Source organism: Kitasatospora sp. NPDC057965, assembly GCF_042887135.1.
Taxonomy (GTDB): domain Bacteria; phylum Actinomycetota; class Actinomycetes; order Streptomycetales; family Streptomycetaceae; genus Kitasatospora.
In genome coordinates this window covers 1-54,857 of sequence record NZ_JBHVPZ010000004.1, presented here as the reverse complement: position 1 = coordinate 54,857, position 54,857 = coordinate 1, and the positions used below count along the sequence as shown (strand labels likewise).

54 protein-coding genes and 4 tRNA genes (1 of these 58 running past the window's edge) are annotated in these 54,857 nt (G+C 74.1%); 33 read left to right on the top strand and 25 right to left on the bottom strand.

All coding sequences use genetic code 11. The features are described 5' to 3' along the window. The 3 genes in view from ACFVVU_RS06080 to ACFVVU_RS06070 are tightly spaced (each overlapping or abutting the next) and all read left to right on the top strand, a layout consistent with a single transcriptional unit that may run on beyond the window. Positions 1-317 carry the 3' portion of a DUF4440 domain-containing protein gene (locus tag ACFVVU_RS06080; protein ID WP_355362129.1) on the top strand. It extends 91 nt beyond the left edge of the window, so 317 of the gene's 408 nt are visible here — the last part of the coding sequence; its start codon lies beyond the left edge, outside the window; the stop codon is at positions 315-317. Continuing rightward, positions 314-1,450, top strand: a complete 1,137-nt coding sequence (locus ACFVVU_RS06075; RefSeq protein ID WP_380685090.1) for a phenazine antibiotic biosynthesis protein — start codon at positions 314-316, stop codon at positions 1,448-1,450. The genes ACFVVU_RS06080 and ACFVVU_RS06075 overlap by 4 nt, the downstream gene beginning before the upstream one ends. Next, complete coding sequence (locus tag ACFVVU_RS06070) at positions 1,450-2,844, top strand: aldehyde dehydrogenase family protein (RefSeq protein WP_380685089.1); 1,395 nt, start codon at positions 1,450-1,452, stop codon at positions 2,842-2,844. Before ACFVVU_RS06075 ends, ACFVVU_RS06070 begins: the two co-directional genes overlap by 1 nt. Positions 2,845-2,902: 58 nt before the next feature. Here the strand turns inward: ACFVVU_RS06070 and ACFVVU_RS06065 are convergent, their stop codons facing one another. From ACFVVU_RS06065 to ACFVVU_RS06035, 7 genes are all read right to left on the bottom strand, one after another. Then, entirely contained in the window at positions 2,903-4,318 is a 1,416-nt protein-coding gene (locus ACFVVU_RS06065) for a lyase family protein (RefSeq protein ID WP_387788544.1), read from the bottom strand. Then, entirely contained in the window at positions 4,315-6,348 is a 2,034-nt protein-coding gene (locus tag ACFVVU_RS06060; protein WP_380684766.1) for an FAD/NAD(P)-binding protein, read from the bottom strand. The genes ACFVVU_RS06065 and ACFVVU_RS06060 overlap by 4 nt, the downstream gene beginning before the upstream one ends. Further along, a complete protein-coding gene (locus tag ACFVVU_RS06055; RefSeq protein WP_387788543.1) occupies positions 6,345-7,580 on the bottom strand; it encodes an FAD-dependent monooxygenase in 1,236 nt (411 codons plus the stop codon). The genes ACFVVU_RS06060 and ACFVVU_RS06055 overlap by 4 nt, the downstream gene beginning before the upstream one ends. After that, a complete protein-coding gene (locus ACFVVU_RS06050) occupies positions 7,577-9,157 on the bottom strand; it encodes a class I adenylate-forming enzyme family protein (RefSeq protein ID WP_380684768.1) in 1,581 nt (526 codons plus the stop codon). The genes ACFVVU_RS06055 and ACFVVU_RS06050 overlap by 4 nt, the downstream gene beginning before the upstream one ends. 90 nt (positions 9,158-9,247) lie before the next feature. Further along, positions 9,248-9,802: an SRPBCC family protein gene (locus ACFVVU_RS06045; RefSeq protein ID WP_380684769.1), complete on the bottom strand. Its 555-nt coding sequence runs from the start codon at positions 9,800-9,802 to the stop codon at positions 9,248-9,250. Positions 9,803-9,895: 93 nt separating this feature from the next. Next, positions 9,896-10,330 (bottom strand): GNAT family N-acetyltransferase, encoded by a 435-nt coding sequence (locus tag ACFVVU_RS06040; RefSeq protein WP_380684770.1) that lies wholly within the window; start codon positions 10,328-10,330, stop codon positions 9,896-9,898. A gap of 57 nt (positions 10,331-10,387) precedes the next feature. Then, positions 10,388-11,077: a TetR/AcrR family transcriptional regulator gene (locus ACFVVU_RS06035; RefSeq protein ID WP_380684771.1), complete on the bottom strand. Its 690-nt coding sequence runs from the start codon at positions 11,075-11,077 to the stop codon at positions 10,388-10,390. A gap of 115 nt (positions 11,078-11,192) precedes the next feature. On the opposite strand from ACFVVU_RS06035, the gene ACFVVU_RS06030 reads away from it, so the two are divergent. From ACFVVU_RS06030 to ACFVVU_RS06015, 4 genes are all read left to right on the top strand, one after another. After that, positions 11,193-11,576: a VOC family protein gene (locus tag ACFVVU_RS06030; protein ID WP_355367086.1), complete on the top strand. Its 384-nt coding sequence runs from the start codon at positions 11,193-11,195 to the stop codon at positions 11,574-11,576. Between the two features lie 97 nt (positions 11,577-11,673). After that, positions 11,674-13,020: an FAD-binding oxidoreductase gene (locus ACFVVU_RS06025; protein WP_387788542.1), complete on the top strand. Its 1,347-nt coding sequence runs from the start codon at positions 11,674-11,676 to the stop codon at positions 13,018-13,020. A gap of 136 nt (positions 13,021-13,156) precedes the next feature. Continuing rightward, entirely contained in the window at positions 13,157-13,678 is a 522-nt protein-coding gene (locus ACFVVU_RS06020) for a SigE family RNA polymerase sigma factor (protein ID WP_380684773.1), read from the top strand. After that, entirely contained in the window at positions 13,675-14,598 is a 924-nt protein-coding gene (locus ACFVVU_RS06015; RefSeq protein WP_387788541.1) for a hypothetical protein, read from the top strand. The genes ACFVVU_RS06020 and ACFVVU_RS06015 overlap by 4 nt, the downstream gene beginning before the upstream one ends. 51 nt (positions 14,599-14,649) lie before the next feature. Here the strand turns inward: ACFVVU_RS06015 and ACFVVU_RS06010 are convergent, their stop codons facing one another. Then, complete coding sequence (locus ACFVVU_RS06010) at positions 14,650-17,877, bottom strand: BTAD domain-containing putative transcriptional regulator (RefSeq protein WP_387788540.1); 3,228 nt, start codon at positions 17,875-17,877, stop codon at positions 14,650-14,652. A gap of 387 nt (positions 17,878-18,264) precedes the next feature. Here ACFVVU_RS06010 and ACFVVU_RS06005 point away from each other — a divergent pair, with 387 nt between their 5' ends. The 7 genes from ACFVVU_RS06005 to ACFVVU_RS05975 all read left to right on the top strand — a co-directional run bounded on the left by ACFVVU_RS06005 (position 18,265) and on the right by ACFVVU_RS05975 (position 28,587). Continuing rightward, positions 18,265-19,302, top strand: a complete 1,038-nt coding sequence (locus ACFVVU_RS06005; protein WP_380682246.1) for a ScbA/BarX family gamma-butyrolactone biosynthesis protein — start codon at positions 18,265-18,267, stop codon at positions 19,300-19,302. Beyond that, positions 19,293-20,036, top strand: coding sequence for an HAD family hydrolase (locus ACFVVU_RS06000; RefSeq protein WP_380682247.1), 744 nt, complete (start codon positions 19,293-19,295; stop codon positions 20,034-20,036). The genes ACFVVU_RS06005 and ACFVVU_RS06000 overlap by 10 nt, the downstream gene beginning before the upstream one ends. Further along, positions 20,033-21,658, top strand: coding sequence for an FAD-dependent monooxygenase (locus tag ACFVVU_RS05995; RefSeq protein ID WP_387788539.1), 1,626 nt, complete (start codon positions 20,033-20,035; stop codon positions 21,656-21,658). Before ACFVVU_RS06000 ends, ACFVVU_RS05995 begins: the two co-directional genes overlap by 4 nt. An 8-nt stretch (positions 21,659-21,666) precedes the next feature. Next, positions 21,667-24,024 (top strand): MMPL family transporter, encoded by a 2,358-nt coding sequence (locus ACFVVU_RS05990; protein ID WP_387788538.1) that lies wholly within the window; start codon positions 21,667-21,669, stop codon positions 24,022-24,024. Continuing rightward, complete coding sequence (locus ACFVVU_RS05985) at positions 24,024-25,058, top strand: NAD-dependent epimerase/dehydratase family protein (protein ID WP_387788537.1); 1,035 nt, start codon at positions 24,024-24,026, stop codon at positions 25,056-25,058. Before ACFVVU_RS05990 ends, ACFVVU_RS05985 begins: the two co-directional genes overlap by 1 nt. A 68-nt stretch (positions 25,059-25,126) precedes the next feature. After that, the gene (locus ACFVVU_RS05980; RefSeq protein ID WP_387788536.1) at positions 25,127-26,314 is read left to right on the top strand and encodes an alpha/beta hydrolase; all 1,188 of its coding nucleotides are present in this window, start codon (positions 25,127-25,129) and stop codon (positions 26,312-26,314) included. Positions 26,315-26,373: 59 nt separating this feature from the next. Then, entirely contained in the window at positions 26,374-28,587 is a 2,214-nt protein-coding gene (locus ACFVVU_RS05975; RefSeq protein WP_387788535.1) for an MMPL family transporter, read from the top strand. A 136-nt stretch (positions 28,588-28,723) separates the two neighbouring features. Here ACFVVU_RS05975 and ACFVVU_RS05970 read toward each other — a convergent pair. From ACFVVU_RS05970 to ACFVVU_RS05955, 4 genes are all read right to left on the bottom strand, one after another. Further along, positions 28,724-28,797 (bottom strand) — tRNA-Phe (locus ACFVVU_RS05970). A 27-nt stretch (positions 28,798-28,824) separates the two neighbouring features. After that, positions 28,825-28,898, bottom strand: a tRNA-Asp gene (locus ACFVVU_RS05965). 56 nt (positions 28,899-28,954) lie between these two features. Next, positions 28,955-29,027: transfer RNA gene (locus ACFVVU_RS05960), tRNA-Glu, on the bottom strand. A 102-nt stretch (positions 29,028-29,129) separates the two neighbouring features. After that, positions 29,130-29,471, bottom strand: a complete 342-nt coding sequence (locus ACFVVU_RS05955; RefSeq protein ID WP_355367122.1) for a metallopeptidase family protein — start codon at positions 29,469-29,471, stop codon at positions 29,130-29,132. A gap of 70 nt (positions 29,472-29,541) precedes the next feature. On the opposite strand from ACFVVU_RS05955, the gene crcB (ACFVVU_RS05950) reads away from it, so the two are divergent. From crcB (ACFVVU_RS05950) to ACFVVU_RS05925, 6 genes are all read left to right on the top strand, one after another. Next, the gene (crcB, locus tag ACFVVU_RS05950; protein ID WP_387788534.1) at positions 29,542-30,021 is read left to right on the top strand and encodes a fluoride efflux transporter CrcB; all 480 of its coding nucleotides are present in this window, start codon (positions 29,542-29,544) and stop codon (positions 30,019-30,021) included. A 14-nt stretch (positions 30,022-30,035) separates the two neighbouring features. Beyond that, positions 30,036-30,440 (top strand): DUF190 domain-containing protein, encoded by a 405-nt coding sequence (locus tag ACFVVU_RS05945; RefSeq protein ID WP_387788691.1) that lies wholly within the window; start codon positions 30,036-30,038, stop codon positions 30,438-30,440. Further along, positions 30,437-30,811 (top strand): fluoride efflux transporter CrcB, encoded by a 375-nt coding sequence (gene crcB, locus ACFVVU_RS05940; protein WP_380682257.1) that lies wholly within the window; start codon positions 30,437-30,439, stop codon positions 30,809-30,811. The genes ACFVVU_RS05945 and crcB (ACFVVU_RS05940) overlap by 4 nt, the downstream gene beginning before the upstream one ends. 166 nt (positions 30,812-30,977) lie before the next feature. Beyond that, positions 30,978-31,769, top strand: coding sequence for a hypothetical protein (locus ACFVVU_RS05935; RefSeq protein WP_380682258.1), 792 nt, complete (start codon positions 30,978-30,980; stop codon positions 31,767-31,769). A gap of 227 nt (positions 31,770-31,996) precedes the next feature. Beyond that, the gene (locus ACFVVU_RS05930) at positions 31,997-34,300 is read left to right on the top strand and encodes a DEAD/DEAH box helicase (protein ID WP_387788533.1); all 2,304 of its coding nucleotides are present in this window, start codon (positions 31,997-31,999) and stop codon (positions 34,298-34,300) included. A 180-nt stretch (positions 34,301-34,480) separates the two neighbouring features. Next, complete coding sequence (locus ACFVVU_RS05925; RefSeq protein WP_387788532.1) at positions 34,481-35,302, top strand: TIGR02452 family protein; 822 nt, start codon at positions 34,481-34,483, stop codon at positions 35,300-35,302. Between the two features lie 70 nt (positions 35,303-35,372). On the opposite strand, the gene ACFVVU_RS05920 is transcribed toward ACFVVU_RS05925, so the two are convergent. Beyond that, on the bottom strand, positions 35,373-35,711 hold the full coding sequence (locus tag ACFVVU_RS05920) for a hypothetical protein (protein WP_387788531.1): 339 nt from the start codon (positions 35,709-35,711) through the stop codon (positions 35,373-35,375). A gap of 112 nt (positions 35,712-35,823) precedes the next feature. Beyond that, entirely contained in the window at positions 35,824-37,017 is a 1,194-nt protein-coding gene (locus ACFVVU_RS05915) for a hypothetical protein (protein ID WP_387788530.1), read from the bottom strand. 46 nt (positions 37,018-37,063) lie between these two features. Here ACFVVU_RS05915 and ACFVVU_RS05910 point away from each other — a divergent pair, with 46 nt between their 5' ends. Continuing rightward, the gene (locus tag ACFVVU_RS05910; RefSeq protein WP_387788529.1) at positions 37,064-37,525 is read left to right on the top strand and encodes an RICIN domain-containing protein; all 462 of its coding nucleotides are present in this window, start codon (positions 37,064-37,066) and stop codon (positions 37,523-37,525) included. Here the strand turns inward: ACFVVU_RS05910 and ACFVVU_RS05905 are convergent. From ACFVVU_RS05905 to ACFVVU_RS05895, 3 genes are all read right to left on the bottom strand, one after another. Continuing rightward, complete coding sequence (locus ACFVVU_RS05905) at positions 37,518-38,528, bottom strand: phosphorothioated DNA-binding restriction endonuclease (protein WP_387788528.1); 1,011 nt, start codon at positions 38,526-38,528, stop codon at positions 37,518-37,520. The two genes, ACFVVU_RS05910 and ACFVVU_RS05905, sit on opposite strands and share 8 nt — an antisense overlap. A 26-nt stretch (positions 38,529-38,554) precedes the next feature. Beyond that, positions 38,555-39,262: a tyrosine-protein phosphatase gene (locus tag ACFVVU_RS05900; protein ID WP_380681924.1), complete on the bottom strand. Its 708-nt coding sequence runs from the start codon at positions 39,260-39,262 to the stop codon at positions 38,555-38,557. Between the two features lie 89 nt (positions 39,263-39,351). Then, positions 39,352-40,122, bottom strand: a complete 771-nt coding sequence (locus ACFVVU_RS05895) for an SDR family oxidoreductase (RefSeq protein WP_387788527.1) — start codon at positions 40,120-40,122, stop codon at positions 39,352-39,354. Between the two features lie 117 nt (positions 40,123-40,239). Here ACFVVU_RS05895 and ACFVVU_RS05890 point away from each other — a divergent pair, with 117 nt between their 5' ends. Together ACFVVU_RS05890 and ACFVVU_RS05885 are read left to right on the top strand one after the other, a co-directional pair. Then, the gene (locus ACFVVU_RS05890) at positions 40,240-40,986 is read left to right on the top strand and encodes a DNA polymerase beta superfamily protein (RefSeq protein WP_387788526.1); all 747 of its coding nucleotides are present in this window, start codon (positions 40,240-40,242) and stop codon (positions 40,984-40,986) included. A 55-nt stretch (positions 40,987-41,041) separates the two neighbouring features. Next, a tRNA-Lys gene (locus tag ACFVVU_RS05885) sits at positions 41,042-41,114 on the top strand. Between the two features lie 219 nt (positions 41,115-41,333). Here the strand turns inward: ACFVVU_RS05885 and ACFVVU_RS05880 are convergent. Together ACFVVU_RS05880 and ACFVVU_RS05875 are read right to left on the bottom strand one after the other, a co-directional pair. Beyond that, positions 41,334-41,864 (bottom strand): GNAT family N-acetyltransferase, encoded by a 531-nt coding sequence (locus ACFVVU_RS05880; RefSeq protein WP_387788525.1) that lies wholly within the window; start codon positions 41,862-41,864, stop codon positions 41,334-41,336. Then, entirely contained in the window at positions 41,861-42,859 is a 999-nt protein-coding gene (locus ACFVVU_RS05875) for a hypothetical protein (protein WP_387788524.1), read from the bottom strand. The genes ACFVVU_RS05880 and ACFVVU_RS05875 overlap by 4 nt, the downstream gene beginning before the upstream one ends. Positions 42,860-43,400: 541 nt before the next feature. Here ACFVVU_RS05875 and ACFVVU_RS05870 point away from each other — a divergent pair. From ACFVVU_RS05870 to ACFVVU_RS05840, 7 genes are all read left to right on the top strand, one after another. Then, positions 43,401-43,829, top strand: a complete 429-nt coding sequence (locus tag ACFVVU_RS05870; protein WP_387788523.1) for an ATP-binding protein — start codon at positions 43,401-43,403, stop codon at positions 43,827-43,829. Continuing rightward, positions 43,826-44,014, top strand: coding sequence for a hypothetical protein (locus tag ACFVVU_RS05865; RefSeq protein ID WP_387788522.1), 189 nt, complete (start codon positions 43,826-43,828; stop codon positions 44,012-44,014). Before ACFVVU_RS05870 ends, ACFVVU_RS05865 begins: the two co-directional genes overlap by 4 nt. 20 nt (positions 44,015-44,034) lie before the next feature. Next, positions 44,035-45,177: a cyclophane-forming radical SAM peptide maturase AmcB gene (gene amcB, locus ACFVVU_RS05860; RefSeq protein ID WP_387788521.1), complete on the top strand. Its 1,143-nt coding sequence runs from the start codon at positions 44,035-44,037 to the stop codon at positions 45,175-45,177. Then, the gene (amcA, locus tag ACFVVU_RS05855) at positions 45,174-45,344 is read left to right on the top strand and encodes a multiple cyclophane-containing RiPP AmcA (RefSeq protein WP_355366996.1); all 171 of its coding nucleotides are present in this window, start codon (positions 45,174-45,176) and stop codon (positions 45,342-45,344) included. Before amcB ends, amcA begins: the two co-directional genes overlap by 4 nt. 75 nt (positions 45,345-45,419) lie before the next feature. Beyond that, complete coding sequence (locus ACFVVU_RS05850) at positions 45,420-46,106, top strand: pentapeptide repeat-containing protein (RefSeq protein WP_387788520.1); 687 nt, start codon at positions 45,420-45,422, stop codon at positions 46,104-46,106. A gap of 22 nt (positions 46,107-46,128) precedes the next feature. After that, positions 46,129-46,845 (top strand): hypothetical protein, encoded by a 717-nt coding sequence (locus tag ACFVVU_RS05845; RefSeq protein ID WP_387788519.1) that lies wholly within the window; start codon positions 46,129-46,131, stop codon positions 46,843-46,845. Between the two features lie 139 nt (positions 46,846-46,984). Next, the gene (locus ACFVVU_RS05840) at positions 46,985-47,317 is read left to right on the top strand and encodes a hypothetical protein (protein ID WP_387788518.1); all 333 of its coding nucleotides are present in this window, start codon (positions 46,985-46,987) and stop codon (positions 47,315-47,317) included. 26 nt (positions 47,318-47,343) lie between these two features. Here the strand turns inward: ACFVVU_RS05840 and ACFVVU_RS05835 are convergent, their stop codons facing one another. The 5 genes from ACFVVU_RS05835 to ACFVVU_RS05815 form a co-directional block, all read right to left on the bottom strand. Then, complete coding sequence (locus tag ACFVVU_RS05835; protein WP_387788517.1) at positions 47,344-47,592, bottom strand: hypothetical protein; 249 nt, start codon at positions 47,590-47,592, stop codon at positions 47,344-47,346. A gap of 265 nt (positions 47,593-47,857) precedes the next feature. Further along, on the bottom strand, positions 47,858-48,226 hold the full coding sequence (locus tag ACFVVU_RS05830) for a hypothetical protein (protein ID WP_387788516.1): 369 nt from the start codon (positions 48,224-48,226) through the stop codon (positions 47,858-47,860). A gap of 408 nt (positions 48,227-48,634) precedes the next feature. Next, positions 48,635-49,378 carry an SDR family oxidoreductase gene (locus ACFVVU_RS05825; protein WP_355366981.1) on the bottom strand — a complete coding sequence of 248 codons (744 nt, stop codon included), beginning with the start codon at positions 49,376-49,378 and terminating at the stop codon, positions 48,635-48,637. A gap of 120 nt (positions 49,379-49,498) precedes the next feature. Continuing rightward, positions 49,499-51,142, bottom strand: a complete 1,644-nt coding sequence (locus ACFVVU_RS05820; RefSeq protein ID WP_387788515.1) for an FAD-binding oxidoreductase — start codon at positions 51,140-51,142, stop codon at positions 49,499-49,501. Between the two features lie 91 nt (positions 51,143-51,233). Then, a complete protein-coding gene (locus ACFVVU_RS05815) occupies positions 51,234-52,406 on the bottom strand; it encodes an acyltransferase family protein (protein WP_387788514.1) in 1,173 nt (390 codons plus the stop codon). Positions 52,407-52,552: 146 nt separating this feature from the next. On the opposite strand from ACFVVU_RS05815, the gene ACFVVU_RS05810 reads away from it, so the two are divergent. Both ACFVVU_RS05810 and ACFVVU_RS05805 read left to right on the top strand, forming a co-directional pair. Next, a complete protein-coding gene (locus ACFVVU_RS05810) occupies positions 52,553-53,506 on the top strand; it encodes an NADP-dependent oxidoreductase (RefSeq protein WP_380681919.1) in 954 nt (317 codons plus the stop codon). A 185-nt stretch (positions 53,507-53,691) separates the two neighbouring features. Further along, entirely contained in the window at positions 53,692-54,144 is a 453-nt protein-coding gene (locus ACFVVU_RS05805; protein WP_380681918.1) for a MarR family winged helix-turn-helix transcriptional regulator, read from the top strand. Here ACFVVU_RS05805 and ACFVVU_RS05800 read toward each other — a convergent pair. Beyond that, positions 54,111-54,482, bottom strand: a complete 372-nt coding sequence (locus ACFVVU_RS05800; protein WP_380681917.1) for a hypothetical protein — start codon at positions 54,480-54,482, stop codon at positions 54,111-54,113. The two genes, ACFVVU_RS05805 and ACFVVU_RS05800, sit on opposite strands and share 34 nt — an antisense overlap. 44 nt (positions 54,483-54,526) lie before the next feature. Between ACFVVU_RS05800 and ACFVVU_RS05795 the strand changes: the two genes are divergently transcribed. Next, the coding region (locus ACFVVU_RS05795; protein ID WP_387788513.1) for a TetR/AcrR family transcriptional regulator at positions 54,527-54,857 on the top strand (331 nt) is incomplete at its 3' end.

Genomic DNA, 54,857 nt, shown 5'->3' with positions numbered 1-54,857 from the left:
CGCTCTTCGAACCAGGCGCCGCCTTCGTCGACCGTCCCGGCACGGTGCTCACCGGCGACGACCGGCGCGCCGCCGTCGCCGGCTTCCTGGCCCTCGGCCTGCCGATCCGCATCGAACTCCGGCACTGCTACACCACCGGCGACCTCGCCCTGCTGATCGGCGACTACCTGATCGAGGGCGAGGACCCGGACGGCAACCCGTTCCGCTCCGCGGGCACCGCCACCGACGTCGCCCGGCGCGGCGCCGACGGCCGCTGGCGCTACGCCATCGACAACCCGCCCGGCACCGACCGCCTCCCCGAGGAGGGACCCCAGTGACCCCCGTTCCGGAAAGCCCTGTCCTGGAAGGGCCCGGCCCGCTGCCCGACCCCCTGCTCGACCTGCCCTTCGACGCCGGCCCCGACCCGGACGCCTACCTGCGCGCCGCGATGCGCTGGCACTTCTCCCCGGAGACCGGCTCCCCGTTCTGGCTCGCCCGGGCCGGCTCGCTCGGCTTCGACCCGCTCACCGACGTCACCACCCACGCCGACCTCGCGAAGTTCCCCAACCTCGCCAACGAACTGCGCACCGCCCGGGTCGAGGACCTCCTGCCGCGCGGCTACGGCGGGCGCGCCGAGGTGGTCGGCGTCTACGAGAGCGGCGGCACCACCGGCGCGCCCAAGCGGATCCTGCTGCTGCGCGACTGGCTGGACCGGCTGCTCGGCTGGTCCAGCGCCCAGCTCGACCTGCACGGCGTGCCGCAGGACGTCAACTGGCTGGTCGTCGGGCCCACCGGCCCGCACATGGTCGGCGACGTCATCAAGGCGCAGACCGCGCTGCGCGGCGGCCTCGCCTTCACCGTCGACCTCGACCCGCGCTGGGTCAAGAAGCTGATCTCGGCGGGCCGCGGCGAGGAGGCCGCCGCCTACGCCGAGCACATCGTCGACCAGGTCGCCTTCGTGCTGGAGACCCAGGACGTCGGCGTGCTGCTCTGCACCCCGCCGGTGCTGGAGCGGATCGCCCGCCGGGACGACCTGGCCCGGCTGGTGGACGAGAAGGTCCGGGCGATCAACTGGGTCGGCACCCAGCTGGACCCGGACACCCGCCACCTCTACCGCACCGAGGTCTTCCCGAAGGCCGTGCTCTACAGCGGCTACGGCTCGACCATGATCCTCGGCAACGCCAGCGAGCGTCCCGGGCTGACCGACGACGACCCCTGCGTCTACGACCCCTTCGCGCCGTACATGAGCTTCGGCGTGGTCGACCCGGAGACCGGGCGGACGGTGGAGTACGGCGAGCGCGGCCAGGTGGTGATGCACCACGTCTCCAAGGGGCTGCTGGTGCCCAACAACCTGGAGCGCGACCTCGCCACCCGGATCCCCGCGCCGCCCGGACAGCCCGGGGACTCGGTCGCGGACATCGCGCCGGTCCGGGAGTTCGAGGACGAGACGGTCGTCGAGGGGGTGTACTGATGACGGAGCAGTCCCGGCCCTCGCAGCCGTCCCCCCTGCTGCAGCTGGACGCGCTCGGCCCCGGCGAGCCGTACCGGGCCCGCAAGCGGACCGTGGTGGGCGACGTCACCGGCGCGCCGTTCGCCGAACTCAGCCTGGTGCCACGGCTGTTCGTCAGCCGCGCGATGCGCGCCCTGCACGCCGCCGAGCCGCTGCCGGCCGAGGAGCGGTCCGCCGCGCTCGCCCGGGCCGGGCGGATCTTCCTCACCGAGCGCATCGACGGCCTGGACCTCGACGGCTACCAGCGCGCCGTGGCCCGGGTCTCCGGGGTGCCGATCGGGGTGGTCCGGGAGGCCGTCCGGGCCATCGCCGACTCCGCCGAGAAGGCCGGCTGGGCCGCCCAGCAGGCCCGCCCGGCCGGGGCGGTGGCCGACTGGCGGGACAGCGCGACGCGCCGCGGCAGCGCGGTGTGGACCAGGCGCGGCGAGGTGTTCGCCGTCCACGCGGCCGGCAACCACCCGGGCCCGCACGGCCTCTGGCTGGAGGCGCTGGCGCTCGGCTACCGGGTCGCCGTCCGGCCCTCGCGGCGCGAACCGCTCACCCCGCACCGGCTGGTCACCGCGCTGCGGCTGGCCGGCTTCGGCTCCGACCAGGTGGTGCTGCTGCCCACCGACCACGACGTCGCCGACGAACTGCTGGCCGGCGCCGACCTCGGCATGGTCTACGGCGGCGACGACGTGGTCCGCAAGTACGCCGGCAGCACCGTGCTGCCGCAGGGCCCGGGGCGCTCCAAGATCCTGATCACCCGGGACACCGACTGGCGGGAGCACCTGGACACCGTCGTCGACTCGATCGCCCACCAGGGCGGGGTGGCCTGCATCAACGCCACCGCCGTGCTGGTCGAGGGCGACCCGGCGCCGCTGGCGGCGGCGATCGCCGAACGGCTCTCCGCGCTGCCCACCCTGCCGCCGGAGGACGAGAAGGCGGTGCTCTCCGTCCAGCCGGTCGCCGAGGCCCGGGCGATCGAGGCGTACCTGCTGCGCCGGGCGGCCGGCACCCGGGCCTGGCTCGGCGGTGACGGCGTGGTGGCCGAACTCGGCGACGGCAGCGCGGTGCTGCGCCCGGCGGTGCACCAGCTGGACCGGCCGGACGCCGAGCAGGCCGGGATCGAACTCGCCTTCCCCTGCGTCTGGGTGGCGCCGTGGAGCCCGGAGGCCGGGGTCGCGCCGCTGCGCGACTCGCTGGTGCTGACCGCGCTCACCGGGGACGACGAGCTGTTCGACCGGCTGCTGCGCGAGCCGAGCATCGCCAACGTCTACCGGGGCGACCACCCGACGTACTGGATCCGGCCGGGTGTGCCGCACGACGGCTACCTCGGGGAGTTCCTGATGCGGACCAAGACCGTCATCCGCTGAGCGGACCGGGGTCCCGGGGGCTCACCGCCCCCGGGACCCCGGCCGCCCGGCCGCGCGTTCAGGCCCGCAGGGCCCGGTCGACCAGGGCGCCGGCCGCGCCGGTGTACCCGGCCGGGTCGCACAGCTCGGCGATCTCGGCCGGGGTGAAGTGCCCGGCCAGTTCCGGCCGTCCGCCCAGCACCTCGGCCAGCGGGCGGCCCTCCCGGTCGGCGGTCAGCGAGACCTCGGTCAGCAGCCGCTTGGCCTCAGCCTTGCCGAGCCCGGGTGCCAGCCGGGCGGCGATCCGCTCGGAGACCAGCTGTCCGCCGGTGAGCTCCAAGTTGGCCCGCATCCGCTCCGGGCGGACCAGCAGCCCCTCGGCCAGCTCCACCGAGGTGAACGCGGCTCCGCCGGCCAGCCGCAGGCACTCGCGCAGCAGCAGCCACTCGGCGTGCCAGGCGCCGCCGGAGCGCTCGTCCTCGGTGACCAGGCACTGGGTCAGTCCGGCGGCCAGCACCGGCACCTGGAGCGCGGCGCTGCGCAGCAGGGTGGACAGCACCGGGTTGCGCTTGTGCGGCATCGCGGAGGAGGCGCCGCGCCCGGCGGCGGCCGGCTCGACCACCTCGCCGACCTCGGTGCGGGTCATCGACTGCACGTCCACCGCGATCTTGCCGAGCGCCCCGGCGGTGAAGGCCAGCGCGGCGGCCAGGTCGGCCATCGGGGTGCGCAGCGCGTGCCAGGGCAGCGCCGGGCGGGCCAGTCCGGTCTCCGCCGCGAAGGCGTCCACCAGCCGGTCCAGGTAGGCGCCGGCGTCGACGTCCGGGTCCGGGCCGTCCAGCCGGGCGTACTCCAGGTAGCCGGCCAGGGTTCCGGCGGCGCCGCCGAGGGCGACCGGCAGCCCGTCCGCCAGGACGGCGGCGAGCCGGCGGTCGGCGTCCAGCACCAGCTGCCGCCAGCCGGCCGCCTTGAGGCCGAAGGCGGTGGGCACCGCCTGCAGGGCCAGGGTGCGGCCGGCCAGCACGGTGTCCCGGTGCTCGGCGGCCAGCGCGGCGAGCGCGCCGGCGGTGCGCTCCAGGTCGGCGCGGATCAGCCGCAGGGCCCGGGCGGCGACGAGCATCGCGCCGGTGTCCAGGATGTCCTGGCTGGTCGAGCCGCGGTGCACGTACTCGGCGGCGGCCGGGTCCTCGGCGGCCACCACCCGGGCCAGTGCCTGGACCAGGCCGACCACCGGGTTGGCGGTCTCCCGGGAGGCGAGCGCGAGCTCGCGGGCGTCGAAGTGCTCGGCGCGGGCGGCCCGGGTGATCGCGGCGGCCGCGGCGGGGGGCACCGTGCCGAGTCCGGCCTGGGCGCGGGCCAGCGCGGCCTCGGCGTCCAGCATGGCCTGCAGCCAGGCCCGGTCGGCCACGGCCGCCTCGACCGGGGTGCCGGCCCGGACGGGCGAGAGCAGCCCGGAGTCGGTGTCGGCCCCGGTCGGGGCGGGGTGCTGGTCGGTCATACGACGACGCCTCTCGGTCGGATCTCCTCGGTCTCGCTCACCCGGAACGTGCCGTCGGTGCCGTCGGTGCCGTCGGCGCGGGCCTGGGGCGGCAGCGGCGCGGCGGGCCACTCGGGGGCGGGGGAGAGCGCCAGCACCGCGCGGGCGATGGCGTCGGAGTCGCCCAGGGTCACCGAGTCGACGCCGGGGCGGATGCCGGCGGCGGTCACCCAGTGCACGGCCTCGGTCGGCACGCCGTACGCGAAGCGGCGCGGGTGCGCCCGGCCGCGCGCGTCCAGCAGCCGGTAGGGCCGCTCGGTGACGGCGAGGCCGCCGGTCTGGTAGCCGCCGCCGTGTCCGTCGGGGATCCGGTAGGGGGCGCACTGCTCGGTGTCCAGCAGATGGCGCAGCAGGGGGTCGTCGGTGCGGCGCAGGTCGGGTTCGGGCAGCCGGGCCTCGATCAGCACCGAGGCCCGGACCGGTGGGCCGGGGACGGCGGTGGAGTGCGCGGTGAACGCCGGGTCGACCGGGTCGATCCGGATCTCGGTGCCGGGGCCGAGCAGTTCCAGCACCCCGGCCTCGACGAGCGCGATCAGCTGCTCAATCCGCTCGGTCGGCGGGCCGATGGACAGGAAGGCGTTCAGCGGGGTGTACCAGCCGTCCAGGTCGTCCCGGTAGGAGTCGCCCTCGATGCCGCTGTGGTCGACCGCCAGCCGGATCTCGTTGCGCAGGTCGCGCAGCACGTCCAGGGCGGCCTTCAGCGGGCCGCTGAGGTTTCCGGCCCGGGCCTCGGCGACGTCCTGGCGCAGGTGGTCGAGCAGCCAGCCGCGGAAGTCGGCGCGGTCGGTGAACTCCCGCCCGGCGTACGGGCGGGAGAGCCGGTCCCAGCTCCACCGCTCGGTCGCCGGGAGGCCGTGGGCGTCGAGCACCGCGGCCGGGTCGTCGGCGGTCAGGTAGCGGTCGGTGAAGTCCGCGCGCTCGGCGCCGCGGGCCCTGGCGGTGAGCAGCGCGCCGTAGTAGACGGCCTCCACCTCGCGGGAGACCAGCGGCCACAGGTCGGTGGCGAAGCGCACCGGCTCGCCCCGGCGGGCGCGTTCGCGCAGCCCGGCGACCACCTCGGTGGTGAGCAGCCGGGGCAGGTGGCGTCCGTGGGCGCCCTTCTCGTTCTCGCCGCGCGCGTGGTACGGGATGCCGCGCCGGGAGGTGGCGTAGAGCCTGGGCTCGGTGCCGGAGGGGCGGTAGACCAGGGTGCCGTCGACCCGCTCGAAGTGGCCGCCGCGGCCGAGCGTGAAGAGCGCCATGTGGTCGAAGAAGTTGAGGCCGAGGCCGCGCAGCAGGACGCTCTGGCCGGGCCGGGTGGTGACGTGGACGTCGGCGGGGTTGGCGGGGGCGACGTAGTCGAGGTGGTGGATCCGGGCCAGGCTGGCGGTGCGCGCCTCGCGCGGGGTGGGCCGGGCGGGGACGTGGCCCTGGGCGAGCACGATGGCGTCCAGCCGGTTCAGCCGGGTGCCGTCCTCCAGCCGGACGCCCTGCGGGCCGCCGGGGAAGCCGTGCGCGTCGGCCATCGCGACCGCCCGGGAGCGGTGCACCCGGACGGTCACGGTGGGCGGGGCGGCGGCGACCACGGCGCGGAAGGCGTCGTGCAGGTACTGGCCGTAGAAGGCGCGGGTCGGGTAGGTGTTCGGACCCAGGTCGGCGGCCTCGGCCAGGGTCTGGTCGTCGTGGCGGGCCGGACGGCCGGCGGAACCGCCCTCCCGGGCAATGGACTTTGCCCATTCGTACAGGCTCGGGCCGGGTTCGACCGGGCCCTCGATCCGTACGCTGTCGTCGGTGTACACGGTGATCTGCGAGGCCACCGTGTTCATCAGGAGGTGCCGGGACTGGTCGGTGCGCCAGACCCGGCCCGCGCCGGGGGGCGCCGGGTCCACCACGTGCACGGTGACGGTGGACCCGGCGGGCCGGGTTCGTTCGTTGGCGCAGAGCCGTTCCAGTACTGACAGGCCGCGCGGACCCGCGCCGATGACACAGATCTGGAGGTGACGGTCGATCATGCCCACGGCTCGCCATCGTAGTTGTGGTGATCAGATGATGAAAAGGTCTTGACTCCGTGCATCCAGGCCACCCGCTCGTGCAGCTCGCCCTCGGAGAAGCCGCGCAGTAGCCGGTTGCGGGCCTCGGCGGCCTCGCCCGCCGGGTGCCAGAGCCGGATCGACTCCCGCGCGGCGCGCTGCACGGCCGCGGTGCGGGCGCGCCGTTCGGCGGCGAACGAGGCGAAGGCCCGTGCGAGGGCGTCGGTGCCGTCGGCCAACTCGCCCAGCAGCACGGCGTCCTCCAGGGCCTGGCAGGCGCCCTGGGCCGCGTAGTGCAGCATCGGGTGCGCGGCGTCGCCGAGCAGCGCCACCCGGTCGTCGGTCCAGCGCTCCACCGGGTCTCGGTCCACCAGCACCCAGGAGCGCCAGCCCTCGCCGAGCGCCAGCAGCCGCCGGGCGGCCGGCGCGGCCAGGCCCGCCAGCTGCTCCGCGACCGTCTCCTCGGGGACCGGTACGTTGGCGAGCGCCTCGGTGGCGCCGTTGTCCCGGGAGGCGGCCAGGTTGAGGAAGGACCCGCCGGCGATCGGGTAGTGGACGAAGTGGCAGTGCGGGCCGGTCCACCAGGTCACCGAGGTGAGCAGCCGCAGCTCCTCGGGGACCAGCTCCATCGGGATCACCGCCCGGTACACGGTGATGCCGGAGATCCGCGGCTCGCCGTCGCCGACCAGCTGGGCACGGACCGCCGAGTGGATGCCGTCCGCGCCGACGAGCGCGTCGCCGTGCACCGCGCCGCCGCCGGCCAGCAGCGCGGTCACGCCCGCGGCGTCCTGCCGGTAGCCGGTGACGGCGGTGGCGGCGCGCAGCTCGATCCGCTCATCGGCCCGGCAGGCACGCAGCAGCAGCCCGTGCAGCTCGGCCCGGTGCACCACCACGTACGGGTTGCCGAACCGCTGCCGGTAGCGCTCGGTGAGGGTCAGGCTGGTGACGTGCTCGCCGGTGACGCCGTCCATGAAGCGCAGCTCGGCCATGTGCACCCCAGCCGCCCGGACGGCGTCGCCGAGGCCGAGCCGTTCCAGCGCGAGGATGCCGTTCGGTGCGATCTGGATGCCCGCACCGATCTCGGCGAACTCCGCCGCCCGCTCCAGGACCACCGCCCGGTGGCCGGCCCGGGCCAGGGCCAGTGCGGCGGCCAGCCCGCCGATCCCGCCGCCGGCCACCAGCACGGTCGCGGCGGTGCCGCGGTCCCCGCTCATCGGAGCGGCCCGTCGCTCTCGGCGGACGCCAGCCGGCGGGCCAGCTCCAGCCGTTTGATCTTGGTGGTGGCGGTGGCCGGGAGTTCGCCGAGCCGCCAGTGCACCGGGTCGGCCATCGGCGGCAGGCCCGCCGCGGCGGCCCGCCAGGCGGCCGGGTCGAGCGGGCGGTCGCCCTTGGTGCAGACGACCGGGACCGGCCGGCCGTCCGGGCCCGGCACGATCACCACCTCGGCGAGCTCGGCGAGCCGGGCGAACAGGGTGTCCTCGGCGGCCAGCGTGGAGCCGAAGCCCTCGATCAGGTCCACCTCGCGGTCCAGCAGGTGCACGCAGCCCCACCGGGTGCGGTAGCCGACGTCGCCCATCCGCCACCAGCCGTCCTGCACCTGCTGCTCGTAGCGGGCCTGCTCGCCGAGGTAGGTGACGATCCGGCCGTCGCTGCGGACCTCGATGAACCCCGGGTTGTCCTCCGACGGGGGCGCGCCGTTGCGGCTCACCACCCGGACGTCGGTGAAGCCGGGGAACGGCATGCCCACGCAGCGGCCGTCGGCGTCCGCGCCGCGCCGCCGGGAGAACGAGCGCACCACCGCCGGGCCGACCTCGCTCTGCCCGTACAGCTGGCCGAAGACCGGTGCGCGCCGCGCGGAGGCGGCCAGCATGGTGCGCACGGTGCGCGGGTGGATCGCGTCGAAGGTGGACGAGAACAGCTTGACGTTGGCCAGCGGGCGGCGCGGGTCCTTCGCCAGCTCCTCCCACTCCATGAAGGAGTTGGGGTGCGCCTCCAGGATTCCCGGGCGCAGCCGGGCGAACAGCGCGCCGACGTGCGCGGGCTCCGAGTGCGCCAGCACCAGGATCGGGAAGCCGCGGAACAGCGAGATCGCCAGGGCGGTGACCAGCCGGGAGTGCACGAAGGAGACGTGGATCGCGATGGTCTCCCGCCCGGGGACGACCGGGCGCAGCACGGCCGCCTGCGGGCGGTAGCGGGCCTCCAGGGTGCGGCCGGTGTGCACGGCCAGCTTGGGCGTGCCGGTGGTGCCGGAGGTGTGGGTGATCAGGGTCGGGTGGTCGGGCGCCGGGGTGGCCGGGGCGACCCGCGGGGCGCCGGCCAGCGTGGCCAGCGGGACGGCGCCGGGGTGCTCGCCGGAGGCCAGCAGGACGCCGGAGGCCAGGTCGAAGACCTCGGCCGGCAGTTCCTCGACGAGCTTGGCCGCGTCGGTGAGCAGGAACGGTTCGCCGGTGCGGCGCACCAGCTCGGTGACGGTCGCGCCGTCCAGCTGGGGCGAGAGCAGCACCGGGACGGCGCCGATCCGGGCCGCGGCGCAGGCGAGCAGGGTGATGTCGAAGCTGTTCGACTTGTGGACCACCACCCGGCGGCCCGGGCGGACCCCGGCCGCCCACAGCCGGGAGGCGTGGTCGTCGACCAGGTCGGCGAGCTCGGCGACGGTGGCCCGCCGGCCCAGCTCGGGAGCGATGTCGAGGTCGTGGTCGAGGATCACCACGTTCGCGCCGTTCCGGACGGCGGCCCGCTCGAAGAGCGTGCCCAGTCGGATTCCCCGGTTGGCTATGCGCTGAAGGAGCACCGTTCCGCCCTCTCGGTGGGGTTGCGGGTCGCTGTGCTTTCAGGGACGTGCAGGGGTTGTCGGAATCGCTTCAGGGGGGGATCGGCTTTCTCAGCCCTTTTCGATGACCTGCTTGATCCGCTCCAGGGTCGCCCCCAGGTCGGCCGCGACCTTCTCGCCCCACTCGGCGAAGAACCGGCGCTTGCCGTCCTCGTCCATCTCCGCGGTGATCCCGCGGATCCCCTCGGTGGCGCCGCCCATCCGGAAGTGGTGCACCAGCATGCTGCCGCCGTCCTCCGCGGCCGCGACGTCGAAGGCCCAGACGCTGTCCTGGGCCCGGCCGGCGCTGTCCCGCATGGCCCAGCGGAAGGTCCGGCCGGGCTCGGCGGCGACCACCTCGGCGTGGGTGAACCAGGTGCCGCGCACCACCGGCGCCCAGGCGACGACGTCCGGACTGCGCAGGTTCTCGCCGCGGAACACCGAGCCGACCGCGGACGGCTCGCCGGACACCCAGCTGCCGCCCTGGCACTCCGGGCTCCACTCGCCGCAGCGCGGGAGGTCGCTGATCACGGAATAGACCTCGTCCGGGGCGGCGGAGATCCGGATCTCGGAGCGGGAAAGGAAAAGGGGCGCGGTTTCCGCGCTGCTTTCTGTGATGTCTCCCATGGCCGGAATCCTGGGCGGCGGCGCGCGGGAGGGTCAAAGGCGTGCCGCCGGGTCCGTCAAGTCCGGCCGTGGACCTGACAGATCAGCGTCCGGTCACTTCAGTTCCAGGCCGAAGTGCAGGGCGGTGACCGCCATCCGGTGGGCGTGGTAGAAGCGGTGCGCGCCGTGGTTGGCCGTCCCCGAGTCCAGCTCGATCCGCACGCAGCCGGCCGTCCGGGCCCGCTCCCCGAGCACCGTGAAGAGCCGCCCGCCGATCCCCGCCGAGCGGGCCGCCGGCGCGGTCACCAGGTCCTCGACGAAGAGCAGCCGGCCCCGGCTGGTGGCCAGCACCCGGTGGGTGGCCACCGCCAGGCAGCGCCCCCGCTCGTCGTAGGCGGCGGTGAAGACCAGCCCCTGGGCGTGCGCCTCGGCGGCGAAGGCGGCGAAGCCGTCGGCCCCGAGCGCCGGACGCAGCGCCCGGATCAGCGGTGCGACGTCCCGGTGCAGCTCGGGCGTGCCCGGCCCGATGTCCACCACGGTCAGTTCCATGTCCCGTTCCCCCCGCGGGTCGTGGCGGCCCGGGTGCCCGGGCGCTCCCCCGGGAGGCTACTGCCCGGCGCCGTACACCGCGAGGAACGCCGTGACCCCGTTCGCGACGACCTCGTCGATCCGCTCGGGCGGCATCGGGAGCGCGCCGTAGAAGGTGGGCTGGGCGACGGCGAGGAAGGTCAGCAGGTTGAGCATCCGGGCGGCCTCCTCCGGGTCCGGCACCACCAGCAGCCCTCGCTCGGCGAACTCCGTCATCCAGTGCGTCAGCACCCGGTGGGTCTCCCGCGGGCCGGCCTCCTGCCAGGCCTCCAGCAGCGCCGGGCGGATGTGCAGCGCCTCGGCTTCGATGGTGCGCACCAGCGCCCAGTGCTCGGCGAAGGTGGTGAGCGAGTCGACCCGCTCCAGGCCGAAGTCGATCAGGTCGGTGCGCAGGTCGACGATCTTGCGCAGATGGCGGTCGGCGATCCTGGCCTGGGTGGCGGCCACCGCGGTGGCGCCCTCCAGGACCACCGACTGGAACAGCTGCTCCTTGTCGGCGAAGTGGTTGTAGATGGTGCGCTTGGAGACGCCCGCCTCGGCGGCGATGGCGTCCACGCTGGTCCGGGTGAAGCCCTCGCGGCCGAACACCGTGCGCGCGGCGCGGGCGATCGCCACCCGCTTCTCCGGCATGCCTCGGCGGTCGCCGCCCGGGCCGGTGGCCGGGGGCGTGGGGGCGGTCGTGGCCTGCGGGGCGGTCTGGTCGGTCACGGGAAACCCTCCTTGCGGTGCACTACATCGTGTAGTTTACGACACACTTGACGTGAAGCGGACTTGAAGTCCTACGCTCGACAGACGTCCGGAAGCCCCAGGAGGGAAGGGTTCCATGGCCGTTCAGCTGAACCACACGATCGTCCCGGCGCGGGACGACGAGGAGACCGCCCGCTTCCTCAGCGAGGTCCTGGGCGTCGCCGCCCCGGTGCGCAGCGAGCCCTTCCTGGTCGTCCGGCTCGCCAACGACGTCGCCCTGGACGTGATGCGGGTCGGCGGACCGGTTCCCACCGGGCACTACGCCTTCCTGGTCGGCGACGAGGAGTTCGACGCCATCCTCGACCGGGTCCGGGAGCGCGGGCTCACCTACTGGGCCGACCCCTTCCACCGCCACGCGGGCCGGGTCAACGACTGGTTCGGCGGTCGTGGCGCCTACTTCGAGGACCCGAGCGGCCACAACCTGGAGATCATGACCCGGGCCTCCGGCGACAGCCGGTGAACCGGTCCGACGGTGCGTCAACTCCCGTGGCCGGAAACCTGACAGAGATCGGATGCGGACGGGATTGCTCCGCCCCCGGGCGGGTTAGCCTCCCCGCATGATCGAGACCAAGGGGCCGGTGTACCGGCCCGGCGACGCCGAGTACGACGCCCACCGGACCGGCTACAACCTCGCGCTGGACCACCGCCCGGGCCTGGTGGTGGTCGCCGCCGACCCGCAGGACGTGTCCACCGCCGTCCGGTACGCCGCCGCGAACGGCCTCGCGGTCGCCGTCCGGGCCACCGGCCACGGCATCTCGGTGCCCACCGACGGCGAGCTGGTGATCGACACCGCCGGGCTGGACGGCGTCACCGTCGACCCGGCCGCGCGCACCGCCACCGTCGCGGCCGGCGTCCGCTGGCGCGAGGTGATAGCCGCCGCCGCTCCGCACGGCCTCGCCCCGCTCAGCGGCTCCAACCCGGACGTCGGCGCGGTCGGCTACACCCTCGGCGGCGGCATCGGCCTGCTCGGCCGCCACCACGGCTTCGCCGCGGACCACGTGCGCCGCCTTGAGGTGGTCACCGCCGACGGCCGGCACCGCACCGCCACACCGGCCGCCGAGCCCGAGCTGTTCTGGGCGCTGCTCGGCGGCAAGGACAACTTCGGGATCGTCACCGAGATGGAGATCGGCCTCGTCCCGTGCACCGGCCTGTACGGCGGCGGCCTCTACTTCCCGGCCGAGTCCGCGGCCGCCGCGCTGCACGGCTGGGCCGCCTGGAGCCGGACCGTCCCCGAGCAGCTGGCCACCTCCGCCCAGCTGATCCGCTACCCCGACCTGGAGGCCGTCCCCGAGCCGCTCCGCGGCCGGTACGCCGCCGTGCTGCGGGTCGCCTGGAGCGGCCCGGCCGGGCAGGGAGAGGAGTGGGTGCGGCCGCTGCGGGCGTTCGGCACCCCGCTGCTGGACACCGTGCGCGAGCTGCCCTTCACCGAGGCCGGCACGATCCACCACGAGCCGCCGTTCGCGCACCCCGCGAGCGACCGCAACAGCACGCTGCGCGCGTTCACCGCCGCCACCGCGGACGCCGTGCTGGACCTCGCCGGGCCGGACGCCGGCAGCCCGCTGATCGTCGAGATCCGGCTGCAGGGCGGCGCGTACTCGCGCGAGCCGGCCGTGCCGAACGCGGTCGGCGGCCGGGACGCCGAGTACCTCGCCTTCTCCACCGGAGTGATCGGCCCGTTCGCCCTGGAGGAGCTGCGCGCCGCGCACACCGCCCTGCACGGGAGCCTGCGGCCGTGGTCCACCGGCGGGGCGCTGGCCAACTTCTTCGGGATGGACGACGCCGACCCGGCCACCGTGCGCACCGCCTACCCCGAGCCGGTCCACCGGCGGCTCACCGAGCTCAAGGCGGTGTACGACCCGGGGAACCTGTTCCGGCTCAACTTCAACATCCCGCCCGCCTCCTGATCCCCTCCCGATCTCTGCCACGCTGTCCTCCTGACCTGGTGTTCTGCCCGTTCGGCCGGTCCTCCGGGGCCGGCCGTCGGCGTGCCCGGCAACGGTTCGGGGCCGGTCCGGGCTCTGGTCGGGTGAGGAGGTACTCATGAGAGCCAAGAAGGCCGAGCGGGACGCGGAGTTCAACGCGTTCGTGACCGGTGCCTGGCCGCGTCTGCTGCGCACCGCGTTCCTGCTGACCGGGGACCGCTACCTGGCGGAGGACGTCGTCCAGACCGCACTGGAACGGACCTACGCCGCCTGGGGGAGGGTCACCCGGGCCGACGAGCCGTACGCCTACGTGCGCCGGATCGTGGTGAACGAGCACGCCCGCCGCTTCCGGCGCCGGGTGCCGGAACAGCTGGTCACCGCCGTGCCGGAGCGGACCGGCCCGGACGGCTTCGAGCGGCTGGACGACCGGGCCGCGCTGCTGGCCGCGCTCGGCACGCTGCCGCCCGGGCAGCGCCAGGCGGTGGTGCTGCGGTACTGGGAGGACCTCAGCGAGTCCCAGGCCGCCGCCGCCATGGGCTGCTCGGTGGGCACGGTCAAGAGCCAGGCGTCGAAGGGCATCGCCAAGCTGCGCGAGCTCTCCTCACTCATCACCATGACGAGCATCGGAGGTGCGGCATGAACCGCGACGGGACGCCCGTGGACACGGCGGCCGAGGGCGACGAGGAGGTGGCCCGGGCGCTGTCCGGGCTGGCGGGAACGGTGGAGGCGGGTCCGGCGCCGTACGCGGCGGTGCTGGCCGGCGGCCGGCGGCGGGCGGTCCGGCGGCGGGCGTCGCTGGGCGGCGTGCTGGCGCTGGCCCTGCTCGCGACGGCGGGCGGTGTCGCCGCGGTGAGCGGCGGGGTGGGCGGTCCGGCGGCCGGCAGCGCGACGGTGGCGGTCTCGTCCGCCGACGTCGCGGCCGTCCTCCCGGGCGCCGCCCCGGCCGGGGCGCAGGGCCCCCGGGACCCGCTCGTCCCGACCCGGATCCAGGTGCTCGCGGGCACCGAGGAGGGCAGGCCGTGGAGCGTCTGGGCGGCCCTGTGGCCGGCGCCGGGCAAGGAGCGGATCCACGAGCAGGCCCGGCGGATCTGGGAGGAGGACGCCGCCGCCGGCTACCCGTGGCCCGCGCCGACCGAGGCGTACGTCAACGAGTACGGCACCCCGGACGCCGACCACGTGGTCTTCTACTACGTCCTGGACGGCAAGCGCCTGGCGACCCCCGCGGAGGCCCTCGTCGCACCGCCGGGCTCCCCGGTGGGTCTCCTCTACGGCGATCCGGACTCCTCCGGCAAGGTCTGGCTGGGCCGCCAGGCCAAGAACGGCGAGGCCGACCCGCTGTTCCACGTCCCGAAGGCCCAGGCCGGGCTGATCCGTCCGGGCGTCGCCCGCGCCGAGGTGCGGTGGACCGACGGCGTCACCGCCGAGCCGGCCATCCTCGGCCTCGGCGACTCCGAGGCCCGCTGGATCGCCGTCGCCAAGCGCGGCATCCCGGCCGAGCTGCGGCTCTTCGCCGCCGACGGCAAGCTGATCGCCACCGAGAAGAACTGGCTGGACAGCTGACCGACCGCCGGAGCCGCGTGCCACCCCGGGCGCGCGGCTCCGGCGCGGCCGTCAGTGCGCGCCGAGCGGGCTCGGCCGCGCGGCGCTGTCCGGCTCGGCGTCGTTCGGCTCCGCGTCGTTCGGCTCCGCGTCGTTCGGCTCCGCGTCGTCGGGCTCGGCGCGGTCCGGTGCGGCGCGGTCCGGTGCGGCCGGCAGCCGGCGCCGGACGCCCTGGGCGGTGAGCGCCAGCGGCCGGTAGCCGAGCGCCGAGGCCGAGGCGTGCGCCCGGTCGGCGAGTTCGGCGGCCCGCTCGGCCTCGCCCTGCTGGAGGGCGGCCTCGGCGAGCCCGACCAGCGCGTGCAGCTCGGCCCGCCGGTAGCCGAGCCGGCCGGCCAGGGCGAGCGCGGCGCCGTACCGGGCGGCGGCGGTGGCCGGACAGTCCGTGGCCAGCGCGGCGGCGCCGGTGGCGTTGAGGCACTCGGCCTCCGTCCAGCTGTCGCCGTGCGACTCGGCCGCGTGCAGGGCCTCGCGGGCCGCGGTGTGGGCCTCCTCGGTGCGCCCGGCCTCGGCGTGCAGCCGGCTGAGGACGGCCAGTACCAGCGCCTCGGCCCGGCGGTGGCTGCCGGTGCGGCCGAGCGAGAGCGCCGCCCGCAGCGACTGGACGGCGTTCCCGGGCCGGCCCAGCGCGGCGTGGGCCATGCCGAGTTCGGCCAGCGCCATGGTCTCCAGGGCGTCCGAGCCGATGGTGCGGGCCAGCCGCAGGCAGCGGGTGTAGTGGCGGTAGGCGTCGGGCCGGTTGCCCGAGTCGAACTCGGTGCGGGCGAGCGCGGCGAGCGAGACGGCGAGGCCGAGCGGGTCGCCGTTGCGGGTGTGCAGTTCGACGGCCTCGGTGAGCAGCGTCCGGGCCTCGGCCAGGGTGCCGCGGATCCAGGCGGCGCGGCCGAGCTGGTCGAGCGCGGCCGCCGCGATCTGCGGCCGGCCCAGTTCGCCGGCGAGCGCCAGGGCCTGCCGGGCGTAGTCCTCACCGGCCGTGATCCGGCCGGAGTTGTGGTTGGCGTCGCTGAGGTTGATCAGCATGACCGCCTCGGCCCCGCGGTCCCCGGCCTGCCGGGCCGCGGCCAGGCCGGACTCGGCCAGCCCGGACCACTGGGCGAGCCGGGCGTGCTGCTTGCAGAACGGCCGCAGCGCGTCGGCGAGCTGCCAGGCGACCGGGAGCGGCCCGTGCTCGGCGGCGTACCGGACGGCGGCGGTCAGGTTGGCGAACTCCGCGCACAGGTCCCCGCCGTCCCGGGCGGCGCGCCCCGTCTCGGGGGTGACCACGCCCGCCTGGTCGACGCTGCGGCGCGGGGCCGGGCCGCCGCTGCCCGCCGCGGCGGCGGTCGCCACGTACCAGCCGAACAACCGGCCCATCGCGGTGGTCCGTTCACCGGCCGTCAGCCGCTGGTGGGCGCGCTCGTGGGCGAAGAGCTGCAACAGCTCGTGCGGGAACCGGTAGCGGTCCTCCACCCGCTCCAGCAGGTTGGCGACCTCCAGCTCGCGCAGCTGCCGCTCGGCCGTGGCCGGTGGCGAACCGGCCATCGTGGCGGCGGCGTCCACGGTGAAGTCCGGCCCGGGGACGAGCCCGAGCAGGCAGAAGAAGGTGCGGACGTTGGTGCGCAGCAGGTCGTAGGAGAGGCCGAGCGAGCCGGCCAGCGCGGTCTGCGCCTCGTCCGGCGCGGAGAGCGCGGCCACCCGGTCGACGGTGAGCTCCCGGGCGATCCGGCCGAGCGGCACGTCGGAGCGGTAGGCCGCGTTGGCGGCGACGATCCGCAGCGCCAGCGGCAGGCCGGCGCAGAGCCGGACGATCTCGTCCACGGCGGCCGTGTCGTCGCCCTGCCCGGGCTGCAGCAGCGCGTTCACCAGACGGTGCGCCTCGGCGGCCGGCAGCACCGGGACGACGAGCCGGTGCGCGCCCTCCCGGACGGTCAGGCTCACCAGCCGGCGGCGGCTGGTGACCAGCACCGTGCTGCCGCCGCCCCCGGGCAGCAGCGGCCGGACCTGGTCGGCGTCCCGGGCGTTGTCCAGCACCACCAGCACGCTGCGGCCGGCCAGCAGCGAGCGGTAGAGGCCGATCCGCTCGTTGACGCCCTGCGGCACCCGCTCGGCGGGCACCCCGAGGGCCCGCAGGAAGCCGCCCAGGACCTCGGCGGGGCCGGCCGGCGCGGCCCGGCCGTGGCCGTGCAGGTCGGCGAAGAGCTGGCCGTCGGCGAACAGCGGCGCGGCCCGGTGGGCGACGTGCAGGGCGAGCGCGGTCTTGCCGACCCCGGCGGTGCCCTCCAGGCAGACCAGCGACAGCGTGCCGTCGGCGGGCCGCAGCAGCTCGGCGAGCCGGTCGATGTGCTCCCGGCGCCCGGTGAACCCCCTCGGGCCGGGCGGCAGTTGGGCCGGCCGGGGAACGTCGGGCGCGATCGCCCGGGGCGCCGGCGGGGCGGGCGGCCCCACCGGTCCCACCGCTCCGGCCGCCGACATCGGCACCGGCGCCGACGGCCGGTCCCGGACCTCGGCGGGCGCGGGCGGATCGGCCGGGGTCAGCCGCAGGACCCGCTCCTGGGCGGCGCGCAGGTGCGGCCCCGGGTCGAGGCCGTGCTCGTCGGCGAGCAGGCGGCGGACCCGCTCGTACACCTCCAGCGACTCCGCCTGCCGCCCGGACTGGGCCAGCGCCAGCACCAGCTGGGCGTGGAACCGCTCGCGCAGCGGGTGCTCGGCCGCCAGCCGGCGCAGTTCCGGGATCCGGCCGGCCAGCCGGCCCAGCTCCAGTTCCAGGTCGAAGAGGTCCTCCAGCGCGCCGAGCCTGGCCTCGGCCAGCCGCAGCCGCAGCGGCTCGATGCCCGGCCCGTCCACGCCCTGGGCGAGCGGCCCGCGCCAGAGCGCCACCGCCTCGGTGAACGCCTCCGCGCCGCCGGCCGCGTCGCCGTTCGTCCGCCGCGCCCGCCCGTCGACGAGCAGTTCCTCGAACCGCTCGACGTCCACCGTGCCGGGCGCGGCCAGCACGTAGCCGGCATCCGTCCAGGCCAGGGTGGCCAGTCCGGCGAGCGCCCGGCGCAGGCCGGAGACGTACTTCTGCACCAGGTTGACGCTGCGCCCGGGAGCGTCGGCGCCCCAGACCAGCTGGACGATCCGCTCGGTGTGCACCGGACGCCCGCTGTTGAGCAGCAGGACCGCGAGCACCGCCCGCTGCCGGGGCGGTCCGAGGTCCGCCGCGAATTGTCCCCGTCTGACCCGTACCGGTCCGAGAACCTCGAACCACACGTCGTCAGCCAACGCTCCCCCCAAAGCAGTTGTGACGTCTCGCCCCCACGCGGACGTTACCACCGGCCGGCGGAGGGGCCCCGGATCGTTACCGCATCGTTTGTGTAGGCTCCGCCGCTCCTGGGCAGGGACATGACCGACGCCGGTGTGCCGCCGCCCTCCCGGCGGATCCCCCTCCCGCGTCCCCTCCCGCCGCTTCCCGCCGCTTCCCGGGCCCTTCCCGGCGCCTTCAGCGGACGGTCAGCGCGGCCCCGGACAGTTGCCGCAGGCCGGGAGCCGCGAGGACCCCGGCCGTAGCCGGTGAGAGGACCGGTCCGTCGCACCGAGGCCGTCCCGCGGTCGGACCGTCCTGTCGAGCCGTTTATCCGGGAAACCGATGTTGCCAACGGGGGGATCTGCATGAACGCCACACCCGAGCTGCTGAGACTGCCGGACTCCGAGGAGTCCCGGAACCACGCGCCCACCACCGAGTTGAGCTTCGCCTCCACCGTGCCGCGCGACCTGGTGCACCGCGCCGCCATCGCCGAGGTGTTCGTCACCGACTCGGCCCGGGTCGGCGATCCGGACCCGGAACGCGACGAGCACACCTTCGAGGTCGCCGCCCAGCTGCCGCGCGCCCACGTCGTCGGCGAGCGCGGCGGGAGCTACGACTTCCTGCTGCTGGTCGAGGTCCTGCGTCAGTCCGGCGTCCTGGTCGCGCACCGGTACCTGGACGTGCCGCTGGACCGCGCCTTCATCTTCAGCTCGCTGAACCTCACCATCTCCGGCCTGGAGGCCCTGCGGATCGGGCCGCGCCCGGCGCACGCCGTGCTCTCCACCACCGTCCGCCCCAAGCGCAACCCGGCCGGCCGGGTGCTCGGCTTCGACTTCACCGGCGTCTTCTGGCTGGACGGCGTGCAGGCCATCGTCGGCTCCGGCGCGCTGACCTTCGTCACCAACCGGGCCTTCCAGATGCTGCGGGCCGGCAACCGCAAGAAGCTGGAAGGGCGTTCGCCGCGCCACCCGCAGCTGCTGCGCTCCGCGCCCTCCCTGGTCGGCCGGCGGGACGCGTCCAACATCGTGCTCACCGAGCCCGCCGTCAGCGAGTCCGGCACCGCCTCGGCGCTGCTGGTGGTGGACACCGACCACCCCCACCTGTTCGACCACAAGCTGGACCACGTGCCCGGCAACCTCCAGCTGGAGGCCGCCCGCCAGCTGTCCGTGGCGGCCGTCGCCAAGCTGCACGGCCTGCCCGCCGAGAGCCTGGTGGTCACCGCGGCGAAGGCCGACTTCACCGACTTCGCCGAGCTGGACCTGGTGACCAAGGCGGTCGCCGAGGTCGGCGACGCCAGCTTCGACGGCGCGCTCGGCGCCGTGACCGTCCCGGTCCGGATCACCGTCTCCCAGGAGGGCAACACCGTCGCCACCCTCGCCATCGAGGTGACCCAGTGGAGCTGAACCACCTCGTCCCGTCGGCCGACGGCATCGACACCGTGGTCCTCGACTACGGCGGCGTGCTGACCAACCCGCTCGCCGAGACCTTCACCGAGTTCGGGGTGCGCACCGGCCTGGACCTGCAGGCCATCGGCACCGCCTTCGCGGCCGCCACCGCACGCCACGGCGTCAGCCCGATGGCGGAGCTGGAGGTCGCGGCGATCACCGAGCAGGAGTTCACCGAGCGCCTGCTGGCCGAGCTGCCGCCCGGCTCCGCCGCCGCCCTGGGCGGCCGGCCGTTCGGTGAGCTGTGGTTCCAGGGCCGCCGGGCCAATGCCCAGCTCGTGGACTTTGCCCGGCAGTTGAAGTCCGGCGGCTACCGGATCGCGCTGCTCACCAACAACGTGGTGGAGTGGAGCCCCCGCTGGCGGGCCACCCTCCCGGTGGAGGAGCTGTTCGACGTGGTCGTCGACTCCTCGGCCGAGCGCGTCCGCAAGCCGGACCCGGAGCTGTACCTGCGGCTGCTGGAGCGGCTCGACACCCAGGCCCGGCGCTGTCTGTTCATCGACGACACGGCCGAGAACCTCGACGCCGCCCAGCGGCTGGGCTTCCACACGGTGCTGTTCGAGAACACCGCGCAGACCGTGCGCGACGTCTCCGAGCGGCTGACCGCCCAGGCCCTGCGCGAGGTCTCCAGCCGGCTCGGGCACCCCCTGGCGGAGGACCTCGGCCGCCCGGCCGACGGGGCGCTCCGATGACGGCGCCGCAGGTCCTCGTGGTCGGGGCCGGCCCCACCGGCCTGACCGCGGCCTGCGCCCTGCTCCAGCACGGGGTGCCGGTGCGCCTGGTGGACCGCCGGGAGTGCTTCGCCGCCGAGCCCAAGGCCCTGGTGATGTGGAGCGGCGCCCTGGAGGCGCTGCACCGCCTGGGCGTGGCCGACGCCGTCGCCGAGCGGGCCCTGCCGCTCACCGGCGCCTCGTACTGGTCGAACGGTCGCCGGCTGGCCGGCGTCTCCTTCGGCACGCTGACCGGCACCCGCTTCCCCGGGCCGCTCTGCGTGCCCCAACCGGTCACCGAGGAACTGCTCTACGAGCGGCTGCTCGGCCTCGGCGGCCGGGTCGAGTGGGCCACCCGGGCCACCTCGGTCGAGGTGGCCGGCGATCGGGCGGTGGTCCGGCTGGAGTCGGCCGGCGGCGCGGTCGAGACCGTGGCCGTCCCCTGGCTGATCGGAGCCGACGGCGTCCGCAGCACCGTCCGCGAGGCGCTCGGGATCCCCTACGAGGGCAGCAGCTACGACCGGGAGTTCGTGCTCGGCGACGGCCGGATCGCCGGCGACCTGCCGCCCACCGAGGCGCAGTACCACCTGAGCCCGGACGGCGTGCTCGTCCTGGTCGCCCTGCCCGAGGGCGGCCACCGGATCTTCTTCGACCTGCCCCCGGGCAGCCGGACCGGACCGCCGGACGACGCCGAGCTCCAGCAGCTCCTGGACGCCCGCGGCCGCGGCCGCTGGACCGTCGAGGAGACCTGGTGGACCAGCCGCTTCCGGGTGCACACCAAGGTGGCCGCCACGTTCCGGCAGGGCCCGGTGTTCCTCGCCGGGGACGCCGCGCACGCCCACAGCCCGGCCGGCGGCCAGGGCCTCAACACCGGTGTCCAGGACGGGTTCGACCTCGGCTGGAAGCTGGCGGCCGTGCTGCGCGGCGGCGACCCGGCGCTGCTCGACAGCTACGACCCGGAGCGCCGTCCCACCTCCGCCCGGGCGGTGCGCAACTCCGAACGGCAGACCAGGCTCTGGCTGCTCAAGCCGCGCCCGGCCCGCGCCCTGCGCGACCTGCTGCTCGGCGTGCTCTCCCGCAGCGGCGCCCTGGAGCGCCGCATCGTTCCGGAACTCGCCCAACTCGACCTCGATCTGACGGCCAGTCCGGCCGTCGGGCGCACGCCCGCGCCGGGCGGTCCGACCCCCGGCCGACGGCTCGGTGACGCCCCGCTCCGCCCGGTGGGCGGGACCGCTGCCACCTCCCTGCACGGCTACCTCGCGACCGGACGGCACACCGTGCTGGTCGCCGGATCCGGGCAGGAGGCCGCGACGGCGGCCGAGGAGGCCGCCACCGAGCTGACCCGGCGCGGCGTGCGCGATCTCGCCGACGTCCTGCTGCTGCTGCCGCCGGACGGGCCCGTGCCCGTACCGGCGGGGCCGTCCGGCCACGACCTCGCGGCCGGCCGGCTGCCGGGCGGGCAGGCCGGGGCGGCGGCCCTGGCCTGCCACCTGCGCCCGGACGGGGTGGTGGCCCGGGTCGTGACCCTGGACCGGCCCGGCCGGGTGGGCGAGCTGCTCTCCGCGCTGCCGACCGGGCAGCGCTCCGCCACCCCCGCTCCGTGAGGTTCCCGATGCTCAAGCGACTCGGCCGGGCGGTCACCGCCCGGCCCTGGTCCGCCCTCCTCTTCGTGGTGGTCTTCCTGGTCAACGCGCTGGTCGTGGGCACCGGCGTCACCGACCGCCTGCACAACGGCGGCACCTCCGACCCGGGCTCCGAATCGGCGCGCGCCGCCGTGCTGCTGGAGCACTCCTTCCCGGCCAGCTCGCCCAACCTCGTCCTGGAGGTCTCGGCGAAGGCCGGCGGCTCGGTGGACGACCCCGAGGCGGCCCGGGCCGGTGCCCGCCTCGGCGAGCGGCTCGCCTTCGAACCGGACGTCGTCGGGGTCACCTCGTACTGGCAGACCGGCGTCGAGGGCCTGCGTTCCGCCGACCGCGGCACGGCACTGATCGTCGCCCGCATCGAGGGCGACGAGAACCACGCCAAGGACGTCTTCGACCGGCTGGCCCCGCGCTACCGGGGCAGCCCGGCCGGTCTGGAACAGCTGGACGTCCGGCTCGGCGGCACCGTCGCGGTCCGCGAGGAGATGCAGTCCACCATCGCCGACGACCTGGTCCGGGCCGAGCTGATCGCGCTGCCGATCACCCTGCTGATCCTGGTGCTGGTCTTCCGCGGCCTGATCGCCGCCCTGCTGCCGCTCGCCGTCGGGATCTGCGCGATCCTCGGCACCAACGCGGCGCTGCGGGTGATCACCGGCTTCACCGAGGTCTCGGTGTTCGCCCAGAACCTCACCACCGCGCTGGGCCTGGGCCTCGCCATCGACTACGCGCTGCTCATCGTGCGGCGCTTCCGCGAGGAACGCGAACGCGGGCTGGAGGTCCGCGAGGCCGTCGCCACCACCCTGGACACGGCCGGCCGCGCGGTGCTGTTCTCGGCGCTGACCGTCGCCGTCTCGCTCTCCGCGATGCTGGTCTTCCCGCTCTACTTCCTGCGCTCCTTCGCCTACGCCGGCATCTCGGTGGTGCTGATCGCCGCCGCCGCCGCGCTGGTCCTGCTGCCCGCCCTGCTCACCCTGCTCGGCGGCCGGATCGACGCGCTCAAGATCCGGCTGCCCGGCGGCGCGGCGCGCCCCGGCCGGGAGCCCGGCGCGGGCTGGCACCGCACCGCCACCCTGGTGATGCGGCGCGCCCCGCTGTTCGCGCTCGGCATCACCGCCCTGCTGCTGGTCGCCGGACTGCCCTTCCTGCGCGTCCAGTTCGCCGCCGCCGACGACCGCCAGCTGCCCACCGGCTCCGAGGCACGGGTGGTCCAGCAGACCATCCGGGACGGCTTCACCGCCAGCGCCACCGGCGTCATCGACGTGGTGGTGCACAGCGGGGCCACCGGGAACACCGGCGCCGGCAGCCCGGACCGCGAGGAGCTCGGCCGGTTCGCCGCCGGGCTCTCCGCGCTGCCCGGCGTCACCGAGGTCTCCACCCCGCTCGGCGACTACCGCTCCGGCGCCCCCTCCGGCGAGTCCGGTCCGGCCGACAGCGTCCGGTCCGCCGACGGCCTCGGCCACCTCTCGGTGGTGCCCGCCGCCGGCGGGGGCGACGTCTCCCAGGCGAACCAGGACCTGGTCGGCGAGATCCGCCGGGCCGGCGCCGGCTTCCCCGCCCTGCGGCCGGTGGTCGGCGGCCAGGCGGCCACCCTGGTCGACAGCAAGCACGCCATCGCGGTGCGCCTGCTGCCGGCCGGCGCGCTGATCGTCGGCGCCACCCTGCTGCTGGTCTTCCTGCTCACCGGCAGCCTGCTGATCCCGCTCCAGGCGGTGCTGCTGAACGCGCTCAGCCTGACCGCGATGTTCGGCGTCGTCGTCTGGGTGTTCCAGGACGGCCACCTGTCCGGCCTGCTCGGCTTCACCCCGACCGGCGCCGTCGAGACCACCCTGCCGGTGCTGATGTTCTGCGTCGCCTTCGGCCTCTCCATGGACTACGGGGTCTTCCTGCTCTCCCGGGTCAAGGAGGAGTACGGCCGCGGGCACGACCCGCGCAAGGCCGTCGCCGACGGCATCCGGCACACCGGCGGGCTGATCACCGCCGCCGCGCTGATCCTCTCGGTGGTGCTGGTGGCGATCGGGACCTCCCGGATCACCAACACCAAGATGCTCGGCCTCGGCGTCGCGCTCGCCGTGCTGGTCGACGCGACCGTGGTGCGCTGCCTGCTCGTCCCCGCCGTGATGGCCCTCGGCGGCCACGCCACCTGGTGGGCCCCGGCGCCGCTCAAGCGGTTCCAGGAGCGCTTCGGGCTGCGCGAGGAGCCGCTCGCCCCGGCGGGCGGCCCGGGCGGTGCGGACCGCCCGGACGCCGGTTCCGGTCCCGACGGCCGGCCCGACCCCGACCCCGATCCCGACCCCGGCCCGGGGCCCGTCCTCGCCGCGAAGGAGTCCTGATGACCGACCAGCGCACCCCGCCGGGCCGCGTCGTGGTCACCGGCGCCACCGGACTGCTCGGCACCGCCGTGGTCCGCGAGCTGCTGGCCGCGGGCCACGAGGTGACCGCCCTGGTCCGCGACCGGGAGAAGGCCGGGCGGCTGCTGCCCGCCGACGAACGGCTCACCGTCCTGGCCGGCGACATCACCGACCCGGCCGGCTACCGGCCGGCCCTGCCCGGCGCGAGCGGCGTCGTCCACACCGCCGCCTACTTCCGGGAGTACTACCAGCCGCAGCCCGACCTGGGCCGGCTGCACGCCGTGAACGTCGACGCGGTGACCACCCTGCTCCGCGAGGCGGTCGACGCCGGGGTGCCCCGGGTGGTGCACACCAGCTCGATCAACACCATCGGCCGGGGCACCACCGGGTTCCCCGCCGACGAGGACACCCCGCCGCCCGCCGACTGGCGGCGCAACGGCTACCGGGCCAGCAAGGTCCGCGCCGAACAGGCCGTCGCCGAGTTCTGCGCCCGCGAGGGGATCACCGTCCCGCTGGTGCTGCCCGGCTGGATGTGGGGACCGGGCGACGCCGGACCCACCTCGGCGGGCCGGCTCTTCCTCGCCGTCGCCCACGGGGACCTGCGCGCCGTCCCCCGGGCCGGCAACCACGTGGTGGACGCCCGCGATGTCGCCGCCGCCTGCGTCCGCGCGCTGACCCACGGCACCGGGCTGCGCCGCTACATCGTCGCCGGCTCCTGGTACGGCCTGCACGACCTGGTCACCGGCATCGCCGCCGCCACCGGCGCCACCGCGCCCCGGCAGATCCCGGCCGCCGCGGCGCTCGGCTTCGCGACCGCGCTGGAGTACGGCGCCAGGCTGCGCGGCCGACCGCCGGTGGCCACCCGCGAAGGTGTCCGGGTGCTGCTCGACGGCACCCGCACCCGGCTCTCCTCCGCCCGCGCGGAGCGTGAACTCGGCGTCACCTTCCGCCCGCTGGCGCAGACCCTGTCCGACGAGGCGCGCTGGTACCGCGAGCAGGGGTGGCTGCCGTCATGACCCCTCCCACGCCCCCGTCCCCGTCCCCGGACCCCGCTCCCACCCCGTTCGACGAAAGGGCCGCGACCGTGCCCCGTTCCAGGAAGACCGCCCTGCTGACCGTCGCGGCCGCACTGATCGCCCTGACGCCCGCGGTGGCCGCCGTCGCGGTCCGCGCCGACGACTCCCCGAAGCCCGGCGCCCCGACCGCCGCCGCCACCGGAGCGGCCGCCCCCGCCCCGGCCCCCGGCGCCGAACAGGCCGCCGCCGACACCAAGGCCCGGCTGGCCGCCGAGTCCATCGTCGACGTCCCGGTCCGCTTCACCGTCCAGAACGTCAACCGCACCCTGGCCGCCTGCCCGGTGGACGGCAGGACCTACCAGGTCACCGGTCATCTCACCGCGCCCAAGGCGGTCCTCGACGGCGGTGCGGGCCCGCGCGCCGTCACCCTCTACGAGCACGGCATCGCGGCCGGCGAGTGGTACTGGCGCCTCGACGCCCCCGGCTACCACCACACCGAGGAACTGGCCAAGAAGGGCCACGCCTCGCTCACCATCGACCGGATCGGCTACGGCGGCAGCGACAAGCCCGACGGCTTCGGCAGCTGCATCGGCGGCCAGGCGGACATCGCCCACCAGATCGTGGAGCAGCTGCGGGCCGGCGGCTACCGGACCGAGCAGGAGGGCCGCGCCGCCGTCCCGTTCGACAAGGTCGTCCTGGCCGGCCAGTCCAACGGCGGCCAGGTCTCCCAGATCGAGGCCTACTCGTTCCAGGACGTCGACGGCCTGGTCCTGATGGACTGGACCGACCTCGGCCTCACCCCGCAGGCCAACGCGCGCTTCTTCTCCTCCCTGCAGACCTGCCTGCGCGGCGGCTCGGCCGCGGACGGCGCGGGCGGCCCCGGCGGCTACGCCTACTACGACCTCGGCAGCGAGGAGTTCAAGGCCGGCAACTTCCACGACACCGAGCCCGGCGTGGTCGCCCTCTCCGCCCCGCACCAGAACCGCCACCCCTGCGGCGACATGGCCTCCCAGCTCGGCTCGGTCCTGGTCGACCTGCGGCACCTCAAGGACATCAAGGTGCCGGTGCTCTTCCTCTACGGGGAGAAGGACGCCCGCGTCCAGGGCGGCGCCGAGCACCGCGCGCTGTTCACCGGCACCACCGACACCCAGCTGATCGAGATCCCCGGGGCCGGCCACTACATGGGCATGGCGCGCAACGCCCCCCAGGTCCACGCCTCCCTCGCCGACTGGCTGACCAAGCACCAGTTGCGCTGAACCGAACGCCGGCCGGGGGCGGCACCGTCCCCCCACCTCATGTCTGGAGACCAGTTGTCATGACGCTCACCCTCGAACCCGGGGTCGACCAGCGGGTGCCGCTGCTGCGGAGGCTGGGCCGACTGCTGGTCGACCGGCGGCGCGCGGTGCTGATCGCCGGCACCGTCGTGCTGGTCATCGCCGCCGCGCTGGGCGCCGGCGCGCAGAAGGCGCTCTCGCTGTCGCGCTTCGAGGCGCCCGGCTCGCAGTCGAACCGGGCGGAGCAACTGCTGCACCGTGAGTTCGGCCACGGCAGCCCCAACATGATCCTGCTGGTCACCGCCAAGCACGGCACCGTCGACGACCCCGCCGTCGCCGCCGCCGGCCGGGCGCTGGCCGAGGAGCTCGGCGCCTCGGCCGGCGTCCGGACCACCGGCTCCTACTGGGCGCAGGACAACAGCCCCGCGCTGGCCGCCACCGACCGCGGCAAGGCCCTGGTCACCGCCTGGCTGGACGGCACCGCCACCGAGTCCCGGGAGCGGCTCGCCGACCTCTCGCCGAAGTTCACCCGCGAGACCGCCGACATCAAGGTCGAGGTCGGCGGCCAGGACGAGGTCTTCCGGCAGGTGGGCGCCCAGGCCCGCAAGGACTTCCTCGGCGCCGAGGCGATCGTGCTGCCGATCGTCCTGCTGCTCCTGCTCGCCGTCTACCGCCGCTGGTCGGCCGCCGGGCTGACCATCGGCGTCGGCCTCTTCTCGGTGCTCGGCACGCTGACGCTGCTGCGCGGGGTCACCGCCTTCACCGAGGTCTCCACCTTCGCCGCCAACCTGGCCCTGGTGATGGGCCTGGGGCTGGGCATCGACTACAGCCTGTTCATGATCTCCCGCTTCCGCGAGGAGTCCGCGGCCGGCCACGACAAGCACACCGCCGTGGTCCGCGCCGTCGAGCGGGCCGGCCGCACGGTGATCTTCAGCGGCATCACCGTGGCCATCTCGCTGCTCGCCCTGTTCGCCTTCCCGTTCCCCTTCCTGCGGTCCTTCGCGTACGCGGGCGTCTTCGTGGTGCTCACCGCGATCGTCGGCGCCGTCGTCCTGCTGCCCGCCGCGCTCGCCGCCGTCGGGCACCGGGTGCTGCGGCCGGGCGCCGCCGGAGCCGCCCGCCCGGTCGAGGACGGCCGCTGGTACCGGCTCACCCGCCGGGTGATGGCCCGCCCGCTGGTCTGGGGCACCGCCGTGGTCGCCCTGCTGCTGCTCGTCGGGGCGCCGTTCCTCGGCGTGAAGTTCGGCCTGCCCGACGAACGGGTGCTGCCGGCCGACGCCACCAGCCGGGTCGTCCAGCAGCAGGTCCGCGACGCCTTCCCGGCCCGCGAGACCGACGCCCTCCAGGTCGTCGCCACCGGCGTCGCCGACCCGAAGGGCACCACCGGACAGACCGGGGACTACGCGGCGAAGCTCTCCGCCCTGCCCGGCGTCTTCCAGGTGGACACCTTCACCGGCTCCTACGCCGGCGGAAAGCTGCGCACCCCGCCGACCGCCGACTCCGCGCGCTTCGCCACCGGCTCCGGCGTCTGGCTCACCGTGATCCCCGAGGAGGCCGCGCTGGCCGGGGACATGCCCGGGCTGGTCGGCAAGGTCAGGGACGAGGCCGCGCCCTACCAGGTGCAGGTCGGCGGCTTCCCGGCCGACATGACCGACTTCCGCTCCCGCCTGCTCGGCGCGCTGCCCCTGGTGGCGGGACTGATCCTGGTGCCGACCTTCATCCTGCTCTTCCTGATGACCGGCAGCCTGCTGATCCCGGCCAAGGCCACCGTCTCCAACCTGCTCAGCCTCACCGTGATGTTCGGCGCCCTGGTCTGGGGCTTCCAGGACGGCCACCTGGCCGGCCTGCTCGACTTCACCTCGGCCGGGTCGATGGAGCCCAGCATCCCGATCCTGATGTTCTGCATCGCCTACGGGCTGTCGATGGACTACGAGGTCTTCATCGTCTCCAGGATCAAGGAGGAGCACGACCGCGGCGTGGACACCGAGACCGCCGTCGCCACCGGCATCCAGCGCAGCGCCCCGCTGATCACGGCCGCCGCGGGCATCCTGGCCCTGACCTTCGCGGTCTACGCCACCGGGTCGGTCGTCTTCCTCAAGGAACTCGGCGTCGGCCTCGCCCTCGCCGTCCTGGTCGACGCCGTACTCGTCCGGGCGATCCTGCTGCCCGCCGTGATGCGCCTGGCCGGCCCCGCCAACTGGTGGGCCCCCGCCCCCCTCCGCCGCCTCCACGCCCGCTTCGGCCTCACCGACTGACCCACCCACCCCCCCCGGTCCCGGGGCGGCCCCCGCCGCCCCGGGACACCCACCAGACCCGGAACGGGCGGAGCCCAGAACGCGAAAGGCCCCGGAGAGAATCTCTCCGGGGCCTTTCCGCCTTTTCAGGCTCCTGTGGCCAGGGCCGGGGTCGAACCGGCGACCTTCCGCTTTTCAGGCGGACGCTCGTACCAACTGAGCTACCTGGCCGTACTGCACCGTCTCTTGCGAGACGAGCGATCCCGACGGGACTTGAACCCGCGACCTCCACCTTGACAGGGTGGCGAGCTAACCAACTGCTCCACGGGACCTAGGAGTGGCGAACCACTTCAGGTCTTGCGGCACAACACTTTACTACGGTACTGCGTGCCCCCAACGGGATTCGAACCCGTGCTACCGCCTTGAAAGGGCGGCGTCCTGGGCCACTAGACGATGAGGGCTTGCGGCCTGTCCGGCTGTTTCCAGCGTTCGGGGACGTCGAGAAGCATATGGGATGTCGGGCCGAACGCCAAAACGGGTTTCGGCCGGGCGGGCGGCGGGGGTCAGGACCAGCCCAGCTCGTCGAGCTCGTGGTCGTCGAAGCCGAAGTGGTGGGCGACCTCGTGGATGACGGTGGTGCGGACCTCCTCGACGACCCGCTCGCGGTCGTCGCACAGGCGCAGGGTCGGGCCGCGGTAGACGATGATCCGGTCCGGCAGGACGCCCGCGTACCACTCGCCGCGCTCGGTGAGCGGGGTTCCCTCGTAGAGGCCGAGCAGCTCCGGGTCGGCGGGGTCGGGCTCGTCCTCGACGAAGACGGCGACGTTGTCCATCATCGCGGCGAGTTGCGGCGGGATGCGGTCCAGCGCGTCGGCGACCAGTACCTCGAACTCTTCCCGGGTCATCTCCACCGGTTCATTGTCGGGTCTGCGATGACGGTGTGCCAGGCGGTCGGAGCCGGTGTTTCATGGGGCTGTGGCGACCTCGGAGGATGTGGTGGCGGACGGTGCGGCGGCCGGTGCGGTGCGGCGGCGGCCGCCGGTGCTGCGCGGGCAGGGGCCGGCGGTGGCCGTGGTGGCCGTCGGCGGGGCGCTGGGCGCGAGCGCCCGGTACGGCGCGGGGCTGCTGTGGACGACCGGGCCCTCGGCGTTCCCGTGGACGACGCTGCTGGTGAACGTGGTGGGGTGCGCCGTGATCGGGGTCTTCCTGGTGGTGGTCACCGAGGGCCGGCCGGCCCATCCGCTGCTGCGGCCGTTCTTCGGCACCGGCGTGCTCGGCGGGTTCACCACCTTCTCGACGTACGCGGTGGACACCCGCCGGCTGCTGGAGGAGGGGCGGCCGGAACCGGCCCTGGCGTACCTGGGGCTGACCCTGGTGGCGGCGATGGCGGCGGTCTGGGCGGCGGCCGCGGTGACGCGCCGTCTGCTGCTGCGCGGGGCCGGGAGGCGGGCGTGAGCGGGGAGACGGGTGTGACGGGTGCGACGGAGTCCCCCCGGCTGGGCGGGCCGGCGCTGCGGCTGACGGTGCTGGTCGGCGAGAACGACCGGTGTCACCACCGCCCGCTGTACAGCGAGATCGTGCACCGGGCGCGGGCCGCCGGGCTGGCCGGGGCGAGTGTGTTCCGGGGGGTCGAGGGGTTCGGCGCGTCCTCGATGGTGCACACCGCGCGGCTGCTGTCGCTGAGCGAGGACCTGCCGGTGGCGGTGGTGATCGTGGACACCGAGGACCGGGTGCGGGCGTTCCTGCCCGAGCTGGCGGAGCTGGAGGTGGAGGGGCTGGCGACCCTGGAACGGTGCGAGGTGCTCCGGTACGCCGGGCGGACCGGCGGGCCGGCGACGGGGCCGGGGCCGGGGCCGGGGGAGGCCGGGGCGTGAACTGGCTGCTGGTGGTGGCGGGCGCGATGGTCGGCGCGCCGCTGCGGTACCTGACCGACCGGGCGGTGCAGTCCCGGCACGACTCGGTGTTCCCGTGGGGGACCTTCGTGGTGAACGTGTCCGGCTGTCTGATCCTCGGGCTGGTGACCGGGGCGGTGGCGGTCGGCGCCGCGTCCTCGCACGTCCAGCTGCTGCTCGGGACCGGGCTGTGCGGGGCGCTGACCACGTACTCGACCTTCTCGTACGAGACGCTGCGGCTGACCGGGAGCGGGGCCGGGCGGTACGCGCTGGCCAATGTGGCGGGCAGCATCGCGGCGGGTCTGGCGGCGGCGTACGCGGGGGCGGGGCTGGCCTCGGCGCTCTGGGGCTGAGCACACGCAGGGCCGTGGGGCCGGGCGCGGCGCTCCGGGGCCCGTCCGGGTGCTTCCGGGGCCCCACCCGTGTCCGGGCGCCCGGCAGACGCGTTGGACACCCGCAAGGGTGGCCGTGCGCGGTGGGTGGGCGGTCCGGGCGGGGCGGGTGCAGGAGAGGGACTCGGTGGCGGCGATGCGTGCGGTGCGGGTGGTGCGTGCGGTGACGGAGCGGGAAACGGCGGTGGTCCGGAGCGCCGTGGTGCGCGGCGCGGCGGTGCTGGCGGTGGCCGGGCTGGGGCTGACCGGCTGCATGTCGGTCGGGCCGGGTGCGGAGGAGAAGCGCGGTGTGGTGCCGGTCGGCCAGGTCGGAACGCCGACCAGGCCGGGGGCGACCCCGTCGGCCTCGCCGAGCGGCGGCGGACACCCGGGGGGTGCGGTGGGGCGGTCGGAGCGTGCGGTGGGCGCGCAGGCCCAGAGCGCGCCGACCGGGGGGATGAACGCGGCGCCCGGTGAGTCGGCCGGCGGTGCGGTCGGTGCGGCGGGTGCGGGCGGCGGCAACGGCGGGGGCGGTGCGATGGGCGCGCCCGCCGGCGTGGAGCCGGTGCCGGCGGCGGCCCCCGGTGAGGCCGCGCCCGGCGCGACCGGCACCACGGGGGGCGCGAGCGCCAGCCCCGCGCCCCGTCCGGGCGCCGGCGGTACCAGCACGGGCGGAGCGGCCGGGGGTGCGGCGGGCAGCGGCGGCGCGGGCGGCAGCGGTCACCCCTCCGGCGGGGCCGGGAGCACCGCGGGCGGCGGAACCGGCGGCTCCGGCGGCTCGACGGCGCCCGCCCCGGCGGCCAGCCCGACCGGGCACTCGTCCTCCCCGGAGCCCGGCCACACCACGCCCCCCGCCCCGACCGCCACCACGGCCCCGGAACCGACCTCCGCCCCGAGCGTCACCGCGCCCACCAGTTCGGGTGCGCCGGGCGGCCACTAGCGAGGGGCTGTCTTCGGACTACCCCCGATCCGCAGCCTGGCCAGCGCATTTGCCTCAGATCCCCAGGCTCCTCTATGGTGGTAGATCGTTCGTTTGATCCATTTGACTGGCGCCCTACTCCCATCTGGCGCCCTTGGCGCGTTCCGGCGATCCGTGGCTGACCGCATAGAGGCGGTTGTGAAACAGAACCCCGGACTTTGGCGCGTGCCACTTCCGGAAGGTTTTGCATGTCTCTCATTGACGACGCCCGCTTCGCCATGCCCGCGAGCGAGTCCGCCGCCGATGCCACCACCACCGCCCCCGCCGAGGCCGACGCCGAGCTGATCGCCGCCGTCGACGCCGTCGAGGACACCGACACCGACACCGACGCTGCCGCCGACGAGGCTGTCGAGGCCGAGGAGGCCGACGAGGCCGCCGACGCCGAGCCGACCATCACCTTCGGCGACCTGGGCCTGCCGGACGAGGTCGTCCGCGCCCTCGCCAAGCGCGGCGTCACCACCCCGTTCCCGATCCAGGCCGCGACCATCCCGGACGCCCTGGCCGGCAAGGACGTGCTGGGCCGTGGCCGCACCGGCTCCGGCAAGACCCTCAGCTTCGGCCTGCCGCTGCTGACCCGCCTCGCCGACGGCGAGCGCACCCGCGCCAAGCACCCGCGCGGCCTGATCCTCGTCCCGACCCGCGAGCTGGCCATGCAGGTCGCCGACGCCCTGGAGCCGTTCGGCTCGGTGCTCGGCCTGCGCCTCAAGGTCGTCTGCGGCGGTACCTCGATGTCGAACCAGATCTACGCGCTGGAGCGCGGCGTCGACGTCCTGGTCGCCACCCCGGGCCGCCTGCGCGACCTGATCAACCGCGGCTCGGCCAAGCTCGACGACGTCCAGGTCGCCGTCCTCGACGAGGCCGACCAGATGGCCGACATGGGCTTCCTGCCCGAGGTCACCGAGATCCTCGACAAGGTGCCGGCCGGCGGCCAGCGCCTGCTGTTCTCCGCCACCCTGGAGAACGAGATCGACACCCTGGTGAAGCGCTACCTGAACAGCCCGGTCACCCACGAGGTCGACCCGTCGGCCGGCGCCGTCACCACCATGACCCACCACATCCTCGTGGTGAAGCCCAAGGACAAGGCGCCGATCACCAACGCGATCGCCGCCCGCAAGGGCCGCACGATCATCTTCGTCCGCACCCAGATGGGCGCCGACCGCGTCGCCGAGCAGCTGGTCGAGGCCGGCGTGAAGGCCGACGCGCTGCACGGCGGCATGACCCAGGGCGCCCGCACCCGGGTGCTCGGCGACTTCAAGGACGGCTACGTCAACGTCGTCGTCGCCACCGACGTCGCCGCGCGCGGCATCCACGTCGACGGCATCGACCTGGTGCTCAACGTCGACCCGGCCGGCGACCACAAGGACTACCTGCACCGCTCCGGCCGCACCGCCCGTGCCGGCCGCTCCGGCACCGTCGTCACCCTGGTGCTGCCGCACCAGCGCCGCGGCGTCTTCCGCCTGATGGAGGACGCGGGCGTCGACGCCAGCCGCCACATCCTCGACCACGCCTTCGACGTCGAGGTGGCCCGGATCACCGGTGCCCGCTCGCTGGTCGAGGTCCAGGCGGAGAGCGCGGCCAACATCGCCGGTGCCGCCGAGCGCGAGGTCGCCGACATGACCCGCCAGCTGGAGCGCGCGCAGCGCCGCGCCGCCGAGCTGCGCGACGAGGCCGACCGCCTGTCGGCGCGGGCCGCGCGCGAGCGGGCCGAGCTGGGCATCGAGGACGAGGCCCCGGCCGCCGAGGCCGAGACCGAGGGTGCGACCGCCGCCGACGAGACCGCCGCCCCGGCCGCCGCCGAGCCGGCCGCCGCGGTGACCGAGGAGCGCACGCCGTCGTACCGCGAGGCGCGCACCGAGCGTCCGGCGTTCAACCGTGACCGCGACGACCGCGGTGGCCGTTCCTTCGGCCGTGACCGTGACGAGCGTGGTGGCCGTTCCTTCGGCGACCGCGACCGTGGTGGCCGCTCGTTCGGTGACCGTGACCGTTCGTTCAACCGTGACCGTGACGACCGTCCGGCCCGCTCGTTCGGTGACCGTGACCGTTCGTTCAACCGTGACCGCGACGACCGTCCGGCCCGTTCCTTCGGTGACCGTGACCGCTCGTTCAACCGTGACCGCGACGACCGCGGTGGCCGTTCCTTCGGCGACCGCGACCGTGGCTTCAACCGTGGTGACCGCGACGACCGCGGTGGCCGTTCCTTCGGTGACCGCGACCGCTCGTTCAACCGTGACCGCGACGACCGCGGTGGCCGCTCCTTCGGCGACCGTCCGGCCCGTTCCTTCGGTGACCGCGACCGCTCGTTCAACCGCGACCGCGACGAGCGCGGCGGCAGCAACAACCGTCCGTTCGCCCGCCGCGACGACCACCGCTCCGGCGGCCGTCCGCAGTCCGGTGGCTTCAACCGTGGTGAGCGCGACGACCGCGGTGGCCGCTCCGGTGGCTTCAACTCCGGCTTCAACCGCGACGACCGCAAGCCGCGCTGGAAGAACTGACACCGCGCAGCACCTGACGTCGGGTAGCCCCTGACGCACCCGCGACGGGCCCGCTCCACTTCGGTGGGGCGGGCCCGCCGCCGTTCGCGCGCCGCCGTTCGCCGGCCCGCCCGGCCGGTTGTTCTGTGGCCGAGAATAACCAGTGGCGCGGCGTGCCCGCCGTGGCCTACCGTCGGCGGCATGAGCAGCAGAACGCAGGTGGCGGTGGTGAACGAGGGCATCGCCGAACGGGGGAGCTACCGTGCGACCGGGGGCGAACTCGTCGAGTTGACGGAGCAGTTGGCGGCGGCGCGGGCCGGCACGGTGTCGTACGGCCCGGCCGGGCTGGACGCCCTGGTCGCGGCGGGCGGCCCCGGTCCGGTGGCGGCGGGCGCCGTCGAGGTGACGGCCGAGGGCAGCGTCCAGGCGGCCCACCGGCTGGTCGAGGCGGGCGCGGGCCCGGTCGGGGTGCTCAACTTCGCCTCCGCGCGGAACCCCGGCGGTGGCTACCTGCGCGGTGCCCGCGCCCAGGAGGAGGACCTCTGCCGCAGCGCCCTGCTGTACACCTGCCTGCTGGAGGCGCCGGACTACTACGAGGCGCACCGGGCCTCGACCGACCTCCGGTACAGCCATCGGGTGATCGTCTCGCCCGACGTGCCGGTGGTCCGGGGCGAGGACGGCGGGCTGCTGGCGCGGCCGTACGGCGTCACGTTCCTGACCTCGCCGGCGCCGAACGCGGGCCAACTGGCGCTGCGGACCCCGGGGGGCGTGGACGTGCGGGGCGTGCTCGCCGAGCGGGCCGAGCGGGTGCTCGCGGCGGCGGCCCGGCACGAGGTGCGCGCGCTGGTGCTCGGGGCGTGGGGCTGCGGGGTGTTCCGCAACGACCCGGCCGAGGTCGCGGAGGCCTTCGAGTACGCGCTGGCCCGCTACGGCGCGGCCTTCGACCGGGTGGTCTTCGCGGTCTGGGACCGGACGCCGGTCTCGCCGAACCGGGCCGCCTTCGAGCAGCGGTTCGGCGGTTGACGTCCCGGGTGATCGCGGGGCACCGGGCCCTTCGGGTCACCGGTGCCCGCAGGTCACCCGTGCTTCCGGGTCACCCGTGCTTTCGGGTCACCAGGGCCGAGGTGAGCACCGAGGCGGTGGTCACCACTCCGGTGACGGCGAAGACGGACGGCCAGGCGCCCATCTTCTTCGCCAGCGGGTGCGAGCCGCCGAAGGCCGCCACGTACAGCCCGGTCAGCGCCGCCGCGGCGGGTGCTCCCGAGCGCCGGTACCACTGGGCGGCGGCACCCGCGCCGGCCACGGCCAGCACCGCACCGCCGAGCTGTCGCTTCCCGGTCCACCGGGCGACGCCGTAGCCGCCGACCAGACCGCTCGCCGCGGTCAGCGCGGCCGGTGCGGTGCTCGCGAGCGCGTTCGGGATCCTCGCCATCGTCGACTCCACTCCTCGGCGGATCCGGTGCGGATCCGCGGCGGGTTCTCGGGATTCCCCGGGCTTCCGACGATAACCCGCCGCCTTCCCCGGCCCGCCCCGGCCCCCGGCCCTACCGCACCGCCCGCTCGAAGGGCAGCGCGGGCGCGACGGCCGCCAGCCGGGCCGCGGCCTCCTCCGGCGCCAGGACCCGTTCCAGCCGCAGGTCGCCGGGCACCTGCTCGACGAACCGCCCGGCCGCCCAGCTCCGTTCGTACGGCTGCGGGTCCAGGACGAGGGTCCGCACGCCGTCCACCACCGGGATGTCCTCCGGCATGCCCTCGTTCCAGATCCAACCGCCGTCCGGCGCCACCAGGTTGAACGCGCCCGTCGCGATGAACCGGCGCCCGTCCAGCCACCGGGTGCGGCTGAGCGCGACCACCTCCGGGTCGGGGCGGGTGCCGGGCAGGTGACCGCCGCCGATCAGCGCCTCGGCGAGCAGCGTGTGCAACTGGAAGTTGTCGGTCAGACCGTCCATCCGCAGCAGGTAGCCGGTGCCGCTCGGGCGGTGCAGCACCAGCAGCGGTTCGTCGTCCAGGGCGGCGGCCAGGTACCGCAGGCCCTTGAGGTCGTGCCGCTCGGACCGCTCGCGGTAGCGGTCGATCAGCTCGGCGAGCACGTCGGTCACGCCGTCGGCCCGGGCCGCCCGGCGCACGGCGGCGTGCGTGCAGAGCGCGAACGCGGCCCGCTGCCACAGATCGAGGGTCCACCAGCCGGCCACGGCCCGGTGGGCGTGCCACCCGGCCACCCGCCTGTGCCCGTGTCCGTGCCCGTCCGTTCGCGCGTCCGTCCGCCCGTCCCCGAGGAGCCGGGCATGGGCCCGGCCCGGGTCGTCCCGGTCGGGGTCCGGCAGGTCCTCCTCGTCGCTGTCGTCGCTGTCGGCCCACCGGTCGATCAGCAGCAGTGCCCCGGTCAGCGCCTCGCGCAGCCCGGCGAGCACCCGGTCGGCGCAGGCCACCGGGTCGGCGCCGCGCTCCACGCAGGCGCCGACCATCATCGCCAGGTGCGCGCGGGGGAACGCCGGGGTGTCCGTGAGCAGCGCCGCCAGCCGGGGCCCGACCGCCGCCGACTCCGCCTCCCCGGCCGGCCCGAGCAGCCCGCCCAGCCGGCGCAGCGCCGCATCGAAGCGCTCACCCCCGTCGGGGCCGTCCGCCGGACCGGCCACGGCCGCCTCCAGAGCGCCCACCGCCCGGTCGAGTGCGGACTGCTGACTGTCCGACGGCCCGCCGGGGCGGCCGTCCTGCGAGGAGTGAGGGTCGAACACCATTCGCCGCAGCATAGGGGCTGTCAGTGCCGGGTGAGAGACTCGCCCGGTGACCGAGCACGAGATCACCGACGGCCTCTACCGGATCCGGAACGTCGCCACCGGCCTGCTGCTGGAGGTCCCCGGCGGCAGCCGGCGCAGCGGCGTGAAGGTGCTGCTCGCCGCCGAGGACGGCTCGGACGCCCAGCTCTGGCGGCTGACCGCCGTCCACCCGGGCGGCGCGCTGTTCCACGTCGAGAACGTCGCCGGCGGCAAGCGGCTGGACGTCACCGGCGCCGCGACCGACGACGGCGTCCCGGTCCAGCAGTGGTCCGCCAACGCCTTCGGCGCCCAGGAGTGGCTGGTCGAGCACCACGTCGACGACCCCGGCACCTGCACCCTCACCAGCTTCATCAGCGGCAAGCCCCTCACCGCCCCGACCGACGACCCCACCACCCCCGTCCACCAGTGGGAGGACGTCGACTCCCCGACCCAGTGGTGGCGCCTGGAACGGCGGCCCTGGCTCAGTTGACCGGTCGGTCCAGCCGGTACCCGTCGTGCTTGAAGACCGAGCGGTCGTGCCAGCGCAGGAAGTCGTGGGCGCGCGGTGCGGCCGGTCGGCCGTGCGGGTGCGGCACCGGTCGGTCGTGCAGCGCCCGGACCGCCTCGCCGGCGGGCGAGTCGGTCCGGAAGTGCGGGGAGATCCGTACGGTGCGGTCCTCGGTCACCCCGAGCACGCCGAAGTCGAACAGCGCGTGGTGCAGCGAGCAGAGCGCGAAGGCGTTGGCCAGGACGTCCGGGCCGCCCTGGCTGTGCCACCGGATGTGCGCGGCCTCGACGCCGACCGGGTGGCGGCCGAGCCGGCCGTCGTACCCGCAGAACGCGCAGGCGTGGTCGAACGCCCGCAGCACGTCGGCGGCGAACCCGGCGGCCCGCACCCGCCGTCGGACCAGCCGGAACACCGGGTCGGGGGCCGCACCGGCGTCCGGATCGCCGACGCCCGGATCGCCGACGCCGAGGCCGGTGACGCCGAGGTCGGCGATGTCCAGGTCCGGCAGCCCGACGTCCGCCTGCTCGCAGATCGCCGCCTCCAGGGTGGGCGTGAAGTGCCGGTCGAGCAGCAGCCGGACGGCGATCGGCCCGGCCGACGGGTCCTCGGTGAGCAGCCGCTCGACCTCGGGCCGCAGCCGCCCCACCGCGCCCGCCCCGCGCAGTGCCGCGCCGCTCTCCCGGACGTCCTTGGCGTCGAGTTCGCGCCCGGCCGCGTCGCAGAGCGACCAGAGGCTCCGCTCCAGGTGGACGAACGGCATCGCCGCCCGCTGCACGGCCGTCGCGCGGCCGACGGCCGGCCCGAAGTCGTTGATCAGCCGGCTGACCGGCTCCTCGGCCTCCGCGTAGCCGACCAGGCTGCTGCCCAGCCGGGCGTGCCGGCCGAGCAGCCAGAGCAGCAGCAGTGGCTTGTGCGGGGCCCGGACCCCGCCGGTGTTCGCCTGCCGGAGCCGCCCCAGGGCGGTGAGCAGTTCCCCCCGCTTCATCGCTTCACACGCGCCCGGCTCCCGCGCTACGCCGACAGGTTGGTGCGGAGGGCGTCGAGGTCGGCCTCGGTGGCGCCGTGGGCGTGCAGGTAGGCGGGGAGGGAGCCGTGCTCGTCGTGGATCCAGGCGAAGGAGGAGGCGAGCAGCTCCGCCGAGACCGGGCGGGAGAGCCGCTCGGCGCCGGTCTCGTCGAGGTACGGGGCGGGGCCGTCCAGCAGGCCCAGGCCGGTGTTGGAGAGCAGGTAGTCGGCGGTGATGTCGGCCTCGGAAGCGCCCAGCAGGGACTGGACGACGGCGATGGTCAGGCCGGTGCGGTCCTTGCCGACGGCGCAGTGGACGACGGCCGACAGGGTGCCGGGGGCGCCGAGCCGGCGGATCGCGGCGACCAGCGACGGGCCGGCGGTGGAGGCCATGAACGGGTAGAGCTCGACCTGGTCCTCCGGCCAGGGGCGAGCGGCCTCCTCCGGCTTGGCGGGCAGGGTCGGCAGGTGCAGCGCCTCGTGGTCGAGGTCGTGCCGCAGGTCCGGGAAGGCGTCCAGCTCGTGCCAGCTGCGCAGGTCTATGACGGTGCGCAGGCCGAGGGCCTTGAGCCGCAGGGCGCCCTCGGGGGTGAGGGTGTGGAAGGAGCCGGAGCGGAACAGCACGCCCCGGCGGAGCGCACCGACGCCCCCGGCGTCACGGAAGTTGCGCACGCCGGGGATGTCGATGAAGGCGGACTGCACGTCGTCGGTCATGGCCACCACCGTACGGTCGCGGACCGGGCCAGGGGAAGGAAGAGGCCGGTCCTTTCGATCTTCGCCGGAGGTCCTGTTCCCCGTGGTGCTCAGCGGCCGCCGGAGACGTCCAGGAACGCGCCCGTGGAGTACGAGGAGGCCGGCGACAGCAGGAAGAGGATCGCCTCCGCGACCTCCTCGGGCCGACCGCCGCGGCGCATCGGCAGAGCGGGTGCGACCCGGTCGACCCGGCCGGGCTCGCCGCCCAGGGCGTGGATGTCGGTGTGGATCAGGCCCGGACGCACGGCGTTGACCCGGATGCCCTCGGCCGCGACCTCCAGGGCCAGCCCGCGGGTCATCGAGTCGACGGCCCCCTTCGCCGCCGCGTAGTCCACGTACTCGTTGGGCGAGCCGAGCCGGGAGGCCGCGGACGAGACGTTGACGATGGCGCCGCCGCGCCCGCCGTGCCGGGTGGACATCCGGCGGACGGCCTGCGCGGCGCACAGGAACGGGCCGGTGATGTTGGCGGCCCAGATCCGGTTCAGCCGCTCCTCGTCGATGTCCTCCAGCCGGCTCTGCCGCTCCAGCGTGCCGGCGTTGTTCACCAGGGCGGTGAGCGGGCCGAGCTCGGCGTCGACGGTGTCGAACAGCCGGGCCACCTCGGTGCTGCGGGTGACGTCCGCCCGGACGGCGAGCGCGGTGCCGCCGTCGGCCCGGATCGCGTCCACCACGGAGGCGGCGGCGGCTTCGTCCGCCCGGTAGTTGACGCACACCCGGTAGCCTCGCCGCCCGGCCAGCAGCGCGGTGGCGGCGCCGATGCCGCGCCCGGCACCGGTGATCAGAACGACGTCGGGCTGCGCGGAACCGTTCGTTGTCGACATGCTCCGCACCCTACCCGCCCGCCGCGCCCCGGCCCGGGCCCCGGGAAATCGCTCGCCCGGCGCGGCCCCGCCCGGCAGACTCGTTCCTCCGGACCGGCCGACGAGAGGAGTCCCGCCATGTCCACCCCGCCGACCGCGCCGACCCCCGGCACCGTGCTGCTCTCCGGCATCGTCGGCTCCACCGCCTACGGCCTGGCGCACGCCGGCTCCGACCTCGACCGGCTCGGCCTGTTCGCCGCCCCGACCGAGGACTTCCACGGCCTGCGGCCCCCGGTCGAGTCCCAGGTCACCACCGCCCCGGACCGCACCCTGCACGAGGCCGCCAAGTGGTGCCGGCTGGCCCTGCGCTGCAACCCGACCGCCTCCGAACTGGTCTGGCTGCCCGACGACCTCTACGAGGTGCGCACCCCGCTCGGCGAGGAGCTGATCGCGATCCGCCGCTCCTTCCTGAGCGCCGGGGCCGTGCGCACCGCCTACCTCGGCTACGCCACCCAGCAATTGCGCAAGCTGCGGACCCGGGACACCACCGATCCGGCCACCCGCGCCCGCGCCGCCAAGCACGCCCGCCACCTGGTCCGCCTGCTCGAACAAGCCGTCCATCTGCACGGGGCCGGCCACAACCTGGTCCGGCTGCCCGACCCCGAACGCGTCCGCGACCTCGGCGAGCGCATCGCCGACGACCCGGCCCGCGCCGAGGGCCTGCTCGCCGCCGCCACCGAGCGCCTCGACCGCCCCGGCGTCCTGCCCGACCACCCCGACGACCGCCCTGCCGAGGCCTGGCTCCGCCGTGTCCGCACCGCCCACTGGACCGACCGCCCACCGACCGCCCACCGCACGAACCACCCACCGGACAGCCACGCGTGAGCCCGACCCCACCGGGTAGGATCACGGCGGCCCGCCACCACCCCGGCCGGGCCACGGGCCGCTAGCTCAATTGGCAGAGCTGCGGACTTTTAATCCGTAGGTTCAGGGTTCGAGCCCCTGGCGGCCCACGTGCAGGTTGTGGGGTAAGGAGTTCTTACCCCGCCTCCGCCCCCGCGGGGGCGGAGGCTCCCCGGGCGGCCCAGGGGTGCCGACGAGGGGGAGGAACAGCAGAGCCCGCCGCCGGCCAACGCCGACCAGGCCGCAGACGACGATCTCCGCCGCCACGCCCGGTTGCCGCTTCTCGTAGGGCTGCACCGATCGATAAGGGGACTTTGCTCGTCCTCCTGTCAGCTCCGCGTCCGGAGCATGGCCGTGAGGCGGGGCGACTCGGGCGAGGGCTGCTGGCTGTTGATGGCCTCGTATCCCCAGGACTCGTACAGGGCCTGAACCTTGCCGTCTCCGGCGAGCGGGTTGACCATCAGGGTGACGCGCTCCTCTGTGCGGCCAGCCAGGAGGTCGTCGTGGATGCGCCGTGCAATGCCCGTGCCCCGCCATGGGGTTCGAAGGCCGATCTCCTTGATCACCAGTGTGCTGACCTCGGTAAAACCATGGGGCAGCGGCTCAGTCATGCGCTTCCAGTACCGGTCGTCGGCCGTCAGCGTGTTCCCGTAGGCGTACCCGATGGCCGTCATGCCCTCGTACGCGATGACGGCTTCGAAGCCGGGCTCGGTCGCGTGCCGGTCGAGGCGTTCGACGAACGCCTCGACACGGTAGTTCGCCAGGTGCAGCAGCGGGGCGCGGACGTCCGCGTAGACGTCCAGGAGGTCCTGGCGGGCATCGGGAGTGAGATCGGTGTAGTGACGGAGTTCGACGGTCACGTGGTGGTCCTCCAGGTGTCGTGGGCGTACTCGGTCCAGGTCAGCGCCGGGCCGCTGCCGGGCGCTTGGGCGGTCAGCTTGGTGCCGAACGAGGCCAGCATGCCGGTGACGCGAGGGTGGGTGGAGACCGCGGCCGGCACCGACACGGCGGTGGCGACAGCGGGTTCGAAGTCGCCCTGGCCGAGTTGGGCGTGGGCGAGGCGGACGGTGGTGATCGCATGGGAGCGCTGCATCGCACCACGGCGAAGCGCCATGCTGCGGTGAGCGTGGGCTTCCGCGTCTTCCCAGTTGCCAGCGGCCAGGTGAGCGGCGAGGGCGAGGGAGTCGAGTTCGGCCTGGTCGTAGAACGCGGTGATCCACACGGGTCGGGACGCTGCGGCATCGGCGCGGTCGAGGGCGTCCTGCGCATGGCCGAGGGAGCGTCGGACGGCGTTGGTGTCGCCGGTGAGGCCGTGGATGGCAGCGTGCCGGGCGTGGCCGAGGGAGGCGAACAGCGGGTCGCGGCGGGCGATCGGCAGACTGCGGGCGACGTCGTTGGCGGCGAGCGCGTCGCCGGGGCGGCCGAGGTGGCGGTAGAGGCTCCCGGCGTGCGACCAGATACGGAACTGGATGGCGGAGTCGCCGGACATCGCCGCGATAGAGGCCGCCTTCTGGTGATGCTGGAGAGCGGCGTCGAATCGGCGGCCGTCGATGGCCGCCCACATCGCGCTCGACGTGAAGGAGGCCGCGCAGGCGTACAGGGCCGACCGGATCCGCTGGCTTGCGGTGCCGTGTTCCTGGAGGGCGAGTGCCTCGTCCGCGAGGGCGACAGCCTTGGCCTCGATGCTGACCCGGCCGCCGTGCCTGTGGTCGCTGGCGATGACCTCAGCGAAGCGGGCCTCCAGCAGCTGGATGTCAGCGGCGCCGATGCGGCGCGGTGCAGGGGCGGCAGCTGTGCCGGTGAGGGCGGCCACGGCAGTGCTGCCGGCGGCCGCTATGAAGTCGCGTCGCCTCACGTCTGCCTCCGGTGCGGTGTGGGCCCGGCCCGTGGGGGCGAAGCCGAGCTGTTCGGGCATGCAGTCGAATACTGCACCCAGTGCGACGCGGATCTTTCCCGGTGGCCACCGGGTCACGCCGGTGAGCCAGTTGTGGACCGTGCGCTCTGATACGGTGCCCGGCTTCCCAGTCAGGGTCCTTATCTCGGCATTCACTTCGCGCGCTAACTCGGCCTTGGTCATGCGGCGTTCGGCCATCCTGCGGCGGAGAGCGACGTTTGCCACCATGCGGTCAACGTAGCCGCGTTGTCACCTGGTGTGCGGGGCTTCGGGTAATGGGACCGTCAAGTCTTCCGGTTGGTGCCGAGCCATGCCGCACCGAACTTTGCCTCACCACCGAGGCGTTGGCAGTCGTTCACTGGTTGTGCGGCCGCCGCCGGAACCCCCGCGGCGGTAGCACCGACACATCCCTGCCCTCACCCATGGAGCCCGCGATGCCGTTCCCCTCTGGTCTTCCCAGGCGAGCCCCGGCCACCGCGCGGCGCAACCCAGGTGTGCCATCGTGACCGGCACGATCAGCGCGCTGGAGGAACAGGAACCGACCTCCGGGACGAGCATCGACCTTCCCTACCGGCCGGAGTCGGCGTCGCAGGCTCGAGAGCTGGTTCGGACGATGTTGGCCGAGTGGAGTCTGGACGACCTGGTCGACGACGCCGTGCTCGTGGCGTCGGAGATGGTCGCGAACTCCGCGAAGACCGGCTGCCACACGGCGATGACGCTCCAGATCATCCGTACGACGGCCGCCTCGGTGCGGATCCTGGTGACGGACGGCTGCCGCGTCCTGCCGGTGCGGATCAAGGCGGGCAGCAGCGACGAGTCCGGCCGCGGGCTCGAACTCGTCGCCAAGCTCACCCACGGCCGCTGGGGAGTATCCCTGGAAGCTCTCGGCAAGACCGTCCATGCCGACCTTCGAGTCGGTGGGAAACCGTGAGGGGCCAGCACCGAGGCTCGGCGCGCGATCCGATCAGTACCGCCCTACAGACGGTCTGGATCACCGGTCACCTCGTCGTGCTCGGCCTGCTCGGCGCCCTGACCGACCACCAGCTCACGGGCGACCCGCTGCCCCGGATCGCGGCCTCCACTCCCGACACCGAGCCGCTGGCACCCTCAATCTGACTCGCGAAGGAGTCCGCACGATGCAGACCCTGGACCGCTACCGGAGCCGAATCGCCCGCCGTCCGAAGGTGGTCGTCGCGCAGCCGGACGGCTTCTGCAACCTCAAGTGCACCTACTGCTACCTGCCTGACCGCGACCGGCGCACACCGATGCCCATCGAGGTCGCCCATGCCGTGGCCCGGTCGGTCGCCGAGTTCGCCGACACCACCTCGGCGACACCGGTTGAGATCGTCTGGCACGCCGGCGAGCCGCTGGCCATCGGCCGTCGGCGGTTCGCCGAGCTGCTGGCCCCGTTCGAGCCACTGCGGCAGGCTGGCCTGGTTGAGCACTCGGTGCAGACCAACGCCGTTCTGATCACCCCGGCGTGGTGCGACTTCCTGACCGACTACGGGTTCCGGGTCGGGGTGAGCATCGACGGTCCGGCCGCGCTCAACCACCAGCGGGTCGACTGGGCAGGACGCCCCGCCTTCGACCGGATCACGAAGGGCATCGGGTACTTGCGCGAGTGCGGCGTGGGGTTCTCCGCGATAGCGGTCGTCAGCGCCGAGAGCATCGGCGACCCCGAGGGCCTGCTGGACTTCATGGCCCACCTCGGCTGCCACACCGTGGGCCTGAACATGGAGGAGCTGGAGGGCGTCAACACCGACCGCACGGTGCCCACCGTCGGACAGGCCCGCGAGTTCTGGCGCCGGGCAATCGCCTGGTCCCGCCGGCACCGCGGCCTGACCATCCGCGAGGTCGACCGCCTCGGCAGCTACCTGCAGGCCGCCCGCGCAGGCGGAGGAGCCGCGTGGGACGAGCTGCTGATCGACCCGATTCCGACCGTCTCGTCCGCTGGGGACGTCGTCCTGCTCTCGCCCGAGCTCGCCGGGATCAGTGATCCGGCATACGAGGACTTCCGAGCCGGGAACGTCATGGAGCTGAGCATCGGCTCCATGCTGGACCGCGCGCACGAACTCCGGTACGTGCGCGAGTTCCTGACCGGCCTGGACGAGTGCGAGGCCACCTGCCAGTTCTTCGGCTTCTGCCGGGGAGCCCAGGCCGGCAATCGCTACTTCGAGAACGGCCGTCTGGACACCACCGAGACGAACTACTGCCGTGTGTCCAGGCAGGCCCTCATCACCGCACTGTCCGATACCGTCCGAGAGGAGCAAGCCGCATGACCGTCCTTGAACTGCTGGCCGCCACCGACGCCCCGGTGGTCGCCGACCTCACCGCCGGCCGAACCGTCGCCGTCGCCGGGTTCGACAACCGGCCCACCTGGGACAACGCCGGATCGTCGTTCGACAACCGGCCGACGTGGGACAACTGGTCGAACAAGGGCAAGTAGCACCACCTGAGCCACCCGGGCCCGCACCGTGCGGTGCGGGCCCGGTCCCCCGAACCGAGAGAGCGGAGCAAGCCCGTGGACAGCACCTTCGGCCGCGTCACCGTGACCCTGCCCAGCCTGAACGAGCCGGGCCTGTACCTGTCCAACGTCAGCACGCTCGACTCCGCTCGGGGCATCGTCCAGGACTTCCAGTACACCGACGCCAACCTGCGGGACCTGGACCTCACCGACACCAGCCTCATCACCGGCCGCGTCATCGGGCTTCGCACCGACCGCGTCCAGCTCGACAAGGTCAGGCTCGACTCCGTCGAGTTCGACACCTGTGACCTCGCCACCGCCCGCATCACGGACGCCAAGCTCTCCCGTGTCGTCTTCCGCAGCTGCAAGATCATGGGTGCCCAGCTCACCGGCGTGACCCTCGACAACGTGCTGTTCGAGAACTGCAAGCTCGACTACAGCAGCTTCGAGCAGGTCCGGGCCACCGGACCGCTGGTCTTCTCGAAGTGCGTCCTGAGCGAGGCGACGTTCACCGGCAGCGACCTCAGCCGGGCCGTCCTCGACGCCTGCAGCCTGCGGCTGGCCGAGTTCGGCCGGGGCAAGTACCAGGACCTCGACCTGCGTGGCAACGACCTGAGCACCGTCCGGGGCACCGCAAACCTCGGCAAGGTCATCATCGACCGGGCCCAGCAGGCCGAGCTCGCCGAAGCCCTGGTCGCCGAGCTGGACGTGACGTTCGCGGACACCCTGGACGACCGCCGGTGAGACCAACCGGGAGGAGCCCGGAATGAACCTTGCCATCGCCCACCACAACCCTGCCGCGCTCGCCGAGCGGTGCGACGTCGCCGGCGTCCGCACCGCATACGGCGAAGCCGACTACGAGGACGGGGCCGTCCTTCCCGACGGTCCATGGCAGCCCCTCACCGCCGACCTTGCCCACCAGCTCCGACCGACCGCGCTCACCCGCGACACCACGCTGGTCGAGCTGGTGAGGCTGCCCGACGGACCGGCGCCAATCAGCCTCGACGCGCTGGCCGATCCACTCGGCGACCCGGACGCCGTCCACCTCGGCCGGGCCGCAAGCCCCGCGAAGGCCCTCACGACCACGCCGAACTACCGCGACGGCCGGCGCATCGGTCTGCACGTCGACAACTGGGACAAGCTCGCATACCACGCCAAGCACCTGGGCCGGCGTCGCCTGTGCATCAACCTCGGCCCCGGCACCCGGTACATCCTGCTCGGCGACATCGACATCCAGGCCATCTGCCGAACCGTCCACCCCGACCCCGAGAACCGCCACCCGCACACCGACGACCTCCGCGCGTACATCGCCGCCGGTCACCGGTTGAACGTGTACCGCATCCGCCTGGAGCCCGGCGAGGGCTACATCGCCCCCACCGAACTGCTGCCCCACGACGGCTCCACCGAGGACCAGCCCGAACCCTCCACAGCCGCCTTCTGGCTTGGCCACTGGTCACGCGGAGTGCTCCCGACCGTAGCCTGACTGCCTATGCGGATCGCACCGGACTCTGCTACGCGCCAGTGGAGTGAAGGACCCGTGATCCGCTCCCCGGAGGGGGCGGCCGCAGCTTCGGTGGACGGAGCGCGTCGCGCTCGTCGACCAGGCCCCCCTGGACCCGCGGATGCACGCCCAGCGCGGCCGCTTCCTCGTCGGCGGACTCAATAAGCGGTACGGCGGTCGGTCCTACATGGTGGACGGTCTGAACCGCCCGGCAGAGGACTTCCCGGATATCTCTACGCTGGGAGTCAACTTCCTGAAGAGCACCACCAGCAAGGCGAACACCCACTGGCCAGCCACCGGCTGGACAATCCGGGTCGACGCCAGCTGGAAGACGGACCTGCTGGGCCGTCTGGCCAGCGTGGGGATCACGACCGACTCCATGTACCCGCCCCACGGCGAGGTCAGGCGGCTCGCTCTGAAGGTCGCGTGGGACGCAGTTGCCAAGGCGGAGTAGGCGAAGCCAAGGTGACCAGCGGACGATCAGATGATCGTCCGCTGGTCACCTGGCTGTGACTGGTAGAAGGCCAGTCGGTGGAGAGCCTGCACGGGGACCAGCGAGGCGAGGAAGTTCATGTACGCCTCCCGCTGGTCGAGGAGCGCCGACCGGTGGAGGCCGAGCGCGATCTCTTCGCCGTCCGTGACATCTTGCATTGCCCCGTTCACGATCCGATACCCCCAGGAGACCCACATCGGATGGGCGACCATCCGCTGGGAGTCCGTGTAGGACATGCCGAGATCGTGCCACCCCTTGAACGTGTCGTCGGTCAGGGTGCCGGCGTGCCGCATGAGGGCGATCTGCGCAGAGGCCCGGGCGGTGACCTGAAGTCGACGGCTTGTCGGAATCACGCGGCACGCCCGAATGAGTTGGTCCGGAGGTGCTGTCAGTACCAGATCGCACTGCTGCCTGTACGTCGGGGCGGGCAGTACTTGATCACGAATCAGAGCTCGCAGCTGCTCGGTCTCGTTGGGGAACAGCTGTGTGATAGGGGCACCTTTAGCCATGCCGGGGGCTGGCCGATGCCTCGGCTGGCACGGTCGTGGTGACGTCCATCCCGAGGCGCTGGTGGGCAGCCGTCAGATGCCCAACCACGGCTTCGCGTAGGAGACCGACATCGGGCTCGGCCAGGCTGGCGATGAGCGAGATCGGCTTGTGGTCCAACGCTCCGGGCCGCGCGTAGTCCGCCAGAAGTTGGGCGCGCTCGACGATCTCGTCGGTGAGCACCGACCTGCTACCGCCACCGCCGGCGTACGACCGGGGGAAGCGCGGCAAGTACCCGTGCTGCTGCCACCGTTCGATCTGCGTCTGGGTCGCTCCGGTGCGCTCCATCAGCTCCCGCAACGCAGGGCTCGTCGTCCGTGGCATAGGAGCGATTCTAGAACCTCGCAAGGTTCCTGAGTGGGCCCGCTGCGCCCGTCGCTGGTCCTATGACGTCATGCCGATGGGCCGGGCAGGCGGTTCGGCTGGGTCAAATGCGTGAGCGAGGCGTGAGCGGACTCTGCGACAGCATCCACTCGAAGCCGGACCCAGGGCGATCACACGGCACGCCAACCTGCCGGGACAACACCAAGTAACCGATCGCAGCCGGCCGGATCGCGATCCGGCTTGATCTTTTAATCCGTAGGTTCAGGGTTCGAGCCCCTGGCGGCCCACTCGGGCGTAGGCCGGAACGATCGGCGTTCCCCTGCCCTCGCCCCAGGCATGCGACCGGCCCGGTCTCCCGGAGGTTCCGGGGGACCGGGCCGCGGTGCGTGCCGGTGCTGCGGGGAGCGGTCAGGCGAGGCCGCCGGCGGCGGCGATGACCTGGCCGGTGATCCAGCGGGCGTCCTCGGAGGCGAGGAAGGCGATGACGTCGGCGATGTCCTCGGGCTCGCCGACCCGGCCCAGCGGGGTCATGCCGGCGACGGCCGGGAACTGGTCGCGGATCGGGGCGGTCTGGTCGGTGTTGACCAGGCCCGGCAGCACCGAGTTGACGGTGATCTGGCGGGCGCCGAGCTCCTTCGACGCGGCCAGGCCGAGCGCCTCGACGGCGGCCTTGGTGGCGGAGTAGACGCCGAAGCCGGGGAACGGCTGCTTGGTGTAGCCGGTGGAGATGTTGATGATCCGGCCGCCGTCGTTCAGCAGCCGGGCGGCCTGCTGGATCGCGTAGAACGTGCCCTTGAAGTTGACGTCGATGACCCGGTCGAGGAGGTCCGAGCCGACCTCGGCGAGCGCGCCGATGGCGCCGATGCCGGCGTTGTTGACCAGGATGTCCAGCGAGCCGAAGGCCGCGACGGTCTCCTTGAAGACCCGCTCGACGTCGGCCGGGACGCCGATGTCGCCCTGGATCGCGATGGCCCGGCCGCCGGCCGACTCGATCGCGGTGACGACGGCCTGGGCGGACTCGGCGTCGCTGTGGTAGTTGACCGCGACCTGGGCGCCGTCGGCGGCCAGGCGCAGGGCGGTCGCCCGGCCGATGCCGCGCGAGGAGGCGGTGACGAGGGCGGTCTTGCCGGCGAGCTTCTTGGTGGCGGTCATGGTGATTCGGTGCCTTTCCGTTCGTGGTGGGCGATGTGATTAATGTAGCGGTCGCTACATGCAATCGCAAGCAAGTTGGGGAAGGTCGGCCGGGAGCCCGGGCTCCCGGCCGAACCGGGGTCAGACCGGCAGCTCGATCGACAGGCCGTGCCGGAACACGTTCCTGGGGTCGTAGACGGCCTTGACCTGCTGCAGGCGCGGGTAGTTGTCCTTGTAGTACAGGCGCTGCCAGGGGATGCCCGAGGTGTTCAACTGCGGGTCACGGGCGTCCGTGTCCGCGTAGTTGATGAACATGCCGTCCGTGGCCACGTTCAGGCCGGGCACACCGCCGGTCTCGGCGTACAGCTCGCGGAAGAACTGCCGCAGCCACGCCAGGTGGACGCCGTCCTGGGCGGGGTCCGTCCACAGCGCCGCGCACTGGACCTTGAGGATCGAGTCCCGCTGGGCCACCGCGGTGTCGGTGGAGGACCACCGGTTCACCTGGCCGCCGTACGCCGAAATGAGCATCAGCGCGCCGGGGTTGAAGTAGTCGGTGCGGGTCAGGTTGCGGTACATCGCGTCGATCTGGACGGCGGTGAAGGCCCTGCGCTGGTACCCGGGCTTGCCCTTGAAGCGGTACGTCGGGTCGGGCCCGGTGAATCCGCCCCACTGGGTCGCGTGCAGCCAGGGGACGAGCCGTTCCTCCACGACCACCGGGGCGACGCCGACGCCGGCGCCCACGGCCGCGATGTAACTGTCCAGCATCTGCTGGCTGTTGGCGCCCGTCGCGTCCATCTGGACGGTGAGGGTGATCGATCCGCCGGACTGGTGCGGGAGCTTGAGCTCGCTGAACATCGCGCAGTACGGCGAGGTGGTCCCGCTGTTGGCCTCGTGCCACTGGCCGTAGTTGGTCATCAGCTGGGTGAACGCGGCCTTGGACAGGCTGGACCAGGCCCAGTTGACCGTGCTGATCCACACCGTGGACGGCGGCTTGGGCAGCAGGGTGGCCGGGTTGGTGCTGCTGGTGGTGCCGGTGACGTCCGGCGAGCGCAGCCAGTAGCGGGTCGCGATGCCGAAGTTCCCGCCGCCGCCACCGGTGTGGGCCCACCACAGTTCGCGGTGCGGATCGCCCGGGTTCCGGGTGGCGATCACGCTCCGGGCGGTGCCGGAGGCGTCCACGATCACCACCTCGACGGCGTAGAGGTAGTCGACGATCAGGCCGTACTGCCGGGACAGCGCGCCGTAGCCGCCGCCCGGCAGGTGGCCGCCGATGCCCACCGAGGGGCAGGCCCCGCCGGGGACCGTGACGCCCCATCCCTTGTACAGCTTGTCGTAGACCTGGCCGAGCCGGGCGCCGGCCTCGACCTCGAAGGCCTGCCGGGTGCTGTCGTACGAGATCCCGTTCATCTCCGATATGTCGATGACGACCTTCACGTCCGAACCGGCCACGAAGTCCTCGTAGCAGTGGCCGCCGCTGCGGACCGCGACCCGCTTGCCGGCGGTGACGGCCTCCTGGACCGCCGCGACCACCTGGGCGGTGGTGCCGGTCAGCCGGACGTAGTCGGGAGTCCCGACGAACCGCTGATTGGCGCCGGTGCGGACGTCGGGGAAGCGGCCGTCGGCCGGAAGGACCGTCACCGGTCCGAACACCGGATCGGTCGTGATCGTCGCGACCGACGTCGTGTCGGCGACTGCGATGCCCCCCGCAAGCCCCGCAGCCGCGGTCGCTCCGCCGATCGCGGCCGACCGTGCCATGAACCGTCTGCGGGAGAGTGAGCTGGTCATGATGTTCTTCTTCCTTTGCGCTGGGTGGCGAACCTGGATGGAGCGACGGGGAAGCTGTGGTCGGGCCGGGTTCCGCGCGGTGCGGAGGTCCTCAGCGGCCGTTGTCGTGGGCCGCGGCCAGGGCCGGGGCCGGCGCGTCCGGGGCCGGCGGGGCCGTCCGGCGGGGGCGGCTGAACCGCCGCATCATGGGCTGCTCGACCAGCGTGTGGAGCAGCCAGGAGGCCACCACGGTGATCGCGAGGCCCAGGAGCAGCAGGGCGAGCGCCTGGGGGGTGTCGAAGAGCCTGGTCCCCAGCCGGGCGCGGAGCCAGATCAGCAGCGGGACGTGCAGGAGGTAGAAGGCGAAGGAGATCTCGCCGAGCCAGATCGCCGGACGGCTGTGCAGCACCGTCCGCTTCCCGGCCAGGTCGCCGGCCGCCACGGCCGGAACGATCAGGGCGAGCGGGACGAGGGTGGCCGCGTCGAGCCCGTAGACGTACGGCAGCCGCATCGCCAGCGCGTACGCGGCCACGAAGGCGATCACCGCGGTCAGCGGGCCGATGGCGATCCAGCGGCCGGAGAGGACGATCCGCGCCATGACGATGCCGAGGACGAAGTCCAGCGCCCGGACCGGCGGGAGGGCGTAGACCGCCCAGAACTGGTAGAGCCCGATCGGCTGGCCGTCGGCCATGCCCGGGGTCGTCGGCAGCAGGACCTGGGCGGCCACGGCCACCAGGACCACGGCGGCGACGACGCCGCCCGCCCACCACCACAGCCGGTCGGCCCGGATCCTCCCGATCCAGCGGGCCAGCCACGGGAACGCGAAGTAGAAGAAGGCCTCGCAGGCCAGCGACCAGCTCGGCGGGTTGGCGCTGAAGAGCACGTCGTAGCTGGGCACCCAGGAGTGCACCAGGAGGAGGTTCGGCAGGACCTGGTTCCACTGGACGCTCTGGCCGATGACCACCAGCGCGACCAGGAAGCCGACGACGTGGTTCGGGTAGACCTTCACCAGCCGGCGCCGCCAGAACCCCCGCAGGGTGTCCCCCGGCCGCTGGGCCATGGTGAGGACGAAGCCGCTGAGGACGAAGAAGAACGACACTCCGACGTGCCCGGCGTTGATGAAGAGGTCGTGGTAGAGGCCGGCGAAGCCGGTGTCGGCGAAGAGGTTCACCCAGATCCCGTGGTGCAGGAAGACCATCGCGGCGGCGATGAAGCGCAGTCCGGTCAGGGACGGCAGCCGGCTGCCGCGGACCGCCGCGGGGTCCGGTCTTGGCGCCTTGGACATCGTGGGTACCTCCCGGGGTGCTGATCGGTGACGACGGGGCCAACATAGTCAGCAAGTCCATGCATTCGCAAGCAATTAGTCGAACAAAAGTCCATGGCTCTGTGCGGTTGACAGGCTCGCGACCCTCGCTAAGTATTTGCTACTGCATGCAATCCGCACTGCGGATCGCTCTCTCCTGGAAGGACTCGCCGATGCGCGCGCTCGTCATCCCCGTCTACGGTGGCCCCGAGGTGCTCACCCTCTCCGAGCTGCCCGTGCCGGAGCCCGGACCGGGGCAGATCCTGGTCCGCACGGCCGCCGCCGCGGTCAACCCGGTCGATCTGCTGACCCGTTCCGGCGCGCTGGCCGAGCACATCGGCCACCCGCTCCCGCTGGTGCCGGGCTGGGACGTGTCCGGCACGGTGGAGGCGCTCGGCAGCGGGGTGACCCGGTTCGCCGCCGGCGACCGGGTGATCGCGATGATCGGCCAGCTGGCCACCGGTATCGGCACCTGCGCCGAGTACGTCGTCCTCGACGCGTCCGCCGCCGCGCTCGCGCCCGGGAACACGGACCTGGTCGACGCGGCCGCGCTGCCGCTGGCGGGGCTCACCGCGCACCAGGCGCTGGAGCAGCTCGCGCCGGAGCCCGGCTCGACCTTGCTGGTCAGCGGCGCGGTGGGCGCGGTCGGCGGGTTCGCCGTGCAGCTCGCGAGCGCGCTGGGGCTGCGGGTGATCGCCCATGTGCGGCCCGGGGACGAGCGACTGGCCCGGGAGCTCGGCGCGGCCGAGGTGCTCCCGGCGGACGCCCCGGTGCCCGCCGGTGTCGCGGACGCGCTGCTGGCGACCACCGGCGATCCCGGCCGGGTGCTGGGCGCGGTGCGCGACGGCGGGCGGGCGGTCACGGTGTACGTGCCCGACCCGCCGGCGGCGGAGCGCGGCATCACCGTGTCCACCTGCTTCGCCAGGGAGGACGGGGAGCGGCTCGCGGAGGTCTCCGGTCTCGTCGAGAAGGGCGTGCTGACGCTGCGGATCGCCGGCGTCCTGCCGCTCGCCGAGGGCGCCGCGGCGCACGCCCGGCTGGAGGCCGGCGGGGTGCGCGGGAAGCTGCTGCTGTCGGTGTGACCGGCCGGGGCCGCCGGCCGGGCGGGCGCCGCGCGCACTGCACCGGCCGGTTGTCCTGCGGTACTGTTGATGTCCGTTTCCTGCTGCCTCGGAACTGCATGTGAATGCATAGGGTGGACGGCGGCCCCGCAGCGGAGCGGTACGCCAGGGCGTGCCGGAGCCGCCGGAGAGGTAAGAGGTCGTCCATGGGACAGCGACGCGAGAGCGACATCGAGCTGTGGAACCAGCTGGCGGTGCTCGTCGCCGAGGTGGGTACCACCGTGGACCGCAGGCTCACCCGTGAGGCCGGGATCAGCCTCAGCGAGTTCCAGACGCTCAACGCCCTGGCCGCCGCGGAGCCCGAGGGGCTGCGCATCCAGCAGCTCGCCGAGGCGCTCGGTCTGAACCAGTCCTCGGCCAGCCGTCTGGTGGCGCGGCTCCAGGGTCAGGGCCTGGTGAGCCGGGGCGTCTCGGAGACCGACCGGCGCGGCGTGCTCGCCCGGATCACCGAGCAGGGCAAGGAGACCGCCCGCCAGGCCCGTGACCTGTTCGACCGGGAGATGGGCCAGGCGCTGGACCTGGCCTCGATCGACGGGCGGACGGCGACCGTGGTCGCCCGGCTGCGCTACACCCCCGGCGAGCGGCCGCCGGCCTCCTGACCGGCCGCGAGGCCCTCGGGCACGCCCGGGGACGGGCCTGCCTCCAGCTCGAAGGACCAGCAGTCGGTCGGCGGGTAGCCGATCAGCTCGGTGGCCGGGCAGTCGTCGGGCCGTGCCCGTCCCTCCAGCGGGTCCCAGAGCACCACGCGTCCCCACCGGTTTCCCGCCCGGTCCCACAGCCAGCGGCCGGCGCCGTCGCCCTCCGGCGAGGGCTCCGGGCCCTGGCGCAACCGCCCGAGCAGCGACTCGACGGTCATCGCGGAGTCCGTGAGGTCCCACCAGAGCACCGTGGCGTACCAACTGCGCACGGGCGGCGCGGGCAGCATCTGTGCAACCATGCCATTACCTTCCTTAGCGAACAGTACAAAAAAGGTGGACGACCATGGCCCGAGGAAGACCCCGCACCTTCGACCGTGCGGCCGCGCTCCGGCAGGCCACCATGCTGTTCTGGCAGTACGGCTACGAGGGCACCTCGGTCGCCGAGCTGACCAAGCGGATGGGGATCAACGCGCCGAGCCTGTACTCCGCCTTCGGGGACAAGCGCACGCTCTTCGACGAGGTCGTCGAGACGTACGGGCAGAGCTTCGGGAGCTTCGTGGCGGTCGCCCTCCAGGAGGCGGCGACCGCCCGCGAGGCCTTCGCCCGGGTCCTGCGCGAGGCGGCCGCCGTCTACACCGATCCCGAGCACCCGGCCGGCTGCCTGGTGATCAGTG

What these genes read in the sequence shown, in the direction of transcription:
- ACFVVU_RS06070 (WP_380685089.1), top strand. Translation starts at nt 1,450, where the DNA reads ATGACGGAGCAGTCCCGGCCCTCGCAGCCGTCCCCCCTGCTGCAGCTG.
- ACFVVU_RS06065 (WP_387788544.1), bottom strand. Translation starts at nt 4,318, where the DNA reads ATGACCGACCAGCACCCCGCCCCGACCGGGGCCGACACCGACTCCGGG.
- ACFVVU_RS06060 (WP_380684766.1), bottom strand. Translation starts at nt 6,348, where the DNA reads ATGATCGACCGTCACCTCCAGATCTGTGTCATCGGCGCGGGTCCGCGC.
- ACFVVU_RS06055 (WP_387788543.1), bottom strand. Translation starts at nt 7,580, where the DNA reads ATGAGCGGGGACCGCGGCACCGCCGCGACCGTGCTGGTGGCCGGCGGC.
- ACFVVU_RS06045 (WP_380684769.1), bottom strand. Translation starts at nt 9,802, where the DNA reads ATGGGAGACATCACAGAAAGCAGCGCGGAAACCGCGCCCCTTTTCCTT.
- ACFVVU_RS06040 (WP_380684770.1), bottom strand. Translation starts at nt 10,330, where the DNA reads ATGGAACTGACCGTGGTGGACATCGGGCCGGGCACGCCCGAGCTGCAC.
- ACFVVU_RS06030 (WP_355367086.1), top strand. Translation starts at nt 11,193, where the DNA reads ATGGCCGTTCAGCTGAACCACACGATCGTCCCGGCGCGGGACGACGAG.
- ACFVVU_RS06025 (WP_387788542.1), top strand. Translation starts at nt 11,674, where the DNA reads ATGATCGAGACCAAGGGGCCGGTGTACCGGCCCGGCGACGCCGAGTAC.
- ACFVVU_RS06020 (WP_380684773.1), top strand. Translation starts at nt 13,157, where the DNA reads ATGAGAGCCAAGAAGGCCGAGCGGGACGCGGAGTTCAACGCGTTCGTG.
- ACFVVU_RS06015 (WP_387788541.1), top strand. Translation starts at nt 13,675, where the DNA reads ATGAACCGCGACGGGACGCCCGTGGACACGGCGGCCGAGGGCGACGAG.
- ACFVVU_RS06005 (WP_380682246.1), top strand. Translation starts at nt 18,265, where the DNA reads ATGAACGCCACACCCGAGCTGCTGAGACTGCCGGACTCCGAGGAGTCC.
- ACFVVU_RS05995 (WP_387788539.1), top strand. Translation starts at nt 20,033, where the DNA reads ATGACGGCGCCGCAGGTCCTCGTGGTCGGGGCCGGCCCCACCGGCCTG.
- ACFVVU_RS05990 (WP_387788538.1), top strand. Translation starts at nt 21,667, where the DNA reads ATGCTCAAGCGACTCGGCCGGGCGGTCACCGCCCGGCCCTGGTCCGCC.
- ACFVVU_RS05985 (WP_387788537.1), top strand. Translation starts at nt 24,024, where the DNA reads ATGACCGACCAGCGCACCCCGCCGGGCCGCGTCGTGGTCACCGGCGCC.
- ACFVVU_RS05975 (WP_387788535.1), top strand. Translation starts at nt 26,374, where the DNA reads ATGACGCTCACCCTCGAACCCGGGGTCGACCAGCGGGTGCCGCTGCTG.
- ACFVVU_RS05955 (WP_355367122.1), bottom strand. Translation starts at nt 29,471, where the DNA reads ATGACCCGGGAAGAGTTCGAGGTACTGGTCGCCGACGCGCTGGACCGC.
- ACFVVU_RS05930 (WP_387788533.1), top strand. Translation starts at nt 31,997, where the DNA reads ATGTCTCTCATTGACGACGCCCGCTTCGCCATGCCCGCGAGCGAGTCC.
- ACFVVU_RS05925 (WP_387788532.1), top strand. Translation starts at nt 34,481, where the DNA reads ATGAGCAGCAGAACGCAGGTGGCGGTGGTGAACGAGGGCATCGCCGAA.
- ACFVVU_RS05920 (WP_387788531.1), bottom strand. Translation starts at nt 35,711, where the DNA reads ATGGCGAGGATCCCGAACGCGCTCGCGAGCACCGCACCGGCCGCGCTG.
- ACFVVU_RS05915 (WP_387788530.1), bottom strand. Translation starts at nt 37,017, where the DNA reads ATGGTGTTCGACCCTCACTCCTCGCAGGACGGCCGCCCCGGCGGGCCG.
- ACFVVU_RS05905 (WP_387788528.1), bottom strand. Translation starts at nt 38,528, where the DNA reads ATGAAGCGGGGGGAACTGCTCACCGCCCTGGGGCGGCTCCGGCAGGCG.
- ACFVVU_RS05900 (WP_380681924.1), bottom strand. Translation starts at nt 39,262, where the DNA reads ATGACCGACGACGTGCAGTCCGCCTTCATCGACATCCCCGGCGTGCGC.
- ACFVVU_RS05895 (WP_387788527.1), bottom strand. Translation starts at nt 40,122, where the DNA reads ATGTCGACAACGAACGGTTCCGCGCAGCCCGACGTCGTTCTGATCACC.
- ACFVVU_RS05890 (WP_387788526.1), top strand. Translation starts at nt 40,240, where the DNA reads ATGTCCACCCCGCCGACCGCGCCGACCCCCGGCACCGTGCTGCTCTCC.
- amcB (WP_387788521.1), top strand. Translation starts at nt 44,035, where the DNA reads ATGCAGACCCTGGACCGCTACCGGAGCCGAATCGCCCGCCGTCCGAAG.
- amcA (WP_355366996.1), top strand. Translation starts at nt 45,174, where the DNA reads ATGACCGTCCTTGAACTGCTGGCCGCCACCGACGCCCCGGTGGTCGCC.
- ACFVVU_RS05845 (WP_387788519.1), top strand. Translation starts at nt 46,129, where the DNA reads ATGAACCTTGCCATCGCCCACCACAACCCTGCCGCGCTCGCCGAGCGG.
- ACFVVU_RS05840 (WP_387788518.1), top strand. Translation starts at nt 46,985, where the DNA reads ATGCACGCCCAGCGCGGCCGCTTCCTCGTCGGCGGACTCAATAAGCGG.
- ACFVVU_RS05835 (WP_387788517.1), bottom strand. Translation starts at nt 47,592, where the DNA reads ATGTCCTACACGGACTCCCAGCGGATGGTCGCCCATCCGATGTGGGTC.
- ACFVVU_RS05830 (WP_387788516.1), bottom strand. Translation starts at nt 48,226, where the DNA reads ATGCCACGGACGACGAGCCCTGCGTTGCGGGAGCTGATGGAGCGCACC.
- ACFVVU_RS05825 (WP_355366981.1), bottom strand. Translation starts at nt 49,378, where the DNA reads ATGACCGCCACCAAGAAGCTCGCCGGCAAGACCGCCCTCGTCACCGCC.
- ACFVVU_RS05820 (WP_387788515.1), bottom strand. Translation starts at nt 51,142, where the DNA reads ATGACCAGCTCACTCTCCCGCAGACGGTTCATGGCACGGTCGGCCGCG.
- ACFVVU_RS05815 (WP_387788514.1), bottom strand. Translation starts at nt 52,406, where the DNA reads ATGTCCAAGGCGCCAAGACCGGACCCCGCGGCGGTCCGCGGCAGCCGG.
- ACFVVU_RS05810 (WP_380681919.1), top strand. Translation starts at nt 52,553, where the DNA reads ATGCAATCCGCACTGCGGATCGCTCTCTCCTGGAAGGACTCGCCGATG.
- ACFVVU_RS05805 (WP_380681918.1), top strand. Translation starts at nt 53,692, where the DNA reads ATGGGACAGCGACGCGAGAGCGACATCGAGCTGTGGAACCAGCTGGCG.
- ACFVVU_RS05800 (WP_380681917.1), bottom strand. Translation starts at nt 54,482, where the DNA reads ATGGTTGCACAGATGCTGCCCGCGCCGCCCGTGCGCAGTTGGTACGCC.